We start from the raw sequence: 57,671 nt of genomic DNA, 5'->3' as shown, positions 1-57,671 counted from the left end.
TGCTCGGATGGAAATCGACGAAGACGCTGGCCCAAATGTGTGCCGACCATTGGCGGTGGCAATCGAACAATCCAAACGGATATCACCCACCGAGACGCCCCACCGGTGAACGAGACGCGCCGACTTAGCGCTGTAGGGAAGTGTCGATTTGTCCAAGTTCAAGCTCAGAAGCATCGACGTTTGGGACACGCTTCTCCGGCGCACGTGTCACCCCGAAGCGATCAAGTTGCAACTGGCCAGACATGCGTCTCTCCGGCTTCGAGAGAGGCTGTACAAGCCAGCGGGTAGCCATTGGGTTCTTTACCGTGAACGCTTGGCCGTCGAGCAAGAGATCGGGTTGAGGTCTGCTGAGAGCGGATTCGACGACGAGTACGATCTGATCCACGTGCTGAGGAGATGGCTGTTTCGGATTGCGGACCTCAAGAGCGACGATGAAGTGCAGAAACTCGCGCACGAGTTTTCGGAGTTCGAGTTGGCGTGCGAGGAGGAGTGCTCATATGTCGACCCAGGCATCCTCAGCTTCCTAACCGGATATCCTGCTGAAAAAACGATATATCTATCCGACTTCTATATGCCGTCGGAGATGCTGGACCGTCTGCTTCATTCCAAAGGTCTGAGACCCCTGGTCCGGAATGGCTTCGTTTCCTGCGACATCCGCAAGAGCAAGCGTTCAGGTCGCTTGTTCGGTCACGTCCATCAATCGCTTGACGTTGCTCCGGAGCAGCATGTCCACATCGGTGACAGCGCGTATTCCGACGTGGAAATCCCCGGGGCGCTCGGCATTGCAGCCGTCCACTTCGTTCCGGAATGGGCCGCGGAGGCCCGCAGGATCCAGCACATCGCTTTCGGCTCCCGTGAGGCGCTTTTCGAGCAAATTGCCATCCGGGCAGAGGAAGCTGCGCGCGAGCTCACCGCGGCGGAGCCTGCCGAGCGTTCCGCTGCTTTTCGCGCAGGTGTCCGGGCGGCTCCCTTGTTCTTGGGCTTTTGCCTCTTCGTGGCCGAGCGCGCCATCCGCGACAAAGTCGACAGTCTGTTTTTCCTATCCCAAGAAGGAGACTTTCTCCACCGGGTCTTTGCTGCGTTGTTTCCCAAAAGGACCTTGGCCGGACTGCCCCTCCCGGATTCCAGAGCTTTGGGTGTCAGCAGAGTATCGACGTTCTTACCGTCGTTCCCTGAGCCGATCGGGCATAAGCATCTCAAGCTCGTCTGGAGCCTTCACTGGCAACAACGTGTCTCGACGCTGTTCAGGGTCTGTGGCCTTGAGGCGGGGGAGTTCGGGGATTTGCTGGCGAACCTGGGGCTGAAGGAAGACGAGCTCATCATCCATCCGGAGAGCGACCCTCGGATTCTTCGCTTGATTGAGGCTCCTCCCTTCCGGGAGGCTACGTCACGCCAGTACGGCAAGCGGCGAGAGCGGCTCGATCGCTATCTGGACCAACAGGGGCTTGGCCGAAGGGGAAAAATCGCGTTCGTCGACGTCGGCTGGCGCGGGACGATCCAGGACAATCTCGCCCGGATGCGTCCCGACGTGGAGTTCACAGGTTATTATCTGGGGCTCAGGAAGTTTCTCAACCCCCAACCTCCCAACGTCGAAAAGCACGCCTATGGGATCGATGAACGGCGTGGGAACGCCTTCGCGTTGCTGGATTCATTTGAGCCGCTCGAGGTGATTTGCAGTTCCATGAGCGGGAGTACAGAGGACTATCGCGAAGAGGGCGATGTCATGGTTCCCGTCAAATCGATTCATCCGAAGGCGACGCTTTACGACTTTCCCCGCGACTTCCAGGACGGTGTCGTATTCGCGACTCGGGAATGGCGCCCGTCGTTGGCAAACTACGCCGTTTCTTCGGATGAGCTCCGAGAGCTCAGTGTGCGGCTTTGGACGCATATTTCGCAATCCCCGCCGGCGGGATTGGTTAGGACATTTCTCGAGGTGCCTCAGCACGACGTATTTGGCTTCGGTGGACACTTCGATCGCGGCCGAGTGCCGTCGGTCATGGAGATGCTGTTTGGCTTATTCAACCGACGCTATCGGAACCACGTCATCCTCTATTTGCGACGCACGCAGTGGGAACCGAGCATCGTGCAGCATCCCGGGATGTCGAGGCCGCATCGAATGATGGCCAGTACACTGTTCCGTTTGGCGAGGCTCTACAAACGAGGAAGAGTCGCATCCGAGCGAACCCGATTGCGTCGAGGTCGCTGAATGTCGCCACGATCGAAAATGCGATCCGGCAACCTGCATCGATGTAGTCAGGGGACAGCGCATCGTGGCCTTGGCCGTCGCAGGAGGCGCCAATGCTGACGAACCGACTTCGCACGGCGGCCGCCGAGTACGAGCGTCGAAGGAGGACTGACCTTCCCTTTCAGGACCTCGCTTGGTCCCTCTACGTCTTTCTCTTGCGGTTGGACGCCGCCATCTCCAGCGCGGACGCCGACCATGTGCTGTTCCTCTCCCGGGAAGGAAAGCCACTGAAAGAAATGTTCGACGCACACAGAAAGTCGTCGGGTGCACGCACCTCCACCGAAGTTCAGACGCACTATTTCCGTGTCTCTCGCAAGTCGACCTTCTTGCTTTCTTGCGGACCGTTGGAAGGCGAGCAGTTTGCGAATTTGTTCCGTCAATATCGGAGAATTTCGCTTGCGGATTTCCTCCGGAGTCTTTCGTTGGACGATGCCATCGACGGCATTGCCGATAACTTGCGCAAGTCGAGGGATCGCCTTGAGGAGACATTGGACGATCTTCCGACCTCACCCGAGTTCGCTGCACTCATGAAGTCCGAGCGTTTCGCTGAGGCCTATGCGGCGGCGCGCACAGAGGGCGGGTCGGCATTCTCCAGGTATCTTTCCGACATCTTCCGCCGGCCACTTCCGAGGCGCTTGTACGTCGTCGACGTGGGCTGGAAAGGAACCATTCAAGATAACCTTTTTTTGTGGTTCGAACGCTGGGCGGGTGGTGTCGACGTGATCGGACATTACTTTGGCCTCGCCGCGCCCGGTCACGTCCACCCACGAAACAAAAAACATGGGCTGCTGTTCTCGCATCTCGACCGCTCAACGCCTTCCTTCCCGATTTTCAACGAGAACAGATCGCTCTTCGAGATCATGCTTCCTGCTGATCATGGCGCACCGAGCCGATATACGCTCGATGCGAACGGCAATTACGCAATCATATACGACGAGTTCGTTGAACGGCAGTTGATCGAGAAGATCGTTTCTCCAGTAGCCCAAGGGGTCATGTCGAGTGTCGAACGCATTCGCGATTTGCACACCGAGATGGGTCTTACGACGACGGAAGTTATGGCGTTGACGCTCCAGTTCCACAAGCGTCTAGTGTTTCGTCCAACTTCGGCCGAACTCGATTGGATCGCTTCTATTTGGCATTTCGAGAATTTCGGCGTGTTCGAGCAGTCGAGGCTAATGGTCAAGAATGATACGAACCCTCTCGATCGCATCCGGTTCACTTTGGATTTGCTCAGACACCGCAGGCTGACGGAAGAGGGCTTCTGGCCTTATCTGACAATTCGTCGACGTGCCGTTCCTGGAGCCGCGTTCTTGTATGGTCGCTACCGGATGTGGCAGGCGCTTCTTGCGGGGAGCTTCTCCGGATGAGGATTTGCTTCCTGGTTGGTTCGCTGGCCATCAGCGGCGGCACCTACGTTATCTTCCAACACGCCGCACATCTGGTCACCAGCGGCCATGATGTCTTGATCGCGGCTCAGGAACCGTTCACCCCTGAAACCATCTCATGGCATGATGTCGCTGGAAAGTTGACCTGCGTCGGTCTCCAAGAGGCAAGCAAGCACGAGTACGATCTGGTGATCGCCACCTGGTGGAAGACAGCCTTGGAGTTGCCACGCTTCAACGCCGGGAGATTCGGATACTTCGTCCAATCGATCGAGTCCAGGTTCTATCCGAAGACCGAAGGGCCACTCCGTCGCCTGATCGATGCGACATATGGATTGCCGCTCAATTTCGTTACCGAAGCGGGGTGGATCAGGGACCGTCTTGCAACAGACTCGGGGCGAGACGCCGCTCTCGTCCGCAACGGCATTCGAAAGGACATTTATTCTGAGGCCATCTCACCTATCGAGGAACGCGTAGAAGGATCTTCAAGGGTGCTGGTCGAAGGCCATTTCCGCGTTCCATTCAAGAATACGGCCCGTGCCATATCCTTGGCGAAGGGAGCGGGAGCGAAAGACATTTGGCTCCTCACCGGAACCCCTGTCCGCTGGATCCCGGGCGTTCGGCGCGTCTTCTCGAAAGTCCCGATCAACGTTGCGGCTCGAGTCTATCGATCATGCGACGTGTTGGTGAAGCTAAGCACGGTAGAAGGTATGTTCGGGCCTCCTTTGGAGATGTTCCACTGCGGAGGGACTGCGGTAGTCCTCAACGTAACCGGCCATGAGGAATACATTCGTCACGGCGAGAATGCGATCGTCATTGCCGATCAAGACGAAGCGAGGATTCAGGCAGCCATCACCACGTTGCTTCGCGACAGGTCTCTCCTGAACACCCTTACGAAAGGCGCAAGGGACACGGCATCGCAGTGGCCCTCGTGGGCGGAATCCTCCGCTCGGTTCGAACGCTGGATCGTGTCGTTAAACGACGTCGAAGCGACTGATCGCTCGTCGGTTGCCGATCAGGTGAGGGCTGCATTCGAGACTTACGAGCGTGATGAGCGGGAGCGCCTGGCAGCGGACCCTTCGATCCGGAGGGGCTATTGGGTCGACAATATAACTCGCCGCCTTCCTCGCAGCGCCCTCTCATGCCTAGAGAATATCAACGCCGTACTTGAACTGAACCTGTTGTCCCGACCCATCCGATGACCGTTCGAAAGTGTGTTTCGATGTTCTACGATTTTCTCTTCGATCATTATTCGCGTGCGACTATCAAGTTGCTTGCTGATCGGGAAATTCGATCGCGCATCGTAGGCACCTATCTCGGGCTTGGTCACTACGTCGTTGTGCCGCTCCTGATGCTCCTGATCTACTCGTTCGTCTTCAGTCAGATCTTCACGATGAGTTGGCCGGGGGCGATCGGGCGCTATTCCGATTTCGTCCTTCGTGTTTTCATCGGCCTCATCATCTTTCAGTTCGCCGCCGAGTTGTTCAATCGTGCACCTAGCTTGGTATTGGAAAATCCGGCTTACATAAAGAAGGTGGTGTTTCCGCTGGAGACCCTGGTTCCGATCGCGATCACGGTGGCGTTGTTTGCGGCCATCGTGTCGTTTGGAGTTTTCCTACTTGGCCACGTGATCATTGTTGGGCTGCCGTCAGCCGCAATCTTCTGGATGCCGATTATTCTGCTTCCACTTATTTTGCTGACGGCCGGGCTGGGGTGGGCTCTCGCCGCCTTGGGAGTGTTTCTTCGTGACCTGCGCCAGCTAGTTGGGGTACTTGTCTCGCTGCTCACGTTCCTATCTCCGATTTTCTACCCGCTTTCTGCAGTGCCGCCAGCGTTCCGCGCTGTCATCGCGCTGAACCCGCTGACGCAAATCATCGAGATGACAAGGTCGGCCATTTTTGATCATCAATCGCCCTCGTTCCTTCCGCTTCTGCTACTTTACGCGGGGACCGCTGCGGTGGCGCAGATTGGCTACTGGGGCTTCATGCGTACGAAGAAAGCGTTTGCCGATGTCGTCTAACATCAAGTCGAGCCCGCTCGACGGCACGGACACCGCAATTCGCGTGCGGAACGTCACGAAGCGTTATCTTTCATTCGCGCGCCCTGTAGATCGTCTCAAGCAGATGATCTGGCGAGATCGGCAATTTTATCAAGAAATCACTGTTCTGCAGAACGTAAGCTTTGAAATCGCCGAAGGACAGACCGTCGGCGTGATCGGACGGAATGGTGCGGGCAAGTCAACACTGTTGCAGATATTGGCTGGAACGCTAACTCCATCAGAGGGCGACGTTCAGGTAAAGGGCCGCGTGGCGCCGCTCATCGAACTCGGTGCTGGCTTCAACCCGGAGTTCACGGGTCACGACAACATCATGGTGTACGGCCAGTTACTCGGGATGGACCGTACGGAGATCGACCGAAAGTACGATGATATCGTCCGCTTCGCGGACATCGGATCCTATATCGAACGCCCGGTAAAAACCTACTCGAGTGGCATGTATGCCCGGTTGGCCTTTGCGGTGGCCATCCATGTCGATCCAAAAATCCTCATTGTCGACGAAATCCTCGCCGTCGGCGATGCGCCGTTTCAGCAGAAGTGCCTGAATCGCTTCTACGAGATCAAGGAGGCAGGCTGTACGATCTTGCTTGTCGCGCATGACGGATATCTCGTGAGGTCAATGTGCGACCGGGCTGTCTACCTCAAGAACGGGCAACTCGCAGCGTTCGGCTCCGCGTCGGAGGTCACCGGCCAGTATCTGGAGGATATCCAGCCTTCGGATGATTCAGTCGTCCCTCGAAATGCGGAGGAAAATTCCGCGCGGAGTTCGGCGCCGTCCACAACGTCAGCGCCGGAAGGTGCCGACGGCATCGGTTCTGATGGACCGGCCGCGCCCAGCGAACCAGTTGAACAGCCGCATGGGAAATTGTTCGAAATCACCGACGTCTCCCTGCATACCAAAGACGGAACGCTTGTCGAAACGGTGCACTCGCACGATACGGTGAAGCTAACGATGCGCTTCCGAGCCACGACCGACACGCAGGTAGATGGGATCAGCTTCGTATTCAATCTCTATCGACATGACGGTCTCTACATTTGTGGAACCACCACTTTAATGGAGGGGATGAGTCCACACCGAAGCGGCAGGGAAGGATGTGTCACTGTCACATTTCCAAATTTGCCGCTTCTGGCGGGCAAGTACATGTGGCGTGTTGCGATCAACGACCGCGGCGGGGTCCTCGTTCATGCCGATGCGAAGGGGATCTGCCCCTTCCGCGTGATCGATAGCTTCCGCTCGGTTGGACTGATTGATCTGGATCGCACTTGGGACGTTACGATTGATGGCGCGATTGGCGTAGAGACGCACCAAGAACATGAGCTTCAGAGCCGCCAAGAGCGACTAACTATGGAGTGTATCGGCTCGTGATGGAAAGACTAGGCCTTTCAAAGGACGTACCATACAGTGCAATTGAGGCGTCGATTCACATCGCGCGGTATTTGTTGGCCAAACAGCACGTGGTCCGCAAACGCGTTCTCGATATCGCGTGTGGCGAGGGCTACGGCTCATTCTTCATGAAGTCCTGGGGTGCGTCCTCGGTGCACGGCATTGATCTATCCACCGAAGCGGTCACGGCCGCGCAATCCCAGTTCGCTGCGCCTGGGATCAGTTTCGATCAATTTGACGCCACCCGCATTGATGAGAAGTTCTCCGCCGGGGAGTTTGACGTCATCGTCTCGCTCGAAACCATCGAGCACGTGAATGATCCGGAGGCGTATCTCACTGCGCTCAAGAAGGTGGCCAAGCCGAACGCCGTTTTCGTCATCTCCTGTCCCAACGACCACTGGTATTATCCAGACTCGTCATCAGGAAATCCCTATCATAAGCGGAAATATTCGATCGGTGAATTTCAGGCCCTGACCTCCAGGGTGCTCGGTCCAGAAGTACAATGGCTGATCGGCAGCGCAATGATCGGGTTCGGAACGGTGCGAGTGCCGTCCCGCTCGAGTTCCACGCTTGTGCAGGTTGAGATGGTTGAAGGGACCGAAGCTGGGCACGCTGCCATCGTGCCGGGCAAGCCGGGCGAGGAATTCGGACCTAGGACGTGCAGCTATTTCGTCGGTATATGGGGAGCACAAGGTGCTCAACCTCAGTCGACGGCCGCGTTTCCGATCTCCATGGACAGTTACGCGGTGATGATGGGCGCCGAAGACCGGATTGGCGTGCTTCAATCGGAGTTGGATCAACGGACCGACGAACTGCGAAGACAAATCGAGATGGTCAAAGAAGCAGGCTCGGACATCGCTGCACTGCGCTTGCAGTTGGAGGCAACTATCCGCCAACGGGATGAACAGCTTGCAGAGCTTCGGATTGAACGTGATCGATATCGCATAAAGAGCGTTGCTTTGCAGCGCGAGATCGAAATTCTCGGCGAGAAAGTGCAGGAGGGGAAGTCGGAGCTAACAACTTGCCGGGTCCAACATCAGGTGGACGTTGGTCGACTGGAGAAAGCGATCGCGGATGCACATGCCAGTTTCGAGCTTGTCGACGAGCAATTGCAGCAGCGGGTGTCCGAACTTGATGTCGCGCGCTCTCAGTCGGTGGAGCTTCTGACGGATCGTGATCGCTACCGCATCAAAAACCTCGCATTGCAGCGGGAGTCGGAAATCGTGGTGGAGCGCTTGCAAGTCGCAACGTCAAGATTGGCCACGACAGAGTCGCGTTATCAAGCAGATGTCCAGAAGATGGCGATGGACGCCCATCAATTGCGAGAGATGCTGTCCAACACCCAGGCAGAACGTGAGAGCTACATTGCTCAAGTCGCGAGCCTTGAGCGGGAGCTTGAGGCCACGAGCCGACGCACGCCCAAGGGACTCATTCGCCGTGCGGCTCGCGGCGCGAAGCCCATGATCCCGAAGGCCGCAATGCCGCTCCTTATCGGTGCCGCGAAACGTCTCAAATTTTAAGAATTGCATCACGGTTAGGCGGATGACAGTCAGATGACGATTATTTCTCCCGGTCTCCAGTCGACCCGCTATTTCTTCGACGAGCGCCACTCGGTCCTGAGCGATGCTGCGCCATCAAGCTATGGTCCAAACATTGGAACGAATGGGCAGAACCTCACCATTTCGTTCCTTTCGCTGAACCGAGCGGGCCTTTCGATCAAGCTTCTCAAGTCGATCGCAGCGAATATTGCGAATTTTGCCGGTGAGGTGCTGATCGGCGACAACGGATCGAACCCGGAAGAGCTAGGGCAACTGAAGGCCTGTCTCGCCGAGTTTCCGTATCGCTATCGCCTGCTCGAATTCGAAAGCAATTTCGGCGTAGCCGGCGGCCGCAATCGCATCATGGAGCAGGCGTGCACCGATTGGGTGATCAGCGTCGACAACGACATATTCTTCTTTTCCAATCCAATCCGACAGATTCAACGGGAGTTGGCCCTCCTCGGCTGCCATTTCATGAGTTTCCCGCTGCTCAATCCTGACTTGAAGACGCTGTTCTCACACGGCGCCTGCCTGCAATCCGTCATCCAGGAAGGGAGTCCGCGCCTTACGATCAATCCCATCATTGTCCCGGGAAGCGATGTTCGGTCGGACGCGGACGGTGCAACCGACACGGCCTTCCTGAGCACATTTCTGTTTGGCGGAGCCTCAATCATCAACCGCGGCTCATTCCATCGGCTCGGCGGCTTCGACGACAACATGTTGATAGGCTTCGAGGATATCGACTTCTCGCTGCGGATCTTCCGCGAAGGCATGAAGATCGGCACAAGCGCGCTTCGGTTTCTCGTACATGATCACCCGAAGGCTGAGACGTCCGGTGATACCGACTACGAGCGCACTCGGTTCTCGCGGAAGACGCTGTACGAGTCCGCCCGCTATCTTGAGGCCAAGACGGGCTTTAAGATCTGGGGTGACGAAGTCGAGAGCTGGATGCGCTCCAACGAGCAGAAGCAAGGGTGGGCCGCTCCAGGCGATCCTGGCTCCGAAGCCGGGGGAGAACGGAAGGAGGCGATGGCGGCGCGGCGTCGTCCTCGTGTTGCGCTCTTGACCGACACTGATTCATGGGCGTTCGCCAATATTTCGCGGCAACTGGTGCGGAATTTGTCCGACCACTACGAGTTCGAGATTTTCCCGCTCACGACATTGGGGGAAATCGAGCACAGCCGTTGGCTGGCGGACAATTCAAAGGGATTGTACGCCGAGGGTGGTGCGAGTGCCCTGGGACTTGGGCTCGTCGCCGCCGAAGGCTTCGATATTATCCACGTTTTCTGGCGAGAGTTCCTTACGATCATCGATACGCCCTTGCTCGAGGACTATGCGCGCCGCATCGGTTTCACCTACCCTGAATTCCGGCGTCGGTTCATCGAATGCAAAACCATCTCGATCAGCGTCTATGACCACCTTTTCCTTTCGCCGGAGGATATGTCCGCCCGAGCAAAGATCTTCAACGTCCTTGCCTCGGGGTACTACGTCTCCTCAGAACGACTGCGACTGATCTACGATGCTGTCGGCAGCATTCCGCGTCCGGACGCGGTTCTTCCGGATGGCGTAGACCTGACCGTGTTCAGTCCGACGAACCTGGAGCGGTTCGACCACATGGGAGACCGTTTGGTAAGGGTCGGTTGGGTGGGACATAGCGGCTGGGCTTCATCCCTCGAGGACTTCAAGGGCGTCAACAGCATTCTCAAACCGGCGATCGAAGAACTGCAGGCCGAAGGATTACCTATCGTGATGCAGTTCGCCGACCGCAAGGAACGCTTTATTCCACACGCGCAAATGCCGAATTATTACGCGGGCATCGATGTGCTCGTGTGTACGTCGAAGATTGAGGGCACGCCGAATCCGGTCCTCGAAGCAATGGCCTGCGGCGTGCCGGTGGTGACAACCGATGTTGGAATCGTACCTCAGGCGCTCGGCCCTCTTCAGAGAGAGTTTATTCTGCCTGAAAGATCCGTTTCAGCGCTCAAGGATGCCCTCCGCCGGCTCGTAGGCAACCGTGAACTGTTCGCCAGATTGTCCGGGGAAAGTCTTGAGTACGTCAAGGCCTGGGATTGGTCGGAGCGCACGAAGCCGTTCGGGCAGTACTTTGATGGGCTGCTTCAAAAGGCGCGGGTCGCCGAAGGCGAAGCTCGGACGAAAATGTGCATGCTGCCATTCTCCAATCCGAGCATGGAGCCGGATGGCAGCATCCGGCTCTGCTCGGCGTCGAGCATCTTCGCCTACTACGACGAGACCAACATGGGCAATTGCCAGACTGATGGCTTGGCCTCGGTCTGGCAGGGTGAACGATATCAAGCCGTGCGCCGCGGTCTCCTAACGGGACACGCGCTCAAACCGTATTGCGGGAAATGCGAGTATCGCCACGAGGGTCCCTCCTGGCTGTTACAGATTCACCTGGCCTTGCACGCGTACCATAACGGCACGCGCACGTCGTCGGTCCTTGCCCTCCTTGGCCGCCGCGTCGAGCGTTACGAAGAGTATCGGGAGGCGGCGCCGTCGCTGGGCCTCAATCCCCTTCCCATGGATCCAGAACTCCACGCCGCCGCACTGGCGGCCTTTATGGAGCAACAGAAGACCTCAGGCCTCCCGATGGAAGCGCGCCTGGCACCGGAGCCGTTGGTGACCGGGGCAGACCTACCGATTTATATGGACTTCAACACGCTCAATCGCTGTAACGTGTCCTGCACGATGTGCCCGCCGGCCATACGCTTCGACGTGCAAGGCAAGAAGCGCGATCCGTACTATCGTCTTACGCTGGCCGAGTACAAGAAGATCACCAACGGCGCGCGCGTGAAAACGGCACACTTCGTCGGAGCCTATGCCGAACCGCTGCTCAACAAGGAGATATTTGATCTCGTCGCCCATGCCAACTCGAACGGAGCTTTCACGGCGGTAACGTCCAACGGGATGGCTTTGAACGAAGCGTTTGCCAATCGGTTGCTGGACGCTGGATTGGACATGATAACGATCTCGCTGCACGGCGCGACAAAGGAAGTGGCCGAAGGCATCATGCATAAGAGCAGTTTTGACCGCGTGGTGGCCAACATCCGTAGTTTCCAAGGGCTAAAGAAGCAACGCGGATTGAGCAGACCGGAAATTTACTTCAATTATGTCGGACAACATACGAACGTCAAGGACATGCCTGCCTTCATCGAGTTGGCCGCTGATCTGGGCGTTCGTTTCGTAAACTTCATCCACCTCATTGACGGTGATGAGGCGGTCGATAAGACGGAAAATCTAATCCACTATCCCGACATTCTGGCCCCGAACATTCTCAAGGCCAAACAGAGAGCCAAAGAGCTCGGCGTCTACCTGTCTGTAAGTCCGGCGTATGAAGAGATTGTCGCGAGCTACTATCGGCAATCGCAATCCATTGCTGCGAGTTGAATGGTGGACTTGGGGCGATGAAAGTTTGGTCAAGCCGATCGGGCAAATTTGCGGGCGATTTGGCTCAAAGCAAATCGCGCGAATGCGCGGGTGCTTGACGCGTGAGGTCTAAACTGGCGTGCACGCATGCCGTGCGATCTGCGACGTAAATTCGGGGGCAATCCCAATGGTTTCGAATTACCGAGCCGACATTGACGGCTTGCGAGCCGTCTCCGTGCTGCTCGTATTTCTCTTCCACTACGAGGTTCCCGCGGTCTCGGGCGGCTTTGTCGGGGTTGACGTCTTTTTTGTCATTTCCGGATACCTGATCACCGGCATTTTGATCACGTCTATGAAAACGCAGCAGTTCTCCCTAGCGTGGTTTTACGAGCGGCGGATTCGTCGCATCCTGCCCGCACTGTTGTCGACAGTTTCCGTGACGCTGATTGTCGGCTGGAGTCTGGACGGGATGTGGAAGTGGCCGTGTCCGGAGATTGCGCCGATTGAAGTGGCCACGTTTGCCGGGCCTGCGCGCAGTTCGCATCTTTGTGCTCTCGGTGCACCCTGGACGACGGCTCGCGATCGCGCACTCGTTTGGGGAGACAGCAACGCCGAGCATCTCCTGCCGATACTCAACTGGACAGGACTGGCCGACAACACTGCCATTGGGCTCGTCAACCCATGCCCTGGAATCGTCGAAAACGGCAAAGTCGAGCGATATTGGCCGGACAATCCCGCTTACAGCAGTCAATGCGGCCGGCAACGCGCGTCGGTGCTGGAGCTTCTGAGGAATCGGCCGGAGATCGGGACCGTCATTCTTTCCGCCCGCTGGTCGGACCTGCCAACGATGCTCTATCGAGGCAACTCGAACGTTCGCTCTGAAGCCATAGGGCTCCGGCTGCTGAGAGACTCGCTTCGCGACCTGCTCGATGAGATTGGACCGAGCAAAAAGGTGATCTTATTCGTAGACATTCCCAAGGTGCCCGTCGGAAATCCCACAGCATGCGCCATGGCGGGTCAAGCGCTCTTGCGACGTCCCTGCCCAGCGAATTTGGAAGCGCTCATCTGGCGCTATCTCACCGAGGTACAGCAGCCTGCGCAGGACGTCGTCCGCGAGGCGTCGGCCGGGAGGCCCAATGTCATCGTCCTCGATCCGGGAAACGCCTTGTGCGCGGATGGGCGATGCCGTGTCTGGTTCAATGGTGAGTTTCTCTATCGCGACCCGGACCACTTCCGCCGAAATTTCAGCCAGTCGACGAACGCTGCGTTGGCCGAACGGCTGGGGTTTCTGGCAGCCCTGCAGCCTATAGGCGTGAAATAGCCTGACGCTCGAAGAGCGAGACGTGCGACCGATTTTCGGCCGCTTTTTCCGGCTTTCTCCCGGCTCGGGGAAGAAGAAGACCCGCATCTCCGTGCCGTCGACGTCCGTCACCCATTCCAGTCTGGCGCGTCCATAACTTTCTTGCTGACCGTTCTTGGCGAGAAGGTTCTGTCTGCCGGCTTCCTACGCCGGTAGAAAGCTTGGATCAGAACTCGTCTTTTTCTCCAGAATTTGGGGGCGAAGCTCTCCTGCGTGCGATTGAGCGTCTGTTTCTCGCCGGGCGCTGCGGTGCGAATCTGGCGGGAGCACTGTCGGAGGATGAGAGAGGATAGCCGAGACACGGCAAATCAGCGTGACCTCGCACCTGATCTCGCTGCGATGAACCCAATCGCCGCAAACGAATGCGAACGCCGGCGAAAAGACTTGTGTGTGCAGTGCGGTCGTGTATTGTTGCGGTGCGGTAGCGCCTCGCGCTGCCGCCGCCCTCCTTGGGCGTTTCCTCCCTAGACTTGGGCCGCTTGTCATCCGAGCGGCCCCTTTTTTATTGCCGAGTATCTAGGTTTATGTCGGATTGGCCTTCGCATTTGAGGCCGCGCGAACGATATAGGCCGGGATCAAGGCGGAAGGCCGGGTTGCCTGAGTTTGGGCATTGCTGGGAGCTTTTGGATCGGAGCGATTTGTGCTCATTGCGATTGGAACGTCAATCGTCTAGGAGACAGCGATTGGTGCCGGTCAGACCACCGTAGCGGCGACCGAACTCCTCGCGCATCTCACGTTGAAGATCATCCCGCGGGGAGCGATCCAGGCAGGTTTCCAATCTGCCTCCCCAGCGCGCATCAAGTTGGGGTAGCAGAAAGCGCACTCAGGAATGCGTCGCCCGTTTGGATCGCGCCTTCGCGACCCGCCTCGCATTTAGCGCAAGGATCCAAAATGCATTACCTTCATGAGGACACGTAGTGTTGAGTTTGTCCGCTTGCCGGGCGCGCCGGTGCTCGCTCCAGGTTTACCCCCGAACCAAGCGCCCAACAGGCGAGGAGAGTACGCAACGCGCATTTATGCGGCGAGATTTGTGTTTTCCAATGCCGCGCGCGCGCCAAGCGCCCCTAATTCATCCATTTTCTTGTCGGAAAACTGGTTGGCGTCCGCAAGCATGGCTTCCTGACTGGCGTGCTGCCGATAGCTGCGAGATGGGTACTACCAGACTTGATAGGTTTGGTGTTCCTGGCTGTCAGCTGAGCGCGTTGCACCTTTTGGGAGACACGCCTCATGCGCGCTAAGTGTGGCCGGGACGGGAGAGACTCGGTGCACTTCGCTAGGACTGCGCTGCGCCGCACTGCTGTTGCACTGGCCCTGTTTGCCTGAGGCATGATGGGGAGCGCTTGGACCGACAATCGGCCGTCGCGCCCCGGGGCCGCGACGCTGGCCCACCAGAAGGGCGGTCCCGCCGCGCGCGCAAGTCAAACACTTGCACGCCGTCAGCGGCCGACTTCCGCCGGACTCCACCACCAGGCGAACGCTCGAGCTGCCCGGTCGGACGCTCGCATTTGCGGCGATCGCGGGCTCCATCCGCCTGTTCAGCGACACGGGCGAGCCACAGGCCGACATCGCATACACCGCCTATCAACTCGACGGCAGCGACCGCGTCACGCGCCCTGTGACCTTCTTCTTCAACGGCCGGCCCGGTGCATCGTCGGCCTGGTTACAGCTCGGCAATGCCGGTCCCTGGCGGCTGCCGATCAATGCTGACGAGGTCACACCATCGACCTCTCCGGACGTGAAGCCGAATGCGGAGACCTGGCTCGATTTCACCGACCTCGTCTTTATCGATCCGGTCGGGACCGGCTATAGCCGCTTCGTCGCGACCGGCGAGGATGTCCGCAAACGGTTCTTTTCGGTGGACGGCGATGTCAGCTCGCTCGCTCTGGTAATCCGCCGGTGGCTCGAGAAGCATGAAAGGCTGTTGTCGCCAATGTATGTCGCGGGCGAAAACTATGGTGATATTCGCGGGCCAAAGATGGTGCGCCAGTGCAGATGCAACAGGGCGTCGGAAACAAGCGCCTAATCATGATCTCGCCGGTGTTCGACGGAACTAGCCTTCTTCAAAACGTCGCAATGCTGCCGAGCTATGTCGCAATTGCACGCGAAGCCAAAGGACCGCTCGATCTCGCCGAAGTAGAAGCTTACGCGCGCGGCGAGTTGTTGACAGACCTCGTCAAAGGCAGGGCGGAGGAGGAAGCGGCCACGCGGCTAGCCGACAAGGTCGCAGCACTAACCGGCATCGACCAGGCGGTGAGCCGCAGGCTCGCGGGCCGCTTCGATGTCGACGCCTTCCGCCGCGAGCTCGACCACAACAACGGCGGGGTGGCCAGCCGCTTCGATGCTTCCGTCCGTGGCCTCCATCCATATATGGATGGAGGGAGCCTCGGATTCGGCGATCCCTCGCGTGACACGCTTCTGGCGCCCCTGACCAGCGCCACCGGCGATCTCCTCTCGCGCAAGCTGAATTGGCGGCCGGACTATGAGCTGAGCAACGCCGCGGTTTGGCGAGCCTGGGATTTTGGCGTAAGCCCCCCCGCACTCTTTGTTTGAGCTGCGCCAGATCCTTGCGACGGACGCAAAGATGACAATGTTGGTGGGACATGGCCTGTTCGGCCTCGCCACGACCTATTTTGGCTCGCAGCTTGTGCTCGATCTGTTGCTCACCTTTGCTGCGGCGCCGCGCGTCAAGCTCGCGGTCTATCCGGGCGTCACACGTTCTACTCGCGTGATGCGTCGCGCCAGGCTTTTCGCGCAGAGGTCGAAGCGATGATGAAGAAGCGGCGAAGTCACGAGCAAGCGCTCGCGTGTTTAATATGTCACCGCGTTCTGAGCGGGAGACCGCAACGGAAATCCTAACGCCAGCTTGCGAATTTTGGGAGATTGCCGGCTACGATCGATCTTGTTCGAGCCGGCCGGCTTCTTAAGGCTTAGTCACGGAGCACAATAAGCCTGCTGGCAATTGTCATCGCGCGGCCGCGCTCTTATCGCGGGCTAGTTCTCGGTCCACCTGAGTACCTCTTCTTAAAAGCGCTGATAGTGCGGATCCGATCGGAGCGCACGAGTATCCTTCTTGGCGCGAGCCAAATCCAACGCGTGCTGCCTTCGATTTCTCGTGCAAAGGAGAGATCGTCCGCCTCCGCCGCAGTCGTGCCGTCTGGGCAAGTGCTGCGGACCTCAGAACAAGTTCATAGATAGCGACCCTTTTGTCTTATGGTATGGACCTCAAGAAGAGCGGCATTTCTTGGCGGGAGGTCCAATAGTCAGACGCGTTTCATGATTGCGGTTTTGGTCAATACTCCCTTGCCGTATTGACGAGGAGGGCCGCAAGTGCAGCACATTGGTTGCGAATATCGGGTATCGCCACGATTTCCCAAAAAGTCGCACGTGTGATCGGACCGACCGCAAACAGGCGGCACGAAGGCGTGCCGTCGCGCTCGATGATCGCACAATTGCGATCCGTCTCAATGCCGATGCAGAGTGGGTCGACCCGGGCTAGACCACGATCGAACAAACTACGCACTGCTGGATTGAGCGTAGCGCGCGGATCTTTGACGATGCCGGTGCAATCGACCAAGGTGTTGACTTGCATCTCGAGGGGATTGGCATGGCCCCGGCGGCGGTACGTGACTCTGGCTCCGGTGCTATTGGGCTCGATGCTGGCCACCTTTGCAGCCATCAGGGTGAGTTGTCCGCTGTCAAGCGCCTGGGTGATGCGTGCTTCGACTTCGGGAGCCATCCGGTGCCGATGCACGTCCCACCAGGCGCGCGTGTGCTCGAGAAAGCGGTGTTTTGATGCCCTGGGGAGCTCATGCCACAGCCGCTGGGTATAGGGCCGAAGGCCATCGATGACACTGCGCCAATCGCCACCCTGGGCCGCATTCCGGTCAATTAGGTCGCGAAGCCAGCGTAGCAGGTTGTTGATACCGGCGCCGAAAGGAACATCCGTCTCATCAATTTGCAAAGCATCGACGTGACGGTGGGGTTTTGCGAGCAGGCCGCGCCGTGACATCGCCACGATCGGTCCGAGGTGGCCGTCACGCAGCAACGACAGGACATAGTCGACCATGGTAAGGCCCGTGCCCTGAATCAATACGGTTGCATCAGTGTCGATAAGAGCGGACGACCGCGGAGCCCAGGGATCTACATGAGCCGGGCGGTTAGCCTTCGTATCATGTCCCGTTGCAAGAACGACTGTATCGGCCACTAGCGATCTGCCATCATCCAGCGTAACCGACACGCAGGCGGGCCCCTCGTTGATGTCGACGCAAGTACCTTGCAGAATCGATAGACGCCGTGCGTCCATAGGGTTGGCTGTCTGTTGCTCGAGCAAACTCGCGATGTAATCGCCGTAGATGCGTCGTGGCACGAAACAGTAGGGATCAAGACACAGCGGCGCGCCTGCATCACGCGAGCTCAGCCAGCGCCAGAAATGGTCTGGTTTGTCGGGCAGCGCGCTCATATTTGAGGCGCGTACGTTGAGTAAGTGATCAGGGTTACCCGTATGATATGCGATGCCCCGGCCGATATCGGGACGCTGCTCGATCAGGGTGACGCGTAGATCGCTCGTCGGCCGATGCAGCAATTGGTAGGTAAGCAGCACACCACTGGCGCCGCCGCCGATGATGATCACGTGCCGCCTGCTCGAACTCGTCATGCTATCACTCTACCGATCAACAGCCGGCCGCCCGCGACGTCAGGACGCCTGTTTTCTGAAATCCCATCATAAGTGGCATCGCGAAGAATGTTAGGGAGAGCGTTGTGCGCAAATCTAAATATTTGAGCTAAGCATGACCAACAGATGCAAGCGATGCGGACGACCAGGAAATTGTCTTGCATTTGTCATTCTCGTCCGTGGACGGAGTGATCCCTACTGAGGTCATTTTCGCATTATTGATTCATCCGACCAAGGCGCCACGGGCACAGAACTCCCGGGACGAACCCGCGAGCTGTAGGTCGGAAGTTGATAGGCGGTCAATACATACCTTGGTTGCGACCTCAACATCACGCCAGCTCAAATTGGCGCAAGCCATGTTAGGCGACGATTGGAGCCGCGAGATCGGTCCGTGAAGCGCACGGCATGATCATCTACACGCATTTCGAGCTTGCGGGCGTTCCTGCGCCAATATCGAGTTGGTGCCTCCAGCACCGGGCCTACAGTCGGAGCGCGGCCTGCATGATGATGCAGTCCTCAAAGCATTGTCTGACGGAAAACGTACCGATGTCGCTTAATGGCCGGCGTTTCTGCTACCCGGCAGTACCAATTAGTAAAACTGCGCTTTTGGATGAAACGCATTCACATCCTGGATAGTGACGACGCTTTTGAAACCTTACTCAATCTCATGGTCGCAATTATGCTTTGATGACCAACGCAGTCTCAGGGCCGCCGCTTTGGGCGGCTGGCGGGGCACGATTCTTCCGTAATTGGCATGGCGACTTGTTCCTATAAAGTTCACGTGCCCAGCAGACGTCTGGTCTGGTTCAGCAAAACGACGCCCCGTTACCGGGAACAGTTAAATCCTCGACCGGCGAGAGTTCGTGGTCCGGTTTGGCTTGACGCCTAACAGAATTCTACCAGCGGGGAGGATCGGCTCGGCCGGGGCGCACCTAGCCCGGGAGGACTTCGTCTCAGTGGCGTAAGGTTGTCTAGTAACCAAAGAACGCCTGTGCGCGCCGGTGCACCTCATAGTCGTCGCCGGTGCCAGCGCCTCGCGCCGCAAGACTGGGTTCGCGCCTCTGCGACGGCCTTGTAACGGAAATAACCAGTCTCTTTCCGTTACGGAACAAGCCACTCATCCGCACAAGCGTGGCGCGCGAGCACGTAACAACTGTGATCGAGGTAGCACCTTCGCGGTGCTTTCAGGATAGGTGATGATCCTGATCGACCGATTTCGCCAGCCGCTGCTGGACGGCACGCGAAGAACAATTGAGACTTTGCAAGCTGTTCCCCGTGACGAGCAGGCGCGGTTTAACCATTGCCTCCTTGAATCGGGGGCGAGCTCTATCTCCGCCAAAGGTGAGAGCTGAGCTTGAGCCGAATTGTTTATGCGACCAGTCCGAGCGCGCGCCGCATCAGCATTCTCCTTATGGATGTCGAGCGAAGCAACCCATGAACTGCGAGGAGGCCGGGCCAGGGCCATGACAAGCGTTGGACCTCAACCTGCAGGAAAGGCCTTGCACAGGTTTGGCCGTTCACGCCGAGCTTCCCGCTCGGTGCTCGCATCCTCTCACATCGTGAAAATGCGTCCCGGGTTCAGGATATTGTTCGGATCGAGCGCTCGCTTGAGCGCACGCATCGTTTCGATTTCCTCCGACGTCCTACTCAAATTCAGGTACGGCCGCTTAACTATGCCGATGCCGTGTTCCGCTGAGATCGATCCGCCGAATTCACTGGTGATCTGATAAGCAAGCGCCTCCAATTCCTGGCGCCTGTCGGGCGTGTGCTCATGATGTAGCTCGATATGCAGATTACCATCGCCGGCGTGACCGAACACGATCGCAAATGCGCAGGAATCGATCTCCCTCATACGCTCGGCAATTGTCCTCACATACTGATCCATTCGGTTGAGGGCTATGCTGACGTCAAGGGCAATACGCGCAGCATAAGGAAACGTCCGGGCAAGTTCCAAACTACAATCGCGAATGCGCCATATCGCTGCTGCAGATGCATTTGACATCGAGAGCGTCGCGTCAGCAATCATGTTCGCGCGCATTGCCATATCAAGAAGCTTTTCGAGATCGGCATGGATGCGATGGGCATCGTCACCGGAGGCCTCGATCAAGACATAAAAAGGATAATGGACCGGCAGCGGCCGGACCAGGCCGTTCACGCGCTCAAGCGCAAGTCGGTAGTACTCGTTCCACATCACTTCAAATGCCGTCAGTTCTCCGCCCAGATGTTTCCGCGCCATCCCCAAGATCGAGATAACTCGTGCAAAGGAGGGTAGGGCACAAAGCGCAACTTGGCGCTCAGTAGGCGCGGGGAAGATGCGCAAGGCGGCTCGCGTCACCACGCCGAGAGTCCCTTCGCTGCCGATGAAAAGCTGTTTAAGGTCAATGCCGGTATTGTTTTTGATGTATTTGCGCAAGCCCTGTAGCACCGTGCCATCGGCGGCAACGACTTCCAGGCCAAGGACCAAGTCGCGCATCATGCCATACCGAATCACGCGATTCCCGCCGGCATTTGTCGAGATGTTGCCCCCGATCGTACAGCTACCGCGCGCACCGAGATCGAGTGGGAACATGTAGCCTTCCTGCCCGACCCTTTCCTGTACCTTTTGCAGCGGCGCGCCGGCCTGCACCACAGCTGCGGTTGAGGAGGCGTCCACCTCCTCGACCGCATTCATAAGTTCCATCGAAAGCACAATTTCACTGGAATTCGGCAGAGCGCCGCGCACCAATCCGGTCATGCCGCCCTGGGTCGTTAATGGCACTTTTTCGCTGTGACAGAGCCGGAGCAAGACGGAGACATCCTCCGTCGTCCTTGGACGGACGACCGCTCGCGGCTTCGCGACCGGTTTGCCGGCCAAATCGTGGTAATATCGAGAGTCAATGTCCGTGCCAGTCAGCACCGAACCCTTGCGGAGCGACTTGCACAGTCTGTCGATGAAATTGTCGGCCATATCCCTCACTCGGGTTAAACGTCATGGCATGTCCCGATTAGAACGCTACAGCGCTCTCGTTGGCGGGCAGGGGAGGTTCTCAGCGAACTAATTGAGTTCTTTGAGAGCACAAATCGTGCCCGCGCGCATGATTGTAGCGATCTAGCTATCTTCACCAGCGACGTCCGAACGAACTCCACCGCCCTCGAGCTTGCTGCGTGTTCCGCAGTAGCAATCGCCGTGCCACCCACATGAACCGCATGAGCAGCTCTGAGAAAGAAAGAACTTTTACGTGCCGAACCTTAAGTTGTGACTCCCATTAGCCAGCACGAATTCTGACGTTGGTGGCGTCTGCTGGGGTCAGCTCAGCCGTGATCGAGGAGGCCGTAGGGCATTCATTCGGGCGCAAATGGCCGCAGATGTTGTTTGGTTTCCAACGGCAAGTATGACGACTGTCGCGCTCTAGACAGCAGCTGTTCGGTGGCATGCGGGTTTTTATATCCCCAAACAACGGCTTGTCACGTATGCAGATCGTTGGCACGGCTGTTGCTACTCAAAGACAGCAATAGTAGCGCAAGTCGACCTTAGTGCGCTGTTGCAGTTGTTCGAGACGTTATGACATTCGAACCATCAATCGCACAGCCAGGTGCTGCAGCCGACATGCAGACAAAGCAGTTCGGTTGCACGTTGCATGTGCCGGGCAAGGACAAGATAATGGCTAGACTGAGTAGATCTGTTATCGTTGGAGTTAGCCAGCGCCTGCACCAAGCGTCCTATCTGAAAGGAATGCGCGGCTTGTCGAGACGTGACGCAAACTGTTTGCGAGCGACATCGTGCACCCATCAACAAAGGCAGGGCAATTCTCTTACACGGCCCCAAAGCTCGCGCTTGCAGGTTGTGACCGATACATGTGTCAGCCGCGCCTCGTCGGCCAAATGGGCGACGGTCTACCGGATCATGCCTGGAACACCGGTCGCTTGTCTGCGCCTGCTGCTCTTGAAGGAATCTAGGCCGTGCCGCTGATCGCCGGCGTTGATAAAGCCGACGTCCAGCTCTTTCAGGACATCCAACAACCGGTTTTCAATGCCTCTCCTAGTAGTGCCTTGCGCCATCGTGCGCCAATTCAGATGGAGTTGGCTCGCGCTGTGAGTGCCGCCTAATCGCGCCATGAATGTTCAGGATGACAAACGACCCGCCGCGCTCCGTGAGGTCATACCATTCGTCTTCCAGCACTGGCTGAAGCAGCCTGTTCGCCTCGCGATCGTTCTCGTCGGCTTCTTAGGTGCACCGATCGCCGACTTGTTCATGCCGGTTTATTCGGGCCATCTCGTTGACGCATTAACGCCGGGTCCGTACGATCCGGCCGCCCGGCATGCGGCGCTGGTTGCATTCAGCGGTATCGTGGTCCTGGGTCTCATCTCGCTGATCCTACGATTTGTTGGCCTCAAGGCAATTGTGCCATTCACGCTGAAGACGATCGCTGATGTAACATACGAAGCCTTCGTGCGGGTGCAGCGCTCCTCGACTGATTGGCACACCAATTCCTTTGCCGGCTCGACCGTTCGCCAGATCACGCGCGGCATGTCTGCGCTCGACCTGCTCAATACCACCGTTCTGATGGCATTATAGCCGTCGCTCGTGGTGCTCGTAGGCTCAATGATCTTGCTAAGTCTGCACTGGCCGTGGCTCGGCGGCGTGATCACTGTCGGCGCGGTCATCTACGTCGCGGTCACGATAGTGATGACGATCGGCTATATCGCGCCAACGGCCCGAGCATCCAATGCCTGGGATACCAAGGTTGGCGGCACGCTTGCAGATGCGCTCACCTGCAACGCCGTGGTGAAATCATTCGGCGCAGAGACGCGTGAGGATGCGCGATTCGATGGTGTTGTCAAACAATGGCAGGCACGGATGTCGCGCACGTGGCAGCGCGGAAACGCGACTTTCATCGTGCAGCACGTGATGCTTTTGTGTTTTCGCTGTTTGATAATGGGCGGCGCGATCCTGCTCTGGATAGCAGGGCGTGCCTCGGCGGGCGACGCGACCTATATGCTGACGAGCTACTACGTCATCCACGCCTATTTGCGTGAGGTCGGCATCTACATCAACAATCTGCAGCGTTCTGTGAACGACATGATGGAACTTGTTACTATCAGTCGAGAGCAGATGGGCATCATCGATGCACCGGGCGCCAAACCGATTGATATCCGCGGCGGGAGAATCACGTTTGAGGACGTGACTTTTCATTATGGGGATCACCGCGCGCCGTTGTACGATGCCTTGTCAATCGACATCCGCGCCGGCGAACGCGTTGGACTTGTCGGCCGTTCCGGATCGGGCAAGACGACGTTTATCAAATTGGTGCAGCGGCTCTATGATCTCTCTGGCGGCAGGATTTTGATCGACGGCCAAGATATTGCCAAGGCGACACAGCAATCGCTGCGCAGCCAGATCGCGGTCGTGCAGCAGGAACCGATGCTGTTCCACCGCACGCTGGCTGAGAACATTGCCTACGGGCGGCCAGAAGCAGGCGTGGCAGCGATCGAGCAGGCAGCGTGGCTCGCCAATGCGCATGACTTCATCGTACGGCTGCCGAAGGGGTCTGGCACGCTGGTCGGCGAGCGCGGTGTAAAGCTGTCGGGCGGTGAGCGGCAGCGGGTCGCGCTAGCGCGTGCATTCCTAGTGGATGCGCCGGTGTTGATTCTGGACGAGGCCACCTCAAGCCTCGATTCGGAATCGGAGGGGCTGATCCAACAGGCGATGGAGCGGTTGATGAAGGGACGCACTTCGATCGTGATTGCGCACCGGCTATCGACGGTACGCAACTTCGAGCGCATTCTGGTGTTCGATCGAGGTGAGATCGTAGAGCAGGGCAACCACGGCTCCCTGACTCGAGCTGGCGGCATCTATCGGGGGCTATTCGAACGGCAGGCTACGCACGATGCGCTCGGTGGGTCCGCAAAAAAGGTCGCTAATTAAGTTGGCACGACCTGATCCGTCTCGACCTCATGAGAACGCACGTGAGCGAATGGACTTGGTCGTTAGCGTTCGTGAGCATCATCCGGTTCCGTGCCCCGTCTGGTTCAGGACCTTGGTTGACTGTAAGATATGTTTGTCGGATGAAGTTGATTTGCGCAGAGTTGGCGCAACTTGCCGTGTCGGCGGGCTGGTCATTCGCCGCCGCTTGCCGCGTCTAAGGATGACTATATCCCGGGCGCGATCAAGTTGCCCGTTTGACTAACAGGGTCGAGCTGCATGGCCATGCCAATCGCCTATCTAAACGACAAACAGGAAACGCTTTCACACCTATCATGGATCATGGTGCGATCGGCGGACAGCGCGATTCGAGGAGTCGGCGGCTTGGTGCCGCCAAGGAGGAATGGCGGCATATAGCGCCGTACTAGGCCTTATCGGCAAGCTTTGAACGTTGGCTGCTGAGCTCAGTCTGGGTGCATGGAATTGGAATTCCGCCAAGGGAGCAGCCGGGTATGGAGTGTGCAAGGGGTTCGATGGGCCTTTAGGCTGTGCCTTTGGGCGTCAAGCGGTGTCCATTTGCTGACAGGCACAAGCCCCCGTCGGGTGCGGAACATGAGGGCGTTGTCGGAAGGCCATGTGGCATCAGACGCTTAACGCGCTGACGGTTCTGGCATGGCCGTTGCTAGTGAAGTTCAACAACTCTGAGCAGGGTGCCAAGTCAAGGAAGACGCGCGATGCTCGTACTCACATGTGTGTTGCTGGACAAAAGGCGAGCATAGAAGCGCGTGGCGTTGGCAACAGCTTCGGAGAGCGGAATGGTGCCGCGCCTGAAAATGCTGGTTGCGTTCATCAATACGAGAATTGGCCGGGAGACCGGACTTGACGAGGACGAGAGCTGATGGAGCAGTGGACCGCCACTGCCGCTCTGTAAGCGGGCCTGACGCCATGGTAACGAGAACGAGGAGCGGCTGATGCCGATCGACTATCCGGCCATACTCGACCTCAAGACCGAAGCCGTGCCCTATTCGTGGAGCGATCGGGAGGTGATGCTTTACGCGCTTGGGGTCGGCATGGGCTCCGATCCTCTGAACGAAGAGGAGCTGCAGTTTGTCAACGAGGCATTTGCAACATCCAAGCCGCTAAAGGTTGTTCCGACTTTTGCTTCGGTCTGCGTATGGGGGGCACGACCCGGGGTCATCGACCTCAACCGCGTCATGGTTCTTGACGGCGAACGCGACATCACGTTTCACAAACCGATTCCCATCGCAGCCGAGGTTACTGCGGATGCGCGTGTGCGCGGCGTGTACGACAAGGGAAGGGAGAAAGGGGCGATCATTCAGAACGAAGTCATCGTTAAAGACGGCACGGAGGACAAGATCGCCACAATCGTTTCGTCGACGTTTGCGAGGGGCGACGGGGGCTTTGACGGACCATCGGAGGGAATGCCCAAGCCGCATCAAATACCTCGCCGAGCACCGGACCGATCAGTAGATATCCCGACCCAACCCAACCAAGCGCTGATCTATCGTTTGTCCGGTGATAGAAATGCCTTACATAGCGATCCGGGATTTGCGCGCCGAGCGGGCTTTCCCAGGCCCGTTCTCCATGGCATGTGCACCTATGGACTGACGTGCAGAGCCGTGTTGCAGACCTATGCTGACTACGATCCCTCTGCCTTTCATCGTCATCGCGTCCGCTTTTCTGCCCCCGTGTTTCCGGGTGAGATCATTACTGTCAATCTTTGGCAGGACGGCAACTCGATTTCGTTCGAAGCTCATGTTCGGGAACGCCAAGTTACCGTCGCCAAGAATGGCCAGACATTGCTGGGTTGACTTGGCCTAGCTGAAGATGTCAAGCGAATTGGCGCGGCACCCATGCGGGTTCGGAGCCCAGTGGGGCACGACTTCTGCCGCTATGGCGAGGCGCTGTTTGGCACAGCCAGCGTTGCGGCGCCCAAAACAATCCCGAAAAGGCGCCGAAGGCGTAAAATCTTGGTCTGCCTTGAACGATCCCGGGCACGCTTGGAGGTCGCGCTTTGCGGCGGAAACGGAGATGTGAACGCTATCATAGTCATGTCAGATAAGGCGCGTGGTGTAAATGTCCTGCTTGAGACCAGGGCTAATGGCGTGAGCGTGGCCAAGAGAAGTGCCGTACCGGCGTAGTATGAAGCGTGCACCTTTCTGATCTCGCTGACTGCGCTGCGTAGCCGTTGCGGATCCGAACCCGCGGCTGGCACCAGCGCTAGGACCGATCGACATTCAGGATTCCCAAGCGGATTGATCGCTGATTCATAGAGTTCCGTGATTCGACGCGGAGCGGATGATGGCGGCGAAACGATACGAGTTGAACGAGGCGCAATGGGCGAAGATTTCGCCATTGCTGCCAGGCAAAGCTGGCGACCCCGGACGGTCAGCCCGGGATAACCGCCTGTTCTTGAACGGGTGTTTATGGGTGTTACGGTCGGGCGCGCACTGGTGTGATCTGCCGGAGCGGTACGGCAAGTGGAAGACCGTGCACCGGCGCTTCAGCCGCTGGTGCCATGCCGGCGTCTGGGAGCGCGTGTTCGCCGCGCTGACCGCCGATCGCGACAACCAGTATCTGATGATTGATAGCACCATCGTTCGCGCCCACCAGCAGGCCACGAGCGGAAAAGGGGGGCCAAAGATCAGGCGCTGGGGCGCTCCCGAGGCGGACTGACCACCAAGATCCACATGCTGGCCGATGCCCTCGGCCGTCCGCTCCGCTTCATCGTCACGGCCGGACGGGTTGGCGACATCACCCAGGCGCCCACGCTGCTTGACGGGCAAAGCGGCGATGCCGTGCTGGCCGACAAAGCCTATGACAGCAACGCCCTGCGCGCGATCATCGCCGAGATCGGCGCAACGGCGGTGATCCCGTCAAACCGCACCCGCAGGATCATCATCCCGCATGACCCCGACGCCTACAAACAGCGCAACCGCATCGAGCGCTGCTTCTACCAACTCAAGCACTTCCGGCGCTTCGCCACCCGTTACGACAGGCGGACCGCCAACTTTACCGGCTTCATCCATCTCGCAGCCGCCATGATCTGGATGCAATGAATGTCGATCGGCCCTAGCGCGTACCCTAGGGCGCCGAGGATGAGGAGGCGATAATGCTCGTCATAGCCGTCGATGGGCAGTAGCTCACCTCGCCGAGGAGCCGAAAGGCGGTTCGTTGCAGCTGACTCTCGCGAGAGTTACAGAGGCCCACAGCGTCTCGCAAGCGACTTCTGGTTCTGCGTCTCCAAGGCAGCGCGGGAACGGAGCTTTAGAGTTCAGTCCATCTGCCGAACCTAGTACCAAGCGCGCTGGCGCGATGATTGTGACGGGCATCCCCTCGCAAGCGTTCGGCACGAGAGGCGACCGTTGTCCTTCGCGCGATCGTTGTCATGCTCAGCTCTGTCAGACTTCAAATCTGTATGTTCGGAGCACGACGCTAAGGTCGAAGTATTTCAGGCGCGGCTCGAAGTAGATGGATGTGTCTTAACTGGCGTGCACAGCGGATGCATGGCATGCCGATTGCTGCGGTGACGTTGAAAGGGAAAGGTATCATTCCTAGCGGTACAATGAGAGGGCCACGATTGATCCAAATCAATAGACAGCAGCACCGCCGCGTGCCGTTCCGCGAATTTACGCTGGCGGCATGCGGTGCGAGACAACGCTCCGAAACCTCGAAAGTTCTGTTTATGGCAGCATGCCATGTATGACGCCCAAGAAGGGGAATGCGCATCAATGTCCGAAAGCCTGATCAACCTGCCCGCTATCTTGGAGGTGGAAGCGATGGAAATGAACTTGTTTCGTGGCAACAGTCCGAACACCAACGCGCAGCGGGTGTTTGGGGGCCAGGTGATTGGGCAGGCGATGGCTGCGGCATGCCGCACGGTGGAGGGACGGCTGCCGAATTCGCTGCACAGCTGCTTCATCCGGCCCGGCAACCCAAAGGCGCCTATTATTTACGAGGTCGAACGGCTGCGCGACGGCAAGAGCTATTCGACGCGCCGCGTCAGCGCAATCCAGCATGGCACCGCAGTCTGCTCCATCGTGGTCTCTTTCCATGCCGACGAGGACGGCGCTCTTGACCACCAGGACAAGATGCCCTGCGTGCCGTTTCCGGATACCCTCATGGCAGTGCAAACGCCTGAGCAGCCGACATTTTGCGAAACGACTGACTTCGTCCGCCAGAACTACGCGATAGAGTTGTGCCTGGTTGAGAGCGGCCGTTATATCGGTGAAAAAACTGAAGATGGTCGCGTTCATGTGTGGATCAAGGCAGCGACGAGGCTGCGCGACGATCCAGTGCAGCATATGTGCGCGTTGGCGTATGCCTCCGATTACCCGCTGCTCGATGCGGTGACGGCTCGCTATGATCGGCCATTGTTCGACAAACGTATGATGATTGCAAGCCTCGATCACGCAATGTGGTTTCACCGACCGTTTCGAGCAGACGACTGGCTGCTTTACGCCAAAGAGTCGCCGAGCGCACAAGGCGGACGCGGCCTCGTACGCGGCTTGATCTTCGAGCCTGGCGGCACATTGGTCGCGTCTGTCGCCCAAGAAGGTTCAGTGCGTGAGCAGCGCTGAGCCGTCACTTCCATACAAACGTGATATGGCGTCGAGAATCCCATGGCGGTCGATTCCGAGCCGCGAGGCGTCCAACCCTCGCTCATGTGCATTGTCGCGTTCGGCCTTTGTCCGGTTGAGTCTATGTTGGCACTCCGACATTCAACGCAACTACCGTTGCCGGCGGGGTGAGGACATCGATTTCGCATCACCTTACCGTGGCACGGTGATTGCTGGGCAGGAAGCATCGATGGCAAGGTCGAACACGGTAGTCCCGGCGCAGGAGTTGAACGAAGCGTGTCGTTGCTTGCGAAACGATGTCAATACGCCAGCACAGTTGCAGTTGCCCCGCCATAAGCTGCAAACCGGATAGACCAGAACGAGGGTCCCCGGCGCTATGGCTCGAAAGGATGCTCGATGTCGGACTTCGGCTTCATCGCAGGGCTGCCATACAGGGAATGATGCCGAAGAAGAACAAAGGCGCGTCAATGTCCAAAACCTCGATCGACCTGCTCTCCATCTTCGACCTTGAGCCAATCGAGGTGAACCTGTTTCGCGGCAACAATCCGAATCCTCTCCTCCAACGGGTATTCGGTGGGCAAGTGATAGCGCAGGCGATGGTCGCGGCATGTCGCACCGTGAAAGACAGGCTGCCGCATTCGCTACATGGCTATTTCATTCAGACCGGTGACCCCCAGGTTCCGATCATCTACGAAGTCCGAGGGCTGCGTGATGGCAAAAGCTATTCGACACGGAGCGTGACCGCAATCCAGCACGGTAAGCCCATCTCTTCCATCATGGTGTCCTTTCATGCAGGCGAACAGGGCGCTTTCGATCACCAAAACAATATGCCCGCTGTTCTGCCGCCCGAAATGCTCGCTGCAGAAGAAATATTCAAACGATCGAACTTCGCCGACATACCGGAGTTCATCCGCGGCTACTATGACCGCGATCGCCCGATTGAATTGCGTCCTGTCGAGATTGGCCGTTATGTCGGTCAAAAAATCGATGACGGCCGCTTTCATATCTGGATGAAGGCCGCAGCAAAGCTGCCCGATGATCCGACGATTCACATGTGCGCGCTGGTCTATGCCTCAGATTTGGCGCTACTCGATGCGATCACGGTGCGCTATGGCCGCACTCTGTTCGACGGGCGCATGATTTCGGCGAGCCTCGACCACGCAATTTGGTTCCACCGTCCCTTTCGGGCCGACGAGTGGTTACTTTACGCCAAAGAGTCGCCGAGCGCACAAGGCGGACGCGGCCTTGCGTGCGGCTTGATCTTCAGGCGTGACGGCACGCTGGTAGCGTCGGTTTCTCAGGAAGGCTCGGTGCGCGAACGGCGTTCGTTATCCAGCTGAGCAGAAACGTTCTGAGATCGGTAGTCATGCGCCTCACCTCGTCAGCAGCATTGCAGGCACCTCAGCACCTGCGGGGGCGTCGAAGTTGCGCCATATGCGCGAAAGTGCAATCACCGTCTTGTGCTTCCCTTGTTTCCGTAGCGGGCGAGCGATACGCTTTGACCGCAAGGGGGGCGACCATTTGCCTGTCCGTAGCGCGAGCAAGAGCCGGCGCTCCGAACACGGGGTTCCAGACACCACCCTTGCCCCTGCCACAAACGATCGTAGAGTTTTAGTCGGATGACAAATCGGGTGTGAAATCGCGCTAGCGGAAGCCATTTGAACGAATGAGCGAACTGAACGAATGAGCGATGCCGCTAATGATGCGGGGATCATCCGGATCGAATTCGCGCGCATTCCTCGACAGTGAGAGATGCTGCGCTGCGCCATTAGTCGTCGCTCACCCTGAACGGGATCTTGCGCATCATCGCAGCCCGCTCCCACGAAAGTCAGGATCGTATTGTCGGCATGTGGAAAATGAGATCTACGTCAGCGTTAGATGCGCCCGATCGAAGCGCCAAAAGAAGTCACTCTTGAGCGAGTTAAGCGGCCGAGATCCGCAAAGGAGGTTCGATGATAAAAGTGTGCTGCTGTGTTGGTCGCTAGAGGCGAAGCAGCTTGTGAATCGTTCGAGCAGGCGATGCAGACCGTGTCCGCGCATCAGACGAGGAATCCGCACGACTAAGCTCGACATGCACCATACGTCTGACGGATGGCCCCGATGGAGTGCACTGCCGCACGATCGACTTGAAGTTCGGACGTATGGAGCTGCTCCGTGATCAATGAAGCGGCACGCTTCAACAATTTCGAGGAGTGTCACCTTGGCCGATGGCTTCAGGAAGGACGAGGAGTTCTCGGGCACGAGACCCGTCGAAGGTCGACATCGAATCGACGAGAACCGTCTCGATCGCTGGATGCGCAAGCATGTCGATGGCTATACCGGCCCCTTGACTATCTTACAGTTTCAGGGAGGCCAATCCAATCCTACCTACAGACTCGACAGTCCCGGTCGCTCCTACGTGATGCGAAGAAAGCCGTTCGGCAAGTTGCTGCCGTCGGCGCATGCGGTCGATCGTGAGTTCCGCGTCATCTCGGCCCTCGGCCAGCAGGGCTTCCCGGTTGCACATGCATTTGCGCTCTGCACTGACGATGCCGTCATTGGCGCGGCCTTCTACATCATGTCGATGGAGGAAGGACGCATCTATTGGAATCCGACTTTGCCAAGCCAGCCTGCCGACATGCGGGCAAAGATTTTCCGCAGCAAGATCGAGACTCTCGCGAGGCTGCACATGTTTGATCCCGATAGGATCGGGCTTGCCGACTTCGGAAAACCCGGCAATTATTTCGTACGCCAAATCGATCGCTGGACCAAGCAGTACCGCGCCTCAGAGACGCAATATATCCCGGAGGTCCAAAAGCTGATTGAGTGGCTGCCAAACACGATCCCCGAGCAGAAACTTGTCTCCATCGTGCATGGCGACTATCGGATCGACAACATTATCTTTCATGCAAAGCAGCCGCACGTGACCGCAGTACTCGACTGGGAATTGTCGACGCTCGGCGATCCCATCTCCGATTTTACCTATCTGTTGATGCAATGGATCAGGCCAGGCCTTGCGGACGCCGACCTGAAAGCGCTCAATATCCCGAGCATGGACGAAGCCGCGCAAATCTATTGCGCCTACACGGGCAGCGAGCTGCCGGACTTGAATTGGTATTTTGCGTATAATCTCTTTCGATTGGTCGGCATGACTCAAGGCATCGCGGCGCGCATCCGAGATGGCACTGCCGCCAGCACCAAGGCGACGGAAGTTGCCAGGCGCACCGTGCCGCTCGCGAAAACATCGTGGAATTATGCGCAGAAGGCGGGCGCGAGGTAACGCAGATTGTTGCAACGAGCGCGATGTCAGGAGAGTTCCTCGGTGAGCAGTTCTGGCCTCAAGTTCAATAGAGGCGATCATGGGTCCGCGGCGCCGTTTCCTCGGAGCCGCCTTCACTCCCCTGTGGGCAAGAAGCGCAGCGGTCGACCGACCGCGGTCAAGAGGTCGCGATCGAATGGTAAGCTTGAGCACGCCAGGCCGCCTGGCGTCATGCCATCGTGTGCAGCTTCAGATCCATGCTCAGACATCCGTACTCAGATCTCTTCCGGATCGACGGGCTGTTCACCGCCTGACCGTTCCTGAGTCCGAGGGACACTTGAAAAATTGCGTGCCGCATTTGTTTCCCATCGGCAATGATCCATGGCGAGTAGCCGGGCCCATACGGTTCGAATAATCGCAAGCCGTCGATCTTGTTCATTGAACTCAGATGGATCTGATGCGTCGCAGTCCGCCCGGATGTGCTCCTCACCGGAGTAGGTAGTATCCCGATCCCTGTTGAGGGTGTAGAGGAATACTATCGGTGCATACGCATCGGCCAGAATACAGACATGAATAGCATAGTTGATCACCTGCACGGCCGACAATTGCGATATGATCATTGCGCCGCTACAGGTGGCTCAATCCCACTGACTACGTCAACAGAAGCGCCCACGTTTCCAACTGTCAAGCTTGGTCACTTCGGCAGGCAGAACACGAAATGGGGTTTAGAGGATAGACCTTGGCGAAAATCGAATCTGCGGTTAGTTCGAGCCGATGAGCTTTGCGCACAAATGTTACAGAGCATCTTGCAGAGGTGTTTGGCGGTAAGCCGCTCCAACATGCCCACCCTCGCAACGTTCTATAAGATTATGCCCAGTAATAGTCTTTCCTTGGGATGGGTTAAGTGCGTCCAGCATCTGGACAGGCATATCAAAGTTGTGAGAGGAGTAGCAATTATTGCCATGACTTCGTATTTGGCGTGGTAGCTGCGATGGCAGCTGGACGGGTCGTTGCGCAATACGGATATGCGTATCAGGTGGGCTGAGGCTCAAGACGTCCGATAAAACTATCTCGGGGATGATTGTCTTCACGAACGCGCGCGGCGGCGGACGCAAGACGGGGACCAGGGCTGGGTGCTGTCCGGCGAGGATCGGCTGCGTACCGAGTATCTCTGGCAAATGATCTATGTCGCCTGCGCGATCACGGCTTGAAGGGCGTCGTGATAGAAGGCTTGAGCGGTATCGATATCGCGCTCTGGGACATCAAGGCAAGCATTTCGGCGTTCCCGTGCATCAGCTGCTCGGCGGTGCGCAGCGGACTCACATCGTCGCCTACGCAACTGGCCCCCAGGCGCAAGGTAGAAGACCCGATCTGGTATCCAGCCGAGGAGGCAGCAGGCTATGTCGTTGAGGGATTCTCAGCGGTGAAGCTTAAGGTCTGCTTCGGTGTGGAGGATGATGCGCTCGCGACGCGCGTCGTGCGCCAAGGTGATCTGAGCGACTGCGTCGACGATGGTGGACGCGAACCACGCCTTTGACAGCGTCGCGGCGATCCGTCTGGGCCGCATGATCGAGAAACAAGATGTCGGCTGGTTTGAGGAGCCGGTACAAGCAGATGCCGGGTATAGAGCGGTAAAGGCCGCAGTTTCGATCCCGATCGCAGGCGGAGAATGTGATTTCACTCGCTTTGGGTTCCGCAACCTGTTCGTCTCGCACACGCTCGATATCGCCAAGTCCGACATTTGCGGGTCAGATGGATTCTCCGAATGCAAGAAGATCGCCGATATGGCAAAAGCGTTTCGGCGTCCGCTATAATCCGCATGTTTGGGGTACCGCGATTGCAATTGCCGTATCGCTACGTTTACTTGCCGTTCTGCCGCTGCACACGCGGTCCTCGTCCGTATCCGTGGCGTCGTTGTTGGAGTTCGTCCGAGCCGAGAAGCCGCTCCGGCAGGCGATTGTCACCGAGCCCTCGACACACTCGCGGCATCGTTCCCGTGGCTGACGCGCCCAGGTTGGGGATCGAGATCGATCGCAAATCTTAGCCCGATTTGCTAGGTGCTGATGCGTCTGCGCCGCGCGCGAGTATTGCTGATTGGCAGGCGCGAGGTTACTCTAGTCTCGCCATCCCAGCCCCACGCGAGCAAAGAGCGAGCGCTCCTTCTGCCGTCCTCGCTCACGTTCACAGTCTTGCTTGGTCTTGGATCAGCATTCGTCAAGCGGAAGCAATCAAGAGCTGTTGGGTTGGATGATAATGGGCCAGCCTTTTTGAAGGCCTTTCGTTGAACTAGCTCCCAAATCGACTGCGGCATCATCAAGAACGGGGCGCGCGACGTCAGCCGTTCTGAATTCGTCTCGCTGGAGAGCTGTGTACGAGCGCCGTAAGTCTGTCCTCATCTGAGGCTTCTAGAACCGTTCGATCTCAGGGCTACCGGGCTCCAACGAATGTTGGCTCCAGGATCTGCTCGCAATGAGCTGGGAGATAAGGCGAGCAAATAAATCCGCCACCCGCGCGACAATCGAGCAGCCGTCGACCTTCAATTGTCGTCCGAGTTGAGACAGCGAAGGAATGTCTGCTCCGTGAAAGCCCTGGTCGTTTACGTAGCCCAGCCGTTTTCGTACCGAATCAGAAATTCAAAGCGCTTGAGCGTGGCTGGCATGACTGTTGCTACAGAGCGGCTACAACGCTGTCAAAGAGGTGGCCGAATGCATCTTGGAGCGCGGGATGGACGATGCGCTCGCTCTAGGGAACCGGGGTGCCCATGTTCCGAAGGACTATCCTCGATCCCCAAGGATCCGAAGGCGCAGCGTGCGACCTTCGTTCGACGGAGAGAGTGCGGGAATAGCTGCGCAATCTTCGACGCTCGATGCAGAGCAAGATATCCATAGGGACAAATTACATTCATGCGGCAAAGTCTAACGAAAAGCCAAGCTCGGATAAGAGGCCCCATCATCCTACGGCTTCGCAGGAACCAGTAAGGGGAGATCGGCCCGCCACGCAAGAATACGCTTCGCGTTCAGTTCTACCTATCGTCGACGGGGCGCCCGATTAGCTATCGAAAGGTTTTCACCGTCCCCAGCCCGCCCCCCTTGATCCGGTTGCAGGAGAACCCGATGGATCTTGTATTCACCGACGAAGAACAAGCGTTCCGAGCGGAAGTGCGGCAGTTTCTGCGCGATAATGTATCTCCTCAAATGCGGCACAAGATGGTCGAAGGCCGCCATGTGTCGAAGGAGGAAATGGTCACTTGGTGGCGTCTCCTCAATAAGAAAGGGTGGAACGTTAGTGCCTGGCCGAAGGAACACGGTGGCACAGGCTGGAGCTCGGTCCAGCACTACATCTTCAGGGAGGAGCTGCAGATGTATCCGACGCCGACGCCCCTCGCCTTTGGCGTCGGCATGGTCGGCCCGGTCATATACACCTTCGGCAGCGAGGCGCAGAAGAAATACTACCTGCCGCGCATCGCAAACGTAGATGATTGGTGGTGCCAGGGCTTTTCGGAGCCCGGTGCCGGCTCTGATCTTGCCTCGCTCACGGCCAAGGCCGAACGCAGGGGCGACAAGTGGATCATCAATGGACAGAAGACCTGGACCACATACGCGCAGCACGCCAACATGATCTTCTGCCTCTGCCGCACCGATCCCAGCGTCAAGAAGCAGATGGGCATTTCCTTCATCGTTTTCCCCTTGGCTTCCAAGGGCGTGGCAGTGCGTCCGATACAGACAATTGACGGTGGCTATGAGATCAACGAGGTCTTCTTCGACGACGTAGAGGTGCCGTACGAAAACCTCGTTGGGGAGGAAAACAAGGGCTGGGACTACGCAAAGTTCTTGCTCGGCAACGAGCGCACCGGTATCGCACGGGTCGGTGTCTCCAAGGAGCGCATCCGGCACATCAAGGAGCTGGCCTCTCACTTCGAAAATGACGGTCGGCCTATGATCGAGAATCCCGCGTTTCGGGAGAAGCTCGCCATGTCCGAGATCGAGCTGAAGGCACTCGAGCTCACGCAACTGCGCATTGTCGGCGGCGAAGGAAAGCACGGCAAATGCAGGCCAAATCCTGCGTCTTCCATGCTTAAGATTAAGGGCTCACAAAGCCAGCAGACCGCAACGGAACTCTTGATGGAGATGATCGGGCCATTCGCTTCGCCCTATAATGAACATCCCGATTCCTCGCACGAAACGATGGACTGGACCGCGCAGATCGCACCGAGCTACTTCAACAGCCGCAAGGTCTCGATCTACGGCGGCTCCGACGAAATCCAGCGTAACATCATCGCCAAGGCGGTGCTGGGGCTCTAGTTCTTCTTCCACCCCGCAAATGGGGTACCGACAACTATCCAGATCCGTCTTCAGGAGAAACTGAGAATGGACTTCAATTTATCCGAGGAGCAGCGGCTCCTCAAGGAAAGCATCGATAGGCTCTTGACCGACGTCTACGATTTCGAGCAGCGCAACAGATATTCGAAGGAGAAGGGCGGCTGGAGCAGATTGATCTGGAGCCGCTTTGCTGAGCAGGGTCTGCTCGGACTTCCCTTTGTCGAAGCCGATGGCGGGTTTGGTGGCGGCGGTGTGGAGACCATGATTGTGATGGAAGCGTTCGGCCGAGCGCTTGTGGTCGAGCCCTATCTCGCCACGGTTGTGATCGGCGGCGGATTCCTGCGCCGTGGAGGTTCGAGCGCGCAGAAGGCAGCTTATCTGCCTGGAATCATCGACGGCAGCAAGACCTTTGGATTCGCGCAACTTGAAAAGAACTCTCGCTATGATCTGAGGGTCTTGACGACCTTCGCCAAGAAAAGCCGAGATGGATGGGTCATTGACGGCGAAAAATGTGTTGTGCTCAATGGCGAGAACGCCGACACGTTGATCGTCACCGTACGCATCAAAGGCGCTCAACGCGACAGAGACGGTATCGCGGTGCTTCTGGTGCCTGCCGGCGCGAAAGGTATCTCCAAAAGGAGCTACCCGACTCAAGATGGTCTGCATGCCGCCGACATCAGCTTCACAAGGGTCGAGGTGGGTACCGCAGCGGCAATTGGCGATCCCGAGAACGGGTTGCCGTTGATCGAGCGGGTGGTCGACGACGCCCGCACCGCCCTTTGCGCGGAAGCCGTCGGCTTAATGGACGAATCGCTAAAGACAACAGTCGATTATATGAAGACGCGAAAGCAGTTCGGGGTTCCAATCTGCTCGTTTCAGAGTCTGCAGCACCGCGCCGCCGACATGCTTGTGGCGCTAGAGCAGGCGCGCTCAATGTCGATTTACGCCACCATGGCCTCGGATATCGACAATGCTTCCGAGCGTGCAACAGCAGTCGCCGCCGCTAAAGTGCAGATCGGGAGGAGCGGAAAATTCATCGGTCAGCAGTCGATCCAGCTTCACGGCGGGATTGGCATGACCATGGCGGCTAAGATCGGCCATTATTTTAAGCGGCTTACCATGATCGAGAGTACGTTTGGGGATGCCGACTATCACCTTCGTCGGGTGAGCGTGACGGGTGTGTTGTTGTGATTTGTGGCGCTTGGGAAAATAGGTGTTCAAGTTTGAATCGTTCTTGCTGGAGGTCCAGCATTTGCAGATGCAGTCGTGAAGTGTGAGACACCACCAGTGTTTTTAGCCGCCGAGCGTAGTTGTTCGCGTTGATCGGCAAGATGTGCTTCGAGCGATCGTGTTTGTCGTAATGATGACCCCGGACAGTTGCTTCTCTGACCGTGCGTTCATGCGTTTTGCCTCGGCCATTGGTCCAAGGATGCCTGACTGGTCAAGCCAATGCTCGTTTCGCGCCTGCACCTATCGAACACATATGTCAAGGTATCTTGCCGTCGGGCCGTCTGCGTCGCTGGCTGGTAAGTGACCTGAATACCGTTCTCGGTTGGAAGCGTGTGTAACTTTTAGAGACAGCCACGGCCAGCATTTCCAGGAAGGCCGAGACGAAGGTCGTTCCCATTTTTCTGACCCGTCGGCCGGTTGCCCGAACGCGAAATTGCTTGCGCGATCGATGGCGACGTAGAGGTGGAGCTTGCCCTCAGCGGTTTTGGAGTTGAGCGATGTCGATGTGACGCGTTGGACTCGCTCCAGCGGGCCCGAGGCGAAAGGCCATGAGTTAGCGCGTTAGCAATGCGCAAAATCGTTATCTCTGCACGTGGAGCGCGCCGGAGGACACGGAAGATTGGCTGCATAGCTCTCGCTCGCCTAGCCGACGAGAGAGCTCGTGGCGCAAAATCGTATCAATCACCGCAATAAGATGGCTGAGCCGGCTTGCCTCGTGGGCCGGAGGACAAGCCATCACCCTGGGGAGGTTTAACTTTGTGAAAGAGAGGTACGCGCAGGAAATCCTCAGCAGCAGGAAAAATCTAGCGGAATGCTGAACAGCATTTCGGCTATAAGAGAATTGAACCTCTTATCCAGTCGCTGGCTGGCGCTGGCATCACTTGACGGTGCTGCGATTCAATGTGATCGGCTTTTGCGCGTAAAGATGAACTTGGCGAGTAGCAAAGACAATTGGATGTTCAAGAGGCACGCACCGAGGTTTGGTGCAATGTCGAACGCGACCATGCCGCGGAGAGGCAACGCAAGGTCTACATTGCGCTGCTCTTCGCCAGTCGAAGCCGCGATGGGAGAGGTGCATCGAACTCCATCGCCCGTACGCAAGCCGATCGGACGGCTGAAGGGAAGGCAGGCTCGGAGAAAATGAAGTGGGTAAGGCGCGCCGACGCTGACGCCATATCGTCAACTACGTTCACGCCGCTTGGAAACCGCACGTTTCGTGCGATCTGGGTTGCCACACAGGTTTCCAACTTCGGCTCTCTCATGCAGACTGTTGCCATCAGTTGGCTGATGGCTACAATATCGACCTCCGATCTGATGGTTGCACTGGTTCAGGCGTCATCGACCCTCCCATCATTCGTCCTGTCGATCTTCGCTGGGGCCCTCGTCGACAATTTCGACCGGCGCAGAGTAATGCTTGCCGCGCAGGGTGCGATGGCCGTGGCATCTGCGATGCTCACCGCGCTTATAGCGCTCGGCTGTGTCGACCCCTGGATTATTCTCGGCTTTAGCTTTCTTATCGGATGCGGCGGCGCTTTTAACAATCCCGCTTGGCAGGCATCGCTCGGCGATATTGTAGAAAGACGTGATCTTCCGGCTGCGGTCACTCTGCTCTCCGTTGGATTCAACACTACCCGGAGTGTGGGGCCGGCGATGGGCGGTGTTATCGTTGCTTTTTTTGGTCCCCTAACTGCCTTCGTGCTGAACACATTGAGTTATCTCGCGCCAGTCGCAGCCATATGGGGCTGCAAATGGGAGGCTCGTTCCTCATCTCTGCCACCCGAGTCGATGGGAACGGCGATCTATGACGGTGTGCGCTTTACCGCGATGTCTTCGGAAATCAAGGCAGCCATTGCACGTGGAACCCTCTTTGGTTTGTCGAGCGTCTCGATAGTCGCGTTGCTTCCATTGGTTGCTCGCGACCAGTTAGCGCAAGGACCGATCGGATATGGAGTTCTCATGGCCGGTTTCGGATGCGGCGCCTTCTTGGCCGGCATATTCAATGGCCTCATCAGACGAATACTAACTCAAGAGTGGCTGATAACCCTCGCATGCGCTGCCTGCGCAGCATGCTCCATATCCTTGGCTCTGGCTCCAACGCTCGCGGTAGCGGCGGCCGCCCTCGCTCTGGGCGGCGTGGGTTGGGTCGTCGCCTGGTCCGGGCTTGGCGTCAGTGTCCAATTGGCAAGCCCTCGATGGATCGTTGGTCGCACACTTTCTATATATAATGCATTGACCTTCGGCGGGATCGCGGCCGGCAGCTGGATTTGGGGCGCGGTGGCCCAAGATTATTCTCTTACTTGGGCGCTGCAGAGCTCTGGCGGAGCCCTTTTGCTGGTCGCAGCCAGCGGGTTTCTTTTTCCCGTTCGTGAATCTCGAGAGTGGGATCTCGATCCTTTGGAGAGCTTCGACGCGCCGGCAGTCGCCCTTGATCTGAAGCCGAGAAGCGGCCCCATCGTTATAAAGATAGAATACTCGATCCCGGAGAAGAATGTCGAAGCGTTCCTGATGCTTATGCGAGAACGGCGTCGTGTTCAGAGCCGCGTCGGAGCTCGGCATTGGACGCTCCTGCGCAACCTTCAAGCCCCCTTGCAATGGACAGAGACATTCCGAACGCCGACCTGGACGGAATACCTTCGTCTGAACCATCGCCTCACGACAGCGGACAGGGAGCTGGATCGACGTGTCCTCAAATTGCACTCTGGAGAGCTTTCACCTCAGCTAATACTTTCGATCGAGCGGCCGACAGGCCCAACTCGCAAGCCCGATCAAATGACGCCCTTTGTCTCCCATCGTTGATATCGCTCAGCAGCGCGGGTTGCACCGGGTCAATGATGCATTCCGTTAGACCGAGCCATTGGACCGCTCGGTTAGCTGCAGCATATCATTTCGCGCCTCGATATGTGCAAGGAGTGGCGCGATTAATGGAGGGAGACTGCGCAGTCTTAAGCTCAGGCGTCGACTTGCGGCGCAAAAGGTACTTGACGCTATGGTCCGGCCGAGGTGGAAAGCTTGGCTTAACGTGCCGACGCGACGGCCCGAGCTGGCCCGCTCGAATGTGGCTGGGGTCGCTATGTTTTGGTTGAAACCAACGCTGGGGCCGGGATTGGCGCGAGTGACGAAAATTATCGGAAGGCTGGTGCAGTGATCGGGGGCTCTGCTCGTGACGTCCTCGCATCTTGCGACAGGGGCGTAACAGTCGAGCAGCCGGAGCCTTCCAATTGGGTTCAGCTCCGAGACAACCAAATCCTCTTCACTTACCTGCAACTTTGCGCTCGCCCCAGCGTAGGCTAAGGGACTGATGAAGTCCGGCTGCACCACAGTTGCCTACTGACCTTGCCCCCAAGTTTTATCCAGTCCTGAGTTCGCCCTGGCGTGTGGATTTGCCGGGTTGGGCGGTGGTAGCGACGGGAGCTGGCGCGGAGCCCTCGAGATACGCAGCGCCAGATCCCGTCGCGGGTGGCATTTGCTGGCGAACTCGGAGGGCGTCTTCCATCCGAGCTGCGAGTGTGGTCGTTCATCGTTGTAATCGGCCCGCCAACATCCGAGCGCGATGCGGGCCTAGGCCAGCGACGTGAACATCGTCTCATTCAACAGTTCATCCCGCAGCCAGCCTGAAGCTCTCGATGAAGGCGTTCTGAATGGGCTTACCCGGGGCGATGTAGTGCCATGCGACGCGGCTCTGATCGGCCCAGGTCAGGATGGCGTTGCTGGCGAGCTCGCTGCCGTTGTCGCTGACCACCATTTTCGGCTTGCTGCGCTCAATCAGTAGCCGGCGCAGTTCCCGCGCCACCCGGGTGCCGGAGAGCGAGATGTCAGCCACCAGCGCCAGACACTCGCGGGTGCAGTCGTCGACCACGGTCAGGATGCGGAAGCGGCGGCCATCGGTGAGCTGGTCCGATACGAAGTCGCTCCAGGATGAGCAAGCGTGCCGCTCGAGCCGCGGCGAAACCCGCCCTCGTCTATGACAGTTTCGGAGCGCTCGCCCCGGGAAAGCTGTGCGATCTGCCGGACGGCGGGCTCGGCTTCGTGCAATGCGATGCCTATGACGGCTATGATCGGCCATCGAAGGGATGCTTCGAAACTTCGCACCCGACGACGCGCGCTGACCAAACTGCCGCTTGGTTGGCTCTCGCTAATGAGGGATCTCCGGCCATCCTTAAGAATCCTCATCTGCGCGCTGGCCTTAACGTCTATCGAACCATTGAAGTATCGAGGCGTAGCCGAGAGCCTCGGACGGCCGTTCTCACCGATTCAAGCTGTCGCGCAAGCGGCGATCTCGATAGTCACGCTGGGCAAGTGAAAACGCGCCAGCGTCAATCGTCAGATGGGGAGTCTATGGGAATAGCGAAGCCAGCCTTCACCCTGTCCATTATAACCATTGTCTTAAATCCCTTAATGTCCGAGTTCTCATAAAAGAACCGTCGGGTGAAATGCTCATAGTCTTCCATGCTGCGAGCCGTAACGTACAAGACGAAGTCTGCGTCGCCGGTGACGTAGAAGCCATTGACAACTTCAGCTGACGATTTGATGGCCTTCTTAAACTTGTCAATAATATCGGACCGCTCTCTCTCCAAAGTAACCAGCACGAGCATTTGGACTGGTCGTCCTACCGCCCTCGGCGAAACGATCGAGACATCGGCTTCGATGATGCCCTCCGAACGGAGCCTCTTCAAGCGCCGTTGACACGCGGTAGCGGAAAGTCCGGCCAGCTCGCCAATCGATTCCGATGTTAGTCGGTTGTTCTTTTGCACGATCTCGAGAATGCGGGCGTCTATTCGATCGTAGTGCATAATCAGCTCTGGCCCCCTTGGTGGTTTTTGCCGCGGAATCACTGAGCTATGCAGGAAATCGTCCCGTCCGCGGCAAAAGCGATGCAAATCAGCTCCGACGCAAAGGTATCCTGATTGTATGGGCAATTTCAACAAATGACCGCGCGGGACTCTCAAGTGAACTTTGTAGCTGATGGATCCAGAACTTCCAATTCTATTGGGTTGGCGAGACGGCATCTGCAGGGTTTGCGCCGCCAAGATTTCATCGCTGGGGCTGCGTTCCTGAACGGCCGCTGGATAGCGGGTAAGTCGATGGACGATGTCGTGGATCCCGCTACCGGGGAAGTGATCGCGGAAGTTGCTCATTGCGATACCGCAGATATGAATCTGGCGATCGCAGCCGCTGAGCGATCTTTTTCCTCTTGGCGAGAATTGCTGCCGAGGAGACGTGGGGCGATCCTGAGGTCTTGGGCATCATTGATGCTTGATCATTCGGAGGAGCTCGCCATTTTGGTGACGAGCGAGCAGGGCAAGCCGATCGACGAGGCGCGGTACGAGATCGCTTACGGCGCAGGATTTCTCGAGTGGTTCGCCGCGGAAGGTGAACGCGCGTACGGAGAGACGATTCCTAGCCACAAACCCGGAAGCTTGCTTCAGGTAAGGATGCACCCCATCGGGGTTGCGGCCGCGATCACTCCATGGAACTTTCCCGTGGCCATGATCACCCGCAAGGCGGGAGCTGCCCTTGCGGCAGGTTGTCCAGTCATCGTAAAGCCGGCTCCCGAGACGCCGCTCTCCGCTCTTGCCTTGGCTAGGTTGGCCGAGGAGGCCGGGATTCCGCGGGGGGTGTTTCAGGTGCTTATCGGTGATCCGGTAGAGCTTTCGTTGCCTCTGTTGCGAGATACGCGAATTCGGGCGGTCTCGTTCACGGGCAGCACCCAGGTTGGGCGTATGCTTCTAGAGGGAGCCGCCCAGACCGTAAAGAAAATCTCCCTCGAGCTGGGGGGGCATGCCCCCTTCATCGTGTTCGACGACGTCGAGATCGACAGGGTTGTCAAAGGGGCGATCGCCGCAAAGTTTGCAACCTCTGGACAGGATTGTCTCGCTGCTAACCGCATCTACGTGCAGAGGCGTGTCTACCACGCCTTTGTCGAGGCGTTTGCCGAGGCGATGGCGAGGTTGAAGGTTGGGCATGGCCTGGAGCCAGCAACGCAAATCGGGCCAATGACGAAAGCGTCGGTGGCCGACAAGTGCCGAACTCATATCGATGATGCGGTGGCCAAGGGCGCGCGGGCTATTTCAAGGTCCCAAGATCCTGGTTTGAGTCCGAGCTTCGTTGTTCCAACTCTGCTTACAGACGTCACCGACGACATGCTCATTGCCGCGGAGGAAACATTTGGGCCGGTAGCTGCCGTGCTGCCATTCGACTCTGAAGCAGAGGTCGTCACCCGAGCTAATGCCACTGAAATGGGCCTCGCTGGGTACGTCTACACCGACAACCTGCGGCGAGCCCTTCGGCTTTCTGAGCAGCTCGAATACGGCATGCTTGGCGTCAATACTGCTTCATTCACCGGTCCTCCGATTCCGTTCGGGGGATGGAAGCAATCCGGCCTCGGTCGCGAGGGCTCGCGGCACGGCATGGAGGACTACATGGAACTGAAATACGTCTGCTTCGGCGATTTGACGGCTTAGGAGAACGGATATGCTTGATATCAAGGCCATCGCCGAACGAGATCGGTCGAGTGTGCTGCATCCTTTCACGCAGCTCAAAGAATACGCCACCGGCGCAATCGGCGATCCCACGATCGTCGCTGGAGGCAAGGGCATTCGCATCGAAGATGCGCAGGGGCGGAGCTACATCGATGGCTTTGCGGGCCTGTATTGCGTCAACATCGGCTACGGCCGCGCTGAAGTAGCTGAAGCCATTGCACGACAGGCCTACCAGCTGGCTTACTACCACACATATGCGGCTCACACGACTGAAGAGCTGGCTACGTTGTCGGATCGACTCGTGCGCATGGCACCTGGCAAGCCAAGCAAAGTATTTTTTGGACTGTCCGGATCGGACGCCAACGAGACGCAAGCAAAGCTCGTTTGGTACTACAACAACCTGCGTGGTCAGCCCCAGAAGAAGAAGATTATCTCGCGTGAGCGAGGCTATCACGGCTGTTCGGTGATCTCTGGTTCGATGACCGGCATGTCGTTCTATCATGACCACATGGATCTGCCCTTTCCAGGCATTTTGCGCACAGGTGTGCCGCACTACTATTGGGGCGCGGAGACCGGCGAGACCGAAGAGGCGTTCTCGCGCAGGCGTGCAGCCGAGCTCGAGGAGTTGATCCTGCGTGAGGGGCCCGAAACGATTGGTGCCTTCATCGCGGAGCCTGTGCTTGGCACTGGCGGGATTACACCGCCTCCTGCGGGCTATTGGCAAGAAATTCAAGCGGTGCTTCGGCGCCATGATATTCTTCTGATCGCAGACGAGGTGATTTGCGGGTTTGGCCGTACCGGTGCTGATTTCGGAAGCGCTCTCTATGAAATCGAACCGGATTTGGTGACGGTCGCCAAAGGTCTGACATCCGGCTACATGCCCCTCTCGGGAGCGATAGTTGGTGATAAAGTTTACACCGTTTTGGAAGAGGCCGCCCATCGGGTTGGGCCATTCTCGCACGGGTATACTTATTCGGGCCATCCGATATCGGCCGCTGCTGCCAATGCAGTGCTCGATATCGTCGAGAAGGAGCGGCTAGCTGAGCGCGCCAAGGTAGTCGGTTCGCACTTCCAAAAACGACTCAACCAGCGGTTTGCGCAGTTGGAGATCGTTGGAGAAGTGCGCGGCGTCGGCCTGCTTGGCGCTGTCGAGTTTGTCGCGGATCGCCAAACAAAGCGTCGATTTGATCCGCAGCTCAAGGTAGGGGCTCGGATTTCGAAGGCCGCTCGGGATCGGGGGCTTATCGTGCGAGCAATGCCACATGGAGACATCCTCGGTTTCGCTCCGCCTTTGATTGTCTCAGAAGCCGATATCGACGAGCTCGTTGAGCTGGCTTACCAAGCGACCAAGCAAGTGATGGACGAGCTCGCGAAGCCGAAAACTTGATTTGATTCCGCTTCGATGCATGAATGTTATTCCGTGATCGCTTTGGGAGTTGAAGTCCGCATTTGTGCCGGCAATCGGACGAAATACCCTAAACGTATACTTCCGAGTTGGAAGCTGATGCCGTTGCGTGAGTTCGCCGGCGCTCTGCTGCGCTTCGTAGGACAAAATGAAGGAGCGGGGCGAGCGAGCGCGGACGAATAAGGTCCTTCGTCCCTTCAGCGAACACACAAACGAACCCGTGCGCCAGACTCAAATTGACTCCTCTCGCGCTTGGCGGCTTTGCGAACGCAGGGGCGAAGCTCCAAGACATCCTGCATCTGGGCCGGTTTTAACTCGGTCACCGGCAGTGCACCCCATATTCAACTGAATGGCGACTGACTGAGGCAGTCGCGATCACTGCTAACCAGAGGAAAAAATGCGTCCCTCGAATCTCAAAGGTCGGATTGCCCTCATTACTGGATCGACCAGCGGTATTGGTCTCGCTATTGCGCAGCGACTTATGGAAGATGGTGCTGCCATTTGCCTGCACGGATTGGCGGATACGGCGCAAATCGATGCCGCTATCTCGCTCACGTCTTCGCCGGACGGTGTTCGATCTCGGCACTTTGGCGGTGATCTTACAGAGCCAGGCGCGGCAGAGAGGCTCATTGACGACGTCGAGCGTTTCATCGGTCCCGTCGATATCCTCGTTAATAGCGCAGGAATTCAACATGTCTCTCCGATAATGGAGTTCTCTCTCGATCGCTGGAATGCCGTGCTTGGGGTCAACCTCACGGCTGCATTTTTGACGATCCAGCGGGCGCTTCCCAAAATGCTCGCGCGCAATTGGGGGCGTATCATCAATATTGCTTCTATCAGTGGTTATATCGGCGTGCCGAACAAGGCCGCATATGCGGCGAGCAAGCACGGACTCCTCGGTTTGACCAAGGTGGTAGCGTCCGAAACGGCCCGGACCGGCGTGACGTGTAATGCAATCTGCCCGGGCTGGGTTTTGACGCCTCTAGTGGAGCGACAGATCGACGCGCGAGCGCGCCAGGAAGGTGCCGATCCAGAAAGCATCAAGGCGGTGTTCCTGTCGTCAGTCCCGTCGGGCCAGTTCGTTAGTCCAGAGCAGGTTGCGGGACTGGCCTCGTTTCTTTGTTCCCCAGATGCTAGCGAGGTTCGTGGAGTCGGATGGAGCATGGATGGCGGCCGGCTCGCACGATAGTCGTCCGGCGATAGATCCACGGGGTCTGCTGTCTCGGCGAGGCCGCTTTGGCAGCATCGATGCTTTCACGTTGGGGCGATCGTCGAAGACCGCCCCGCATCACATTCACAATTGAAGAGCGGCGGTGACTATGATGCCCCGATTGGACGAAACCCACGATCGCAATCGACTGAGCTGGGTGCCATCTGCGAATGGGCATCCCGAGTTTCCGATTCAAAATCTTCCGCTGGGCATTTTTTCTCCGCCAGGAAGCTCGGAGCGACGTGGTGGAATCGCAATTGGCGAGATGATTCTTGATCTTGCCGCGGCAATCGAAATGAACTGTTTTTCAGCGGAGGCGCGGAAGGCGGCGGAAGCAGCCTCAGGCGCTCTCAATCACTTCTTTTCTCTTGGTGCGGCCGCGCGGCAGGCCCTGCGGATCCGGGTTTCGGAGTTGCTCGACGAAAAAGGGACGGCTAGGCGCCGGCTTGAAGGCGTCGGCGAGCGCTTGCTACACCGTGCGGCGGACTGCACACTGCATCTCCCCGCGCAAATTGGGGACTACACCGACTTTTATGCGGGCATTCACCACGCCACGAACGTTGGGAAACTCTTTAGGCCGGACAATCCGCTCCTTGCGAATTACATGCATGTGCCGGTCGGCTATCATGGACGCTCCTCCTCTGTCGTCCCGTCTGGTACTCCAGTGCGACGCCCGGCAGGGCAATTGAAGAGGGCAGAGAGTTCAAATCCGAGCTTCGGCAGGAGCCAGCGGCTTGATTACGAACTTGAACTTGGGATCTGGATCGGACCGGGCACGACCATCGGTGAGCCAATCCCTATCGGCCAGGCCGCCGATCACGTCGCGGGATTTTGTTTACTTAACGACTGGTCCGCCCGCGATATCCAGAGTTGGGAATATCAGCCGCTCGGCCCCTTTTTGTCGAAGAATTTCAGTACCACGATCTCGCCATGGGTAATTACCCCTGAAGCACTCGCCCCATTCCGCATCAGCCAATATCAGCGATTGGAAGGGGAACCGCAGCCGCTACCCTATCTTTGGGACGAACGAGATCAAAATGAAGGAGCCTTCGACATTGCTTTCGAGGTGCTGCTAATGAGCCCCGGGCTCCGGGAAAGAGGCTTACCGCCTCATTGCGTTGGTGTCACCAACGCACGCTACTTGTATTGGACGATTGCACAGCTTGTCACCCATCACAGCTCCAACGGGTGCAATCTTCGCTCGGGAGACCTCCTGGGCTCGGGTACGATTTCGGGGCCTGAGCCAACCGGCCTAGGCAGCTTGCTTGAGTCAACAACCGGCGGAAGTCGTCGGATTCGGCTGGAGTCCGGTGAGGAGCGTGGATTTCTCGAAGATGGGGATGAGGTGATTCTGCGCGCCTACACCCGTGCAACGGAACATCACGTTCAAATCGGATTTGGCCAATGTCGGGGAAGGATCACCTCAGATGGATAGTGATGCATCGCTGAGACTATTGGCGTCACACGGCTAGGCTAGGATCCGGTCGTCCTTCTCCGAATCCCATGCGCCAGAAGCGTTGCAGTGAACAGTTCCGAGTTTTGAAGCCATCGCGGAAATCCGGCACTTTGAGCCAAATATCGGTGAATTTATGCGCTTCATCTGGATACGGTTTCATGTGAGCCGCTTTTAGATATGTGGCGGAGTTACCGACGGGTTTAAATGAGACAAAGAAATGGCCATTCGGCCAGACACGCGTGCCAAAATGTGCCCGGCTAGCCCAATGAGCCAGATCAAATACTATCGAGTATCGTGGCCGGCCAGAGCGACCGGTTCGGCTGTGCCCTTTAGGCCATCTTGAGTGCGCGACATACTGGGTTTGGACTTCTGTTTACGATAGCCGGTGGTCTAGCGGAGATGCCTTCATTTGCTGGGTTAATACTTCAGCGATGAGCTTGAGGCGGAGCGTGGCAAAATAACTGCTGGAGCTTAGTGCCAGCCCTGCCACTGTTGTGTTCGGAAAACTGCAAGGGAAGCGCGATGAAGATAAGCAATTTCAGCCTGTTCACGGTGCCTTGGGGGCGACGTCCGCCGAAACCGGCCGACATGGTCGCTGTTGCGAAGCACGCCGAGGACCTTGGCTTCTATTCCCTCACGATGGCTCACACTCCGCTGTTGCCGCCAGTCGAGACGCGCGCCCAAGGTAGCCCGATTTGGTCACATCTTCCAAAACAATTCGCGCACTTCGAATTTGACGCCTTGGTGCTCTTGCCGATGGTTTGCGAAGCGACCTCTCGCATCAAAGTCGGATTGAACCATGCGCCGCTCTGGTTGTTTCATCCTTTTGTGTGGGCCAAGTATTTGGCAAGTCTCGACGCTGCGACCGATGGCAGATTGATCGCCGCGTTTAGTGTTGGACGCGCGGACAATGCAGACAATCTTGGAATCGATCGCTCAAAGCGTAGTGCTATGTCTGACGAGGCGCTGGATATCATCATCAAGCTGTGGACAATGGATGAGCCACTCACGTGGACTGGCGAGCATTACCGCGGGACTGAATTAGTGGTAGAACCAAAGCCGGTTCAAAAACCATATCCAGAGCTTTGGTGGGCCGGATGGAATGATGAGAGTGTTGAGCAGGCGGCGCTGCGGGCCGCTCGGTACGGCCGTTTCCTTGAGGACGCCGTGTGGCCGCTTCCGGGAAATGCTGCTGACGCCATCAAGACGCAGTTCGTTCCCGCAGTAAAGTCGGCAAACCAGAAGCTGCAGCGGAAATCAGAACTGTGCATGATGGCCTACGCAAACGTTTTCGACCGTGACCTGCAGGGAGAGGAGTTGTCCCGACGTTACTGGGACTGGCCCCAATCTGTTCTCGATACCGTCGTGGCCGGATCGCCGGAACGATGTGCGCAGGTAATCAATAATCTGCAATCCGCCGGAGTGTCGCACATCGTGCTCGATTTTCAGCGTCACGGCTTCGATCACATCAGAGAACTTCATGCTCAAATGGAGCTCTTCATCACAAAGGTGTTGCCCTTGATTGCGGATTGACTGCCGACGGGACAGCCGAGCGAAAAAGCTTCAGTAGCACCAGTGATTGGCGAGGAAAAGACGCCGTGAACCTTCAACTTCAAGGAAAAAGGGCTCTTGTTACAGCCGCGAGCAGCGGGCTTGGTCGAGCTTGCGCCGAGGCGCTGGTTCGAGAGGGGGTCGAGGTGTTCATTTGCGCGCGAGATGCGTCACGTTTGGCAGCGGCGGCCAAGGAGATAGGTGCGGCTGGCTATCGTCGTGCGGACATCTTGCAAGCTTCCGACGTTGAGGAGCTTGTGGCGGGCGCCACAGACTCCCTAGGAGGACTCGACATTCTGGTCACCAATGTGGGGCACCCCAACCGAGGGCGCTTCAGTGAGCTCTCTGAAGCCCACTGGGAGCAGTCTCATCAATCGATTCTCATGAGCGTGACGAAGCTGATTCGCCTGTCATGGCCTTCGCTGGCCCGTTCGCCCGCAGGCCGCATCGTCAACATTACGGCGATGACGGCAAGCGAGGTGATATCCGGTCGGGTTCTCTCGGGAACGTACCGTGCGGCGATGACGTCGCTCGCAAAGTACCTAGCGGACGAGGCTGCCGAATTCCAGGCAACCGTAAACAACATTGCTCCCGGCCGCATCCTCACGAGAGGTGAGTCGAGCCCGTCACGCGATTGGGCCGCCGAAACCATCAAAGCCGCAGCCGACTCGGTTCCCTTGCGCCGGCTCGGCGATCCCGCTGAAGTTGGAGCGCTCTGCGCTTTTCTCTGCTCGACGCAAGCAGGGTACATCACGGGACAAACGATTTTGGTGGATGGTGGTCTAAGCCGAGCGATTGGCTAGCTTGTGAGAGGGGTCCTCTGCTCTCGAGCAAATGAAAACGACACGCCTCTGCGAGCTGGTGAGGTGCCATGGAGGGCCGACCAAAGGAGCATAAACCAGGATTGCTCTCAAACGCTGCCAAATGTGATGAATGACTAAGTCGTGAAAGGGATGGAAAATCGATGAATGATGCGCTCATTGAAACTGCCGATCGGCTTTTCGCAGCAGACTATTTCGAAGCTCGCCAGAAATTTCGGGATTATGTTGGCGATTCTCCAGTGGGTCGCACGGCAGTATATCCATCATCAGCTCTGGGACCCGATGGAAAAACTCTGTCGACCGACGTCGCTTGGTTTGGCCCCCCAGACGCCACGAAAGTCGGTGTAATGGTTTCGGGCACGCACGGGGTCGAAGGGTATTGTGGATCGGCTTCCCAGCTCGATTGGGTCGCTGGACGTGGACATGAGCGACTGAAAATCGATGAAGCGATGCTGCTGATCCACGGCCTTAATCCATATGGATTCGCGTGGAACCGGCGCGTTACGCAAGAGGGCTGTGATCTCAATCGAAATTTTGTGAATTTCGAGGCACCGCTACCTCAGAACGAGGCGTACGATCTCCTTGCCGACTCTCTTGTGCCACGTGAACTCGAAGGTCCTGTTTTCGATGCTGCCGAAGCGACAATAGCGAAATTCCGTACGGCCCACGGGGAGACGGCTTTGCGGAACGCTCGGACGAGCGGGCAGTATCGACATCCAACTGGGCTCTTCTTCGGCGGATTTGGACCGACCGAGGCTCGACAAACCCTTGAGCGAATCGTAGCCGACTACAGCATCGTGTCGCGCCGATTTGTCCTAATCGTCGATTATCACACGGGTCTCGGACCCTACGGCTATGGAGAGTTGCAGTGTGAGCAGCCATCGGGCCTGGCAGGGTATCGACGCGCGGCCAAAATCTTTGGTCCTTCTGTCACATCGCCGGATCTTGGTACTTCGTCGGCTGTTGTCTTGAATGGGACGCAGGATGACTATTGGCAGCGACTTCTGGGTGATCGCCACATTTACGTCTGTTTGGAATTTGGTACGTATTCCCTGGAGTCGGCTAGAGAGGCATTGCGTGCCGACCAATGGCTATTCGCCCATCGACAATCGGAGATCGCAACGGATACTGGCCGCGAAATTCGTCGGCTGATGAAGCGGCATTTTTATCCGGAACGAGCTGATTGGAAGGAGATGGTACTATATCGTGGTCGCCAGGTTCAGCGGCAGATAAGTGCAGGACTACGCAAATGCGATGGCTCGTTGCGGTCAGTTTCGTAGCAGTTCGTCCACTTGTCCCTCGTCGACTCGCTTGTTTCATCTTGCTTCCGCGGCAGAATCACGGAAGAGTACGATGGCGCCGGCTATCCCCGATAGGACCGTATGCGCCGAGCGCCGATTCCTGGGGTGTGACTTGCGCCGTAAGGTGATGCCGATCACGGTCGCCGTTGATCCTATGCGTTAATTGTTGGCCTCGCATAACGCCGCAGCATGCAAACGAGCAAGGTCGGTCGATGCAATCGGACTTGGCGCAAACAGACGGCCAGCCATTGGGCGATGCCAACGGGCTCCAAATCGACCGTATCTCACCAGCCGCAGAATGAACTGTTGTCTCCCATGGAGGGCCGCCGGCGAAGCAGGTGAGTCGGACGCGTTGTACTTCTTTTGCGATGAAATTCAACGAATCTTGGGCGTGTGGCGCTCAAGATGAGTGTCGCTGCCGCGAATCTCGCTACAATTCAATCCGAGGGCTATCCTATAGTGATGAGTAGGCGCGCTGGATCCCGTAAGTCTCCCAGTGCGAAAACGACCTTGAGGCTTGGAGCTAACTTCCACCTGGCGGCATCACTTGTCGATGGCTACCAGTGAGCCAATTCGGATCTTCAACGAACATGACACAACGGGACTGAGAAGATGACGATTAGCAGAGGACCCCAGGCCTTCCCAAGAACAGAGTACCTGCGCAGGCTTGCCGCAGTGAAACTGGAAATGGGGCATCGCGGCATAGATGCACTTGTCGTGAACAACCCTCGGAACATTACATATCTCACCGGTTACACAGCAAGGTCAGCCTATGTCCCGCAAGCCTTGTTGGTGTCGATGCACAAAGAGGAGCCGACGTTTGTTCTCCGCCTTATGGATGCCCCGGCTGCGATCCATCAGACTTGGTTGGACCGCGGAAACGTCATCGGATATCCGGAAGGCCTAATAGGCAATTCTGAAATGGATGGCTTCGACGCTGTGATCGATTCGATCTGTGAACTTGGTCTGGCAGATCGCGGCCTGGGGCTCGAATTCGGCGACCTTTCGATGCGAACGGCGGAGAAGTTCAAATCTCGATTGCCGAAAGCGAGCCTCGTCGATTTCACCAATGCTGTCGCTTGGATCAGGACCGTTAAGTCAGATTTCGAAATATCGATCATGCGAGAGGCTGCGGCCATCGCTGATGCGGGAATCATACGTGCGGCAGAGGTGATCGCACCTGGAATGCGCGAAGCTGATGTGATGGCGGAAATTACTGCGACATTGGCGCGCGGTGCCAACGGCAAACCCGGGACGGATATTGCCAATGTTTTCTTCTGCTCCTCTCCACGAATCGGTACTTGCCATATTCGCTGGAGCGATGACATCATTCGCCCCGACTCGCAGATTAATCTCGAGCTCGGCGGCGTCCGCCATGGCTACGTCGCCGCAATCATGCGTACCTTCTCACTTGGCGCGCCCTCGGATCGCCTGCGACGCCTGCATGAAGCGGAGCTTGCCGGTCTAGAAGTTGCGCTGGGCACAGTCCGACCAGGAGCAACCTGCGGCGACGTTGCCAAGGCGTTCAACCGCACCATTGAAAGGCACGGGTTCACGAAGGAGTCCCGGTGCGGGTATGCTATTGGGATCGATTGGACGGAGCCAACTGCGAGCCTCAGGGAGGGAGACATGACAGAGCTGAAGCCGAACATGACGTTCCATCTGATGCTAGGCAACTGGATTGACGAGGATTTCGGCTACGTGGTTAGCGAGACATTCCGCGTTACGAGCTCCGGCGCAGAAGTATTGACCAGTGCGCCACGAAAGCTCTTTGAACTCTAGCCGAGAAGCGGCAAGGACGATCGTAAGCGGTGTCCCACGGTCACCTTTCCGAAGAAGTCCTGACCTGCGAGTCTGGCGGCTCTCTAAGCCGCATGGGCTTGAGGTGTTTACCAGAGCGGGTCGTCGGCGAACGTGGAGCGACGAGAACAAGGCACGCATCGTCGCAGAGATCGTAGCGAGCGGAGAGACTGTCTCTGCCGTAGCTCGGCGTCACGGATTTTCGCCGCAGCAGCTATTTGGCTGGCGCCGGGAATTGCAAGCGTCCCAGCCAACTCTTCCGCAGGCTGAAGAGCTGCAGTTCGTTCCGGCAGTCCTAGACGCGGCACCGTCTTCTTCGTCCGTCCGCCGTCAACGCAAAATGCCGCTGGGTGCGGGAATGATCGAGGTCGAGATCGACGGCGTGACGGTTCGAGTTGGCCGCGGTGCGGACGCAAAGATCGTCGGCGGTGCTGCGAGCATTGAAAGCTGGCACGTGATCGGCCCAACGGTCGCGGTTCGCGTGATGGTGGCGACTAAACCAACCGACTTCCGCAAGGGAGAGCGGGCCTGGAAGCGCTGGTGCGCGAGACCATGACGGCGGATCCGTTCTCGGGCGCGGTTTACGTGTTCCGAGCCAAGCGTGCGGACCGGATCAAGCTGATCGTCTGGGACGGCACGGGCCTGTGCCTGTTCGCAAAACGGCTGGAAGACGGCATCTTCCGCTGGCCGAGGATCGGGGATGACGTGATGCGTTCGTCGGCTGCGCAATTGTCCGCGTTGCTCGAATGGCTGCACTGGCGGCGCGTTCATGAAGCGCGAGAGACGGTAACGCCGATGCAGCCTGGCTGACGATTGATTGCTGCGACGAAGTGAATCACGTGCTGCGAGGGGGGGCAGGCCCCGGCCCTAGCGTGCCTGATTGAGGGCGGCATGCGACCGAGGCCACCATCGCCCAGGTTCTGGTGTCCAAATATGCCGACCATCTTCCGCTGTATCGCCAAGCCCAAATTTACGCCCGGAAAAAAATGTTCTGGATCGACGCCGGCGGACTGGGTGGGCCACGCCGCCTGGCATCCGCGTCCGCTACACGAACTGCTTCGTATCGCTTCGGCGAAGGCCGCCTTGCAGAGCGAGATGGATGGTGAAGACATCGGCGTATGACTGACCATATGCCTATGTCGAAGTTTTCCCGACTTGAAGTCGTCTCGACGGGCGCTCGACGCCGTTGGACATTGGAAGAAAAGCAGCGAATCGTCACCGAGAGCTATGGTGGGCCACGTCTGGTGTCGGTGACGGCACGACGTAACGCGCTGTCGACAAGCCAATTGTTCACGTGGCGCCGGTTGGCGCGCGACGGCAAGTTAAGCGGGGATGCCAGGCCGGCACTTGTTCCGGTTGAGATCACGCCTGTGGCGGCTCCGATCTCGATCGACGCGCCACGATCGGCGTCTTCACCGCCTGCGCAGCGTGCAAGGACTGGAATCATCGAGATCGAGCTTGGCGGCGGCTGCCGCGTTCGCGTTGACCGTGACGTGGACGTTGAGGCGCTGCAGCGAGTTCTTGAGCTGCTGCGGCGACGATGATCCCGATTCCGAGTGGCGTCAGGGTTTGGATCGCCACTGGCCACACCGACATGCGTCGCGGCATGCAAAGCCTGGCGCTTACGGTTCAGGAGAGCTTGAAGCGCGATCCCCATGCCGGCGATCTCTACATCTTCCGCGGCCGTCGTGGCGATCTGGTGAAGTCTTTGGCATGACGGATTGGGCATGTCGCTCTACGCTAAGCGCCTTGATCGCGGGAAGTTCATCTGGCCTGCGGCGTCTTCCGGCGCCGTATCGATCTCAGCGGCGCAGATGGCCTATATGCTCGAGGGCATCGACTGGCGGAAACCGCAATTGAGCTGGCGACCGCAGAGCGCAGGCTGAGCGAAGAAATCTGCGGTTGCCGCCATTTTTGGGGAGTCCCAACGCATCCAATCTGTGATTCACTGTGTCGCATGGATGCCGACCGCGACGCTGCTCCGGATGACGTTGCCGCGCTGAAAGAGGCGCTCGCGGTCGAGCGCGCGAGGGGTTTGGAGATCGCCGCCGAGCTCGCGGTCGCCCGCGCGAAAGCGTCGGAAGACGAAGCGCTGATCGCACCGCAGCAGTTGCAGATCGCCAAGCTGAAGCATCAGATCTATGGGCAACGGTCGGAACGACGGCGCGGCTGATCGAGCAGTTGACGCTGACGTTCGAAGAGCTGGAAGCCGACGCCACCGAGGACGAGCTTGCGGCGGAACAAGCCGTGGCCAAGACGACGACGGTGCGCAAGTTTACCCGCAAGCGCGCTGAGCGCCAGACCTTCCCTGAGCACCTTCCCCAGGAGCGGGTGGTGATCGGCGGGCCTACGGCTTGTGAATGCTGCGGCGGCAATCGCCTTCGCAAGCTCAGCGAGGACGTGACGCGCACGTTGGAAGTGGTGCCGCGCCAGTGGAAGGTGATCGAGACGGTCCGGGAGAAGTTCTCCTGCCGCGATTGCGAGAATATCAGCCAGCCGCCGGCGCCATTCCATGCCATCGCACGGGGATGGGCCGGCCCGAGCCTCCTGGCCATGATCATGTTCGAGAAGTTCGGCCAGCATCAGCCCTTGAACCGCCAGGCCGAGCGCTACGCCTGGAAGGGGTGCCGATCGCGCTGTCGACCATGGCCGATGCCGTGGGGGCGGTCTGTGCGTCGCTGGATCACCTGCTGCGCCTGGTGGAAGCCCATGTCATGGCAGCCGAGCGCCTTCATGCTGACGATACGACGGTGCCGGTGCTGGCCAAGGGCAAGACCGACACGGGACGGTGCTGGATCTACGTTCGGGACGACCGGCCGTTTGGGGGCGCGGGTCCGCCAGCAGCGACGTTCTACTCCTCACGCGACCGCAAGGGCGAGCATCCCCAGGGGCATCTGGCCCGGTATGCCGGCATCCTGCAGGCCGACGCCTATGACGGGTACAACCAGCTCTATCTGGCGGGGCGCCAACCCGGACCGATCCGAGAAGCTGCCGCTGGTCGCATGGAAGGCGCCCGTTCCTCGCCATGGCCGACATCGAAGAGAATGCGCGGCGCAAGGCTGCGGGCAAAAAGGAAATTCCGCTCTCTCCGATCGCGATCGAGGTCGTGCGGCGGATCGATGCGCTATTCGAGATCGAGCGCTCGATCAACGGCAAGAGCGCCGAGGAGCGCCTTCAGGTGCGGCAGACGCTGAGCCGGCCCTTGATCGAAGACCTGCAGGTCTACATGCGCGAACAACTCGCCAAACTGTCTCGTGGTCACGACCTGGCCAAGGCGTTCAACTACACCCTCAAGCGTTGGGCGAGCTTTCACGCTGTTCTTGGAGGACGGGCGAGTTTGCCTCTCGAACAATGCCGCCGAACGGGGCTTGCGAGGCATCGCTCTTGGACGGAAGTCCTGGCTGTTCTGTGGTTCTGATCGCGGCGGCCGGCGCGCCGCAGCCATGTCCAGCCTAATCGTCACGGCCAAAATGAACGGCGTCGATCCACAAGCTGGCTGGCCGATGTTCTTGCCCGCATCGCCGCTCACCCAGCTCATCGACTGGACGAACTTCTGCCTTGGAATTGGACGCCGGCATCAGCGACTGCTGCGCAAGCGGCGTGATCTGCGAGCTGACGACGCTCCTGCGCGACGACTAACCTGTCTGTGGCCTACGCCGGATGCTTACACTGCTTCTCACGAGACTAAAGGAGCTACTCCGACTGTTTGCGGCCGAGACAACAGCTGCGTGCTCGATCTGGCCGGGGCCGCACCAAGACCGGTCCGCTATAAGCGCGATCTGGCGCGCGATGTTGGCGCCAGTCGCGCCCTCGGGATGCGCGCCCCATCAGCACGTCCTCGCTATCCGCGGATCAATGCCAGCGCGCTCAACAGCGTGCTTGACTACGTGACCCCAAGAGTAGCGCTGTGCGTCAAGTTGAAGGACCCTTCCCGACTCTTGGTCAGTGGCGTGCGAGCCGTGGAAATGATGAGGCATTAGTCATGTGAAAACCTTTCTTCGGTGTGTAAGGAAGCTGACGTCGAGACTTGAAAGACTCTAATGGTACATCGGCTCCCGCGAGAAGCGGTATGTTGACGTTCTCAAACCAGCACGTTAGTCTCAAAACGAGGCTTGTTCCGCTGATACGCGTTGACGACGGTTGATACGCGTTGACGACGGTGAGTCCGGATTAGTTGCCTCGTCGTGTACGGACTTATTCGTATTTCTATCCCATTCGAGTAGTCGACCTGCAGGAAGCCGCGCGCTCGCGCCTCCTGAGGTTAGGACTGGTTGCATGCTGCAATCCACAAGCTGTGTCAATGGTCGCGGCGCTTTGCCTCTACCGATTGTTGACGG

At 57.9% G+C, this 57,671-nt stretch carries 39 protein-coding genes and 6 pseudogenes (1 of these 45 only partly in view); 41 read left to right on the top strand and 4 right to left on the bottom strand.

Annotated features, from left to right (window positions below; all coding sequences use genetic code 11):
• From galE to NLM27_RS44140, 12 genes are all read left to right on the top strand, one after another.
• A protein-coding gene (galE, locus tag NLM27_RS26555) for a UDP-glucose 4-epimerase GalE (RefSeq protein ID WP_254146104.1) crosses the window boundary here: on the top strand, positions 1–128 show its end. Its footprint begins 916 nt before the window's first position; the window shows 128 of its 1,044 coding nt (coding positions 917–1,044); its start codon lies off the left edge, out of view; its stop codon occupies positions 126–128.
• A 20-nt stretch (positions 129–148) separates the two neighbouring features.
• Positions 149–2,206, top strand: a complete 2,058-nt coding sequence (locus NLM27_RS26550) for an HAD family hydrolase (RefSeq protein ID WP_254146103.1) — start codon at positions 149–151, stop codon at positions 2,204–2,206.
• Between the two features lie 92 nt (positions 2,207–2,298).
• Entirely contained in the window at positions 2,299–3,612 is a 1,314-nt protein-coding gene (locus NLM27_RS26545; RefSeq protein ID WP_254146102.1) for a hypothetical protein, read from the top strand.
• Entirely contained in the window at positions 3,609–4,829 is a 1,221-nt protein-coding gene (locus tag NLM27_RS26540; protein WP_254146101.1) for a glycosyltransferase, read from the top strand. The genes NLM27_RS26545 and NLM27_RS26540 overlap by 4 nt, the downstream gene beginning before the upstream one ends.
• Before the next feature lie 20 nt (positions 4,830–4,849).
• A complete protein-coding gene (locus NLM27_RS26535) occupies positions 4,850–5,647 on the top strand; it encodes an ABC transporter permease (RefSeq protein WP_254146100.1) in 798 nt (265 codons plus the stop codon).
• The gene (locus tag NLM27_RS26530; RefSeq protein ID WP_254146099.1) at positions 5,637–7,049 is read left to right on the top strand and encodes an ABC transporter ATP-binding protein; all 1,413 of its coding nucleotides are present in this window, start codon (positions 5,637–5,639) and stop codon (positions 7,047–7,049) included. Before NLM27_RS26535 ends, NLM27_RS26530 begins: the two co-directional genes overlap by 11 nt.
• Positions 7,050–7,123: 74 nt before the next feature.
• On the top strand, positions 7,124–8,587 hold the full coding sequence (locus NLM27_RS26525) for a methyltransferase domain-containing protein (protein WP_254146098.1): 1,464 nt from the start codon (positions 7,124–7,126) through the stop codon (positions 8,585–8,587).
• 33 nt (positions 8,588–8,620) lie between these two features.
• Positions 8,621–12,010: a glycosyltransferase gene (locus NLM27_RS26520; protein WP_254146097.1), complete on the top strand. Its 3,390-nt coding sequence runs from the start codon at positions 8,621–8,623 to the stop codon at positions 12,008–12,010.
• A gap of 166 nt (positions 12,011–12,176) precedes the next feature.
• Entirely contained in the window at positions 12,177–13,310 is a 1,134-nt protein-coding gene (locus tag NLM27_RS26515; RefSeq protein ID WP_254146096.1) for an acyltransferase family protein, read from the top strand.
• 1,465 nt (positions 13,311–14,775) lie between these two features.
• Positions 14,776–15,372: a hypothetical protein gene (locus tag NLM27_RS44150; RefSeq protein WP_375142280.1), complete on the top strand. Its 597-nt coding sequence runs from the start codon at positions 14,776–14,778 to the stop codon at positions 15,370–15,372.
• A gap of 2 nt (positions 15,373–15,374) precedes the next feature.
• The gene (locus tag NLM27_RS44145) at positions 15,375–15,899 is read left to right on the top strand and encodes a hypothetical protein (protein WP_375142279.1); all 525 of its coding nucleotides are present in this window, start codon (positions 15,375–15,377) and stop codon (positions 15,897–15,899) included.
• 31 nt (positions 15,900–15,930) lie between these two features.
• Entirely contained in the window at positions 15,931–16,119 is a 189-nt protein-coding gene (locus NLM27_RS44140) for a hypothetical protein (RefSeq protein WP_375142278.1), read from the top strand.
• Positions 16,120–16,638: 519 nt separating this feature from the next.
• On the opposite strand, the gene NLM27_RS26505 is transcribed toward NLM27_RS44140, so the two are convergent.
• Positions 16,639–18,003 (bottom strand): FAD/NAD(P)-binding protein, encoded by a 1,365-nt coding sequence (locus tag NLM27_RS26505; RefSeq protein WP_254146095.1) that lies wholly within the window; start codon positions 18,001–18,003, stop codon positions 16,639–16,641.
• 1,214 nt (positions 18,004–19,217) lie between these two features.
• Between NLM27_RS26505 and NLM27_RS26500 the strand changes: the two genes are divergently transcribed.
• Positions 19,218–19,373 (top strand): hypothetical protein, encoded by a 156-nt coding sequence (locus NLM27_RS26500; RefSeq protein ID WP_254146094.1) that lies wholly within the window; start codon positions 19,218–19,220, stop codon positions 19,371–19,373.
• A 200-nt stretch (positions 19,374–19,573) separates the two neighbouring features.
• Here NLM27_RS26500 and NLM27_RS26495 read toward each other — a convergent pair whose 3' ends face one another.
• A complete protein-coding gene (locus NLM27_RS26495; RefSeq protein ID WP_254146093.1) occupies positions 19,574–20,968 on the bottom strand; it encodes an FAD-binding oxidoreductase in 1,395 nt (464 codons plus the stop codon).
• A 992-nt stretch (positions 20,969–21,960) separates the two neighbouring features.
• On the opposite strand from NLM27_RS26495, the gene NLM27_RS26490 reads away from it, so the two are divergent.
• The 13 genes and pseudogenes from NLM27_RS26490 to NLM27_RS26430 all read left to right on the top strand — a co-directional run bounded on the left by NLM27_RS26490 (position 21,961) and on the right by NLM27_RS26430 (position 40,602).
• The gene (locus NLM27_RS26490; protein WP_254146092.1) at positions 21,961–22,107 is read left to right on the top strand and encodes a hypothetical protein; all 147 of its coding nucleotides are present in this window, start codon (positions 21,961–21,963) and stop codon (positions 22,105–22,107) included.
• Positions 22,108–22,114: 7 nt separating this feature from the next.
• Positions 22,115–23,926 (top strand): annotated as a pseudogene (locus tag NLM27_RS26485) (ABC transporter ATP-binding protein).
• A 968-nt stretch (positions 23,927–24,894) separates the two neighbouring features.
• The gene (locus tag NLM27_RS26480; RefSeq protein WP_254146091.1) at positions 24,895–25,755 is read left to right on the top strand and encodes a MaoC/PaaZ C-terminal domain-containing protein; all 861 of its coding nucleotides are present in this window, start codon (positions 24,895–24,897) and stop codon (positions 25,753–25,755) included.
• A gap of 490 nt (positions 25,756–26,245) precedes the next feature.
• Positions 26,246–27,003, top strand: a protein-coding gene (locus NLM27_RS26475; protein WP_254148933.1) for an IS5 family transposase whose coding sequence is annotated in 2 segments (ribosomal slippage) — positions 26,246–26,588 and positions 26,588–27,003 — 759 coding nt in all. Because the reading frame shifts where the segments join, the coding sequence is not laid out codon by codon here.
• Positions 27,004–27,675: 672 nt separating this feature from the next.
• Positions 27,676–28,524: an acyl-CoA thioesterase II gene (locus tag NLM27_RS26470; protein ID WP_254146090.1), complete on the top strand. Its 849-nt coding sequence runs from the start codon at positions 27,676–27,678 to the stop codon at positions 28,522–28,524.
• Positions 28,525–28,991: 467 nt separating this feature from the next.
• Entirely contained in the window at positions 28,992–29,864 is an 873-nt protein-coding gene (locus NLM27_RS26465) for an acyl-CoA thioesterase II (RefSeq protein WP_254148932.1), read from the top strand.
• A gap of 860 nt (positions 29,865–30,724) precedes the next feature.
• On the top strand, positions 30,725–31,783 hold the full coding sequence (locus tag NLM27_RS26460; RefSeq protein WP_254146089.1) for a phosphotransferase family protein: 1,059 nt from the start codon (positions 30,725–30,727) through the stop codon (positions 31,781–31,783).
• Positions 31,784–32,969: 1,186 nt separating this feature from the next.
• Entirely contained in the window at positions 32,970–33,299 is a 330-nt protein-coding gene (locus NLM27_RS26455) for a hypothetical protein (RefSeq protein WP_254146088.1), read from the top strand.
• Positions 33,274–33,576: an enolase C-terminal domain-like protein gene (locus tag NLM27_RS26450; RefSeq protein ID WP_254146087.1), complete on the top strand. Its 303-nt coding sequence runs from the start codon at positions 33,274–33,276 to the stop codon at positions 33,574–33,576. Before NLM27_RS26455 ends, NLM27_RS26450 begins: the two co-directional genes overlap by 26 nt.
• Positions 33,577–34,875: 1,299 nt before the next feature.
• Complete coding sequence (gene pimC / locus NLM27_RS26445) at positions 34,876–36,063, top strand: pimeloyl-CoA dehydrogenase large subunit (protein WP_254146086.1); 1,188 nt, start codon at positions 34,876–34,878, stop codon at positions 36,061–36,063.
• A 66-nt stretch (positions 36,064–36,129) separates the two neighbouring features.
• Positions 36,130–37,272: a pimeloyl-CoA dehydrogenase small subunit gene (gene pimD, locus NLM27_RS26440; RefSeq protein ID WP_254146085.1), complete on the top strand. Its 1,143-nt coding sequence runs from the start codon at positions 36,130–36,132 to the stop codon at positions 37,270–37,272.
• Between the two features lie 1,179 nt (positions 37,273–38,451).
• On the top strand, positions 38,452–40,107 hold the full coding sequence (locus tag NLM27_RS26435; RefSeq protein ID WP_254148931.1) for an MFS transporter: 1,656 nt from the start codon (positions 38,452–38,454) through the stop codon (positions 40,105–40,107).
• Positions 40,108–40,386: 279 nt separating this feature from the next.
• Positions 40,387–40,602 (top strand): hypothetical protein, encoded by a 216-nt coding sequence (locus tag NLM27_RS26430; protein ID WP_254146084.1) that lies wholly within the window; start codon positions 40,387–40,389, stop codon positions 40,600–40,602.
• A 55-nt stretch (positions 40,603–40,657) separates the two neighbouring features.
• Here NLM27_RS26430 and NLM27_RS26425 read toward each other — a convergent pair.
• Both NLM27_RS26425 and NLM27_RS26420 read right to left on the bottom strand, forming a co-directional pair.
• Positions 40,658–41,224: pseudogene (locus NLM27_RS26425) on the bottom strand (integrase core domain-containing protein); the annotation flags it as partial.
• 400 nt (positions 41,225–41,624) lie between these two features.
• Complete coding sequence (locus NLM27_RS26420) at positions 41,625–42,101, bottom strand: Lrp/AsnC family transcriptional regulator (protein WP_254146083.1); 477 nt, start codon at positions 42,099–42,101, stop codon at positions 41,625–41,627.
• Between the two features lie 291 nt (positions 42,102–42,392).
• On the opposite strand from NLM27_RS26420, the gene NLM27_RS26415 reads away from it, so the two are divergent.
• The 15 genes and pseudogenes from NLM27_RS26415 (at position 42,393) to NLM27_RS26345 (ending at position 56,938) form a co-directional block, all read left to right on the top strand.
• Positions 42,393–43,772 (top strand): NAD-dependent succinate-semialdehyde dehydrogenase, encoded by a 1,380-nt coding sequence (locus NLM27_RS26415; RefSeq protein WP_254146082.1) that lies wholly within the window; start codon positions 42,393–42,395, stop codon positions 43,770–43,772.
• Positions 43,773–43,782: 10 nt separating this feature from the next.
• A complete protein-coding gene (locus NLM27_RS26410; RefSeq protein ID WP_254146081.1) occupies positions 43,783–45,177 on the top strand; it encodes an aminotransferase in 1,395 nt (464 codons plus the stop codon).
• Positions 45,178–45,592: 415 nt separating this feature from the next.
• A complete protein-coding gene (locus tag NLM27_RS26405) occupies positions 45,593–46,384 on the top strand; it encodes a 3-hydroxybutyrate dehydrogenase (RefSeq protein ID WP_254146080.1) in 792 nt (263 codons plus the stop codon).
• 133 nt (positions 46,385–46,517) lie between these two features.
• Positions 46,518–47,840: a fumarylacetoacetase gene (fahA, locus tag NLM27_RS26400; protein ID WP_254148930.1), complete on the top strand. Its 1,323-nt coding sequence runs from the start codon at positions 46,518–46,520 to the stop codon at positions 47,838–47,840.
• A 543-nt stretch (positions 47,841–48,383) separates the two neighbouring features.
• On the top strand, positions 48,384–49,394 hold the full coding sequence (locus tag NLM27_RS26395; RefSeq protein WP_254146079.1) for an LLM class flavin-dependent oxidoreductase: 1,011 nt from the start codon (positions 48,384–48,386) through the stop codon (positions 49,392–49,394).
• A 65-nt stretch (positions 49,395–49,459) separates the two neighbouring features.
• Complete coding sequence (locus NLM27_RS26390; protein ID WP_254146078.1) at positions 49,460–50,215, top strand: SDR family oxidoreductase; 756 nt, start codon at positions 49,460–49,462, stop codon at positions 50,213–50,215.
• Positions 50,216–50,376: 161 nt separating this feature from the next.
• On the top strand, positions 50,377–51,513 hold the full coding sequence (locus NLM27_RS26385; protein ID WP_254146077.1) for a DUF2817 domain-containing protein: 1,137 nt from the start codon (positions 50,377–50,379) through the stop codon (positions 51,511–51,513).
• A 633-nt stretch (positions 51,514–52,146) separates the two neighbouring features.
• A complete protein-coding gene (locus NLM27_RS26380) occupies positions 52,147–53,316 on the top strand; it encodes a Xaa-Pro peptidase family protein (protein ID WP_254146076.1) in 1,170 nt (389 codons plus the stop codon).
• Positions 53,288–53,542 (top strand): annotated as a pseudogene (locus NLM27_RS43635) (transposase); the annotation flags it as partial. The gene NLM27_RS26380 and the pseudogene NLM27_RS43635, both read left to right, overlap by 29 nt.
• A gap of 150 nt (positions 53,543–53,692) precedes the next feature.
• Positions 53,693–53,890 (top strand): hypothetical protein, encoded by a 198-nt coding sequence (locus NLM27_RS44135; RefSeq protein ID WP_375142340.1) that lies wholly within the window; start codon positions 53,693–53,695, stop codon positions 53,888–53,890.
• Positions 53,875–54,144 carry an IS66 family insertion sequence element accessory protein TnpB gene (tnpB, locus tag NLM27_RS26370; RefSeq protein WP_375142277.1) on the top strand — a complete coding sequence of 90 codons (270 nt, stop codon included), beginning with the start codon at positions 53,875–53,877 and terminating at the stop codon, positions 54,142–54,144. The genes NLM27_RS44135 and tnpB (NLM27_RS26370) overlap by 16 nt, the downstream gene beginning before the upstream one ends.
• A 45-nt stretch (positions 54,145–54,189) precedes the next feature.
• Positions 54,190–54,393 (top strand): annotated as a pseudogene (locus NLM27_RS26365) (transposase); the annotation flags it as partial.
• 59 nt (positions 54,394–54,452) lie between these two features.
• Positions 54,453–54,878, top strand: coding sequence for a transposase (locus NLM27_RS26360; RefSeq protein WP_254146075.1), 426 nt, complete (start codon positions 54,453–54,455; stop codon positions 54,876–54,878).
• Positions 54,875–55,220 (top strand): annotated as a pseudogene (gene tnpB, locus NLM27_RS44130) (IS66 family insertion sequence element accessory protein TnpB). The gene NLM27_RS26360 and the pseudogene tnpB (NLM27_RS44130) overlap by 4 nt, the downstream one beginning before the upstream one ends.
• A 71-nt stretch (positions 55,221–55,291) precedes the next feature.
• Positions 55,292–56,938: pseudogene (locus NLM27_RS26345) on the top strand (IS66 family transposase).
• The last annotated feature ends 733 nt before the right edge of the window (positions 56,939–57,671 follow it).

It is taken from the genome of Bradyrhizobium sp. CCGB12 (genome assembly GCF_024199845.1).
Taxonomy (GTDB): domain Bacteria; phylum Pseudomonadota; class Alphaproteobacteria; order Rhizobiales; family Xanthobacteraceae; genus Bradyrhizobium.
This window is presented reverse-complemented; position numbering and strand designations above follow the sequence as displayed.

What these genes read in the sequence shown, in the direction of transcription:
- pimD (WP_254146085.1), top strand. Translation starts at nt 36,130, where the DNA reads ATGGACTTCAATTTATCCGAGGAGCAGCGGCTCCTCAAGGAAAGCATC.
- fahA (WP_254148930.1), top strand. Translation starts at nt 46,518, where the DNA reads ATGCCCCGATTGGACGAAACCCACGATCGCAATCGACTGAGCTGGGTG.
- NLM27_RS26480 (WP_254146091.1), top strand. Translation starts at nt 24,895, where the DNA reads ATGCCGATCGACTATCCGGCCATACTCGACCTCAAGACCGAAGCCGTG.
- NLM27_RS44145 (WP_375142279.1), top strand. Translation starts at nt 15,375, where the DNA reads ATGATCTCGCCGGTGTTCGACGGAACTAGCCTTCTTCAAAACGTCGCA.
- NLM27_RS26385 (WP_254146077.1), top strand. Translation starts at nt 50,377, where the DNA reads ATGAATGATGCGCTCATTGAAACTGCCGATCGGCTTTTCGCAGCAGAC.
- NLM27_RS26540 (WP_254146101.1), top strand. Translation starts at nt 3,609, where the DNA reads ATGAGGATTTGCTTCCTGGTTGGTTCGCTGGCCATCAGCGGCGGCACC.
- NLM27_RS26360 (WP_254146075.1), top strand. Translation starts at nt 54,453, where the DNA reads ATGACTGACCATATGCCTATGTCGAAGTTTTCCCGACTTGAAGTCGTC.
- NLM27_RS26465 (WP_254148932.1), top strand. Translation starts at nt 28,992, where the DNA reads ATGTCCAAAACCTCGATCGACCTGCTCTCCATCTTCGACCTTGAGCCA.
- NLM27_RS26495 (WP_254146093.1), bottom strand. Translation starts at nt 20,968, where the DNA reads ATGGCCGACAATTTCATCGACAGACTGTGCAAGTCGCTCCGCAAGGGT.
- NLM27_RS26450 (WP_254146087.1), top strand. Translation starts at nt 33,274, where the DNA reads ATGGTGGACGCGAACCACGCCTTTGACAGCGTCGCGGCGATCCGTCTG.
- NLM27_RS26405 (WP_254146080.1), top strand. Translation starts at nt 45,593, where the DNA reads ATGCGTCCCTCGAATCTCAAAGGTCGGATTGCCCTCATTACTGGATCG.
- NLM27_RS26410 (WP_254146081.1), top strand. Translation starts at nt 43,783, where the DNA reads ATGCTTGATATCAAGGCCATCGCCGAACGAGATCGGTCGAGTGTGCTG.
- pimC (WP_254146086.1), top strand. Translation starts at nt 34,876, where the DNA reads ATGGATCTTGTATTCACCGACGAAGAACAAGCGTTCCGAGCGGAAGTG.
- NLM27_RS26380 (WP_254146076.1), top strand. Translation starts at nt 52,147, where the DNA reads ATGACGATTAGCAGAGGACCCCAGGCCTTCCCAAGAACAGAGTACCTG.
- NLM27_RS44135 (WP_375142340.1), top strand. Translation starts at nt 53,693, where the DNA reads ATGATCGAGGTCGAGATCGACGGCGTGACGGTTCGAGTTGGCCGCGGT.
- NLM27_RS26545 (WP_254146102.1), top strand. Translation starts at nt 2,299, where the DNA reads ATGCTGACGAACCGACTTCGCACGGCGGCCGCCGAGTACGAGCGTCGA.
- NLM27_RS26505 (WP_254146095.1), bottom strand. Translation starts at nt 18,003, where the DNA reads ATGACGAGTTCGAGCAGGCGGCACGTGATCATCATCGGCGGCGGCGCC.
- NLM27_RS26420 (WP_254146083.1), bottom strand. Translation starts at nt 42,101, where the DNA reads ATGCACTACGATCGAATAGACGCCCGCATTCTCGAGATCGTGCAAAAG.
- NLM27_RS26530 (WP_254146099.1), top strand. Translation starts at nt 5,637, where the DNA reads ATGTCGTCTAACATCAAGTCGAGCCCGCTCGACGGCACGGACACCGCA.
- NLM27_RS26535 (WP_254146100.1), top strand. Translation starts at nt 4,850, where the DNA reads ATGTTCTACGATTTTCTCTTCGATCATTATTCGCGTGCGACTATCAAG.
- NLM27_RS26435 (WP_254148931.1), top strand. Translation starts at nt 38,452, where the DNA reads ATGAAGTGGGTAAGGCGCGCCGACGCTGACGCCATATCGTCAACTACG.
- NLM27_RS26500 (WP_254146094.1), top strand. Translation starts at nt 19,218, where the DNA reads ATGATCCTGATCGACCGATTTCGCCAGCCGCTGCTGGACGGCACGCGA.
- NLM27_RS26470 (WP_254146090.1), top strand. Translation starts at nt 27,676, where the DNA reads ATGTCCGAAAGCCTGATCAACCTGCCCGCTATCTTGGAGGTGGAAGCG.
- NLM27_RS26395 (WP_254146079.1), top strand. Translation starts at nt 48,384, where the DNA reads ATGAAGATAAGCAATTTCAGCCTGTTCACGGTGCCTTGGGGGCGACGT.
- NLM27_RS44140 (WP_375142278.1), top strand. Translation starts at nt 15,931, where the DNA reads ATGACAATGTTGGTGGGACATGGCCTGTTCGGCCTCGCCACGACCTAT.
- NLM27_RS26520 (WP_254146097.1), top strand. Translation starts at nt 8,621, where the DNA reads ATGACGATTATTTCTCCCGGTCTCCAGTCGACCCGCTATTTCTTCGAC.
- NLM27_RS26415 (WP_254146082.1), top strand. Translation starts at nt 42,393, where the DNA reads ATGGACGATGTCGTGGATCCCGCTACCGGGGAAGTGATCGCGGAAGTT.
- NLM27_RS26515 (WP_254146096.1), top strand. Translation starts at nt 12,177, where the DNA reads ATGGTTTCGAATTACCGAGCCGACATTGACGGCTTGCGAGCCGTCTCC.